We start from the raw sequence: 55,543 nt of genomic DNA on the forward strand, positions 1-55,543 counted from the left end.
TGGGCGGTGGAGGAGTGGACGGAGCGATTCATCGCGCCGCCGGACCTGCGCTGCTGGCAGCCTGTAAGGTGGTTCTTCAGCATCAGGGCGAATGTGCCCCCGGCCATGCGGTTATCACCGAGGCGGGAAACATTCCGGTAAAAGCGGTTATTCACGCCGTGGGGCCAGTCTGGCACGGCGGCGAGCAAAACGAAGCTGAGGTGCTGGAACTCGCCTACCGCAATTGCCTGGATTTAGCCGCCGCAAACGGCTACCGCACCATTGCTTTCCCGGCCATCAGTACCGGCGTGTACGGTTTTCCTAAGCAGCAGGCGGCGCGTATCGCCTGGGACACGGTCTACAAGTATATTGGTATTCGTCCGCTGCCGGAACAGGTTGTTTTTGTCTGCTTCGATGACGAAAATACCGCCATCTATCAGCAAATTGCCGCCGACTGTAATAAATAAATCATTTAGCCTTCACAAAAAATCAATCTGTGAAGGCTATTCTCGTCGAAATCAGAGTGATAAGCCGGGGCGAAGCCCGGCATGCGCCGTGTATTAACCGGCGAAAGAAGGCGGCGTGACCGTTTTGTTTTTTGGTTTACCGGAGAACAGGAAGCGCAATAGCGGAATGCGTAAATGCAGCTCATAGAGCAGCAGCGCAATGCCGACAACGAATACTAACCCGCTGAAAAATCCAAGGATATTGGACGTAATATGCGGCGTAATAAATGCGCCGAAGAATAGCGTCAGCGGGTGGTGAACCAGATAGATAAACAGCGACGCATTGACGAAATAGGTCACCCGGGCCGATTTGAAATTCAGCATCCGGTAGCCCAGAGAAAACACCACGTTGACCATCCACAGGCCCATCAGCATGGTTATCACGCTTTCCGTTTCGTACATCCACGCATCACCGCTGCCGTAGCGCTGGTTTAGCAGATAGGCGGCAAAGGCGAATGCGGCGGCCACCGCGCTCCACGGCGAAGGCGTTGTGAACAGTATTTTTAGCGATTCGCGTTTAAACGTCAGCGCCCCCAGCATAAAGAAGGGCAGGTAAAACAGCGTCTGCATCACCACGAAATTAAACAGACCATCGCTTAATAACGGCGGGTGAATAATAAAAATGGTTCTGCGAATAGCGGCATATAAAATACCGCAGGCCAAAAACAGAACTGAGAGTTTTCCCATCGTAACCGGTGATTTATTATTCTGTTCGTTTCTAATTATAAAGTTATTAATTTTTTGAAACAAAACCATTCCCAGCGTGGTTAATATCACCAGCACCAGTAAGAACCACAGATGTGAGACCAGTTCCCACACCAGGGTGTTGTATTTTTGGTAACCGGTAAGCGTATGCCAGGTGCCGGTCTTGTTATTGATGTATTGCAGCATCAGGAACTGAGGCAGCGTCAGCAGCGGGATGGCGGTCAGCATCGGGATGCCGACGCGCTCCACGCGCACCGTCCACCAGCGCTTGAGCGGGTAGCGCAGGAATAACATGTAGGAAAAATAACCAGAAATAACGAAGAATACCTGCATGCGAAACGCGTGAATAAAATCATTAAATAGCGTCAGGCTCGCAGAGGGCACCGCGCTATTGACGTGCCAGTGGTGGCTCGAATAGATAAGCGAGATATGAAACGGGATGCCCAATAGCATCAACCATGCCCGGATGGAATCCAGGAAAAACTCACGTTGTTGCGGTGCGTTACTCATAATACTCCAGACATTTTCAGACTATTCGTCTTATCCTTAAGACCCTATCCCATCAGGCTAAAAGTCCAGTTCAGTCTACATATTCGTGGCAACCCTACACTAAGCATGTCATCCTGTCGCCAGGGTGAACTCTTAAAGCGTAAGCAGTTGTCTTTATTTTGCTTAAACCCTGAGCCAGTACGCTGAACAAAGCGGTGAATTGGTTGTCGGAAAGCAAAAGTTTCCATTAAAATGGATAGATTGATTTAAGCACACAAAGGGGGATGTGCTGGTTAATATGAAACATAAAGCAAATATGATGAAAGTGCGCTGGTTAGGCGCGGCCGTAATGTTGTCCCTTTATACCACCTCGGTTTGGGCCTTCACTATCGACGACGTCGCAAAACAGGCGAAAACCTTAGCGGGCAAGAGCTACGAAGCACCGAAAAGCAACCTGCCTTCGCAACTCCGCGACATGAAATACGCGGATTACCAGCAGATCCAGTTCAATCATGACAAAGCTTACTGGAACAACATTAAGACCCCATTCAAGCTCGAATTCTATCACCAGGGTATGTACTTCGACACCCCGGTTGCCATCAATGAAGTGACCGCCACCGCGGTACATAAGATTAAATACAACCCGGATTATTTTAACTTCGGGGATGTAAAACACGATAAAGACACCGTAAAAGATCTCGGTTTTGCCGGTTTCAAAGTGCTCTATCCGATCAACAGCAAAGATAAGAACGACGAAATAGTCAGCATGCTCGGAGCGAGTTATTTCCGCGTAATCGGTTCTGGCCAGGTATATGGCCTGTCTGCCCGCGGCCTGGCTATTGATACCGCGCTGCCGTCCGGCGAAGAGTTCCCGCGCTTCCGCGAATACTGGATTGAGCGTCCGAAACCAACGGACAAGACGCTGACCCTGTATGCGCTGCTCGATTCCCCGCGCGCCACCGGCGCATACCGCTTCGTTATCACCCCGGGGCGCGATACCGTGGTCAACGTGCAGTCTAAAGTTTATCTGCGCGACAAAGTCGGCAAGCTGGGCATTGCCCCGCTGACCAGCATGTTCCTGTTTGGGCCAAACCAGCCGTCCCCTACCACTAACTTCCGCCCGGAACTGCATGACTCTAACGGTCTTTCAATTCACGCCGGTAACGGCGAGTGGATTTGGCGTCCGCTGAACAACCCGAAACACCTGGCGGTAAGCTCTTACGCTACGGAAAATCCGGTTGGCTTTGGCCTGCTGCAACGCGGCCGTCAGTTCTCGCGTTTTGAAGATTTAGACGATCGTTACGATCAACGTCCAAGTGCCTGGGTTGCGCCGGTTGGCGACTGGGGTAAAGGCCGCGTCGAACTGGTTGAGATCCCGACTAACGACGAAACCAACGATAACATCGTTGCCTACTGGACGCCGGACCAACTGCCGGATCCGGGCAAAGAGATGAACTTTAAGTACACCATCACCTTTAGCCGCGATGAAGACAAAATGCATGCGCCGGACAGCGCGTATGTGCTGCAAACCCGCCGTTCGACCGGCGACGTTAAGCAGTCCAATCTGATTCGTCAGCCGGATGGCACCATCGCGTTTGTGGTGGACTTCACCGGCGCTGAGATGAAAAAACTGCCTGCGGATACTCCGGTCACCGCGCAGACCAGCATTGGCGATAACGGTGAAATAGTGGACAGCCAGGTGCGCTACAACCCGGTCAATAAAGGCTGGCGTTTAACCCTGCGCGTGAAGCTGAAGGACGAGAAGAAGACGACCGACATGCGTGCTGCGCTGGTTAACGGCGAGCAGACATTGAGTGAAACCTGGAGCTACCAGCTGCCTGCCAATGAATAAGTCTACTGAACTCGCGCCCGATTATATTGAGGCACTGCCGCTTTCTGCCGAGCAGAAGGCGGCTCTTCCGACATCCGATCTTCAGGCGGTGCATGAGGCGCTTGATGCGCAGCATCACCACTATGAGCGAGCGGATGACTCTCCCCTTGCATCGGTAGAAGCTCGCCTTGAGGCTAGCTGGCCGGGTTCTCTTGGTGGCGATCAGCTGATCAGAGACGAAGAGGGTCGCACCCAGCTGCAGGCGATGCCGAAGGCTACGCGCTCTTCCATGTTCCCGGATCCGTGGCGCACTAACCCGATTGGCCGCTTCTGGGACCGCCTGCGCGGCCGCGAAACGCACTCGAAGTTCTCCTCCAAAGAGGAAGAGGCCTCCGAGCAGAAATGGCGTACCGTGGGCACCATCCGCCGCTACATTTTGCTGATCCTGACGCTGGCACAAACCGTGGTGGCAACCTGGTATATGAAGACCATTCTTCCGTACCAGGGCTGGGCGCTAATTAACCCGACGGATATGGGGGGCCAGGATTTGTGGGTCTCCTTTATGCAACTGCTGCCGTATATCCTGCAAAGCGGCATTCTGATCCTGTTCGCCATTCTGTTCTGCTGGGTCTCTGCCGGTTTCTGGACCGCGTTGATGGGCTTCCTGCAACTGCTGATGGGCAAAGATAAATACAGCATCTCGGCCTCGACGGTGGGCGATGAACCTATCAATCCAGAGCACCGTACCGCGCTTATCATGCCTATCTGTAACGAAGACGTGGATCGCGTGTTTGCCGGCCTGCGTGCAACCTGGGAGTCGGTAAAAGCGACCGGGCAGCAGAAGCATTTTGACGTTTATATCCTGAGTGACAGCTACAACCCGGATATCTGCGTAGCCGAGCAGAAAGCGTGGATGGAGCTGATAGCCGAAGTGCAGGGCGAAGGGCAAATCTTCTACCGTCGCCGTCGCCGTCGCGTGAAACGCAAAAGCGGCAACATCGATGACTTCTGCCGTCGCTGGGGCAACCAGTACAGCTACATGGTGGTGCTGGATGCGGACTCCGTGATGAGCGGGGACTGCCTGACCAACCTGGTGCGCCTGATGGAAGCTAACCCGAAGGCCGGTATCATCCAGTCTTCGCCGAGAGCGTCCGGTATGGATACGCTGTATGCGCGCTGTCAGCAGTTCGCGACTCGCGTTTACGGGCCTTTGTTTACCGCGGGCCTGCACTTCTGGCAGTTGGGTGAATCGCACTACTGGGGCCACAACGCGATTATCCGCGTGAAGCCGTTCATCGAGCACTGCGCGCTGGCTCCTCTGCCGGGCGAGGGTAACTTTGCCGGTTCTATCCTGTCCCACGACTTTGTGGAAGCCGCGCTGATGCGCCGTGCAGGGTGGGGCGTGTGGATTGCCTATGATCTGCCGGGTTCTTATGAAGAGCTGCCGCCGAACCTGCTGGACGAGCTGAAACGCGACCGCCGCTGGTGCCAGGGCAACCTGATGAACTTCCGTCTGTTCCTGGTTAAGGGCATGCACCCGGTACACCGTGCGGTATTCCTGACGGGCGTAATGTCCTATCTGTCGGCTCCGCTGTGGTTTATGTTCCTTGCGCTGTCTACCGCCCTACAGGTGGTTCACGCTCTGACCGAGCCGCAGTACTTCCTGCAGCCGCGCCAGCTGTTCCCGGTATGGCCGCAGTGGCGTCCTGAGCTGGCGATAGCGCTCTTTGCTTCGACGATGGTACTGCTGTTCCTGCCGAAGCTGCTGAGCATCATTCTTATCTGGTGCAAAGGCTCGAAAGAGTACGGCGGGTTCCTGCGGGTAACCTGTTCTCTGCTGCTTGAGGTGCTGTTCTCGGTACTGCTGGCACCGGTGCGCATGCTGTTCCACACCGTGTTTGTGGTAAGTGCGTTCCTCGGCTGGGAAGTGGTATGGAACTCTCCGCAGCGTGACGATGACTCCACTCCATGGGGTGAGGCGTTTATGCGCCACGGCTCTCAGCTGCTTCTGGGGCTGGTGTGGGCGGTCGGCATGGCGTGGCTGGATCTGCGCTTCCTGTTCTGGCTGGCGCCGATTGTCTTCTCGCTGATCCTGTCGCCGTTTGTGTCGGTTATTTCAAGCCGCGCAACCGTCGGGCTTCGCACCAAGCGCTGGAAGCTGTTCCTGATCCCGGAAGAGTATTCTCCGCCTCAGGTTCTGGTCGATACGGACAACTACCTGCAGCTGAACCGCAGCCGCACGCTGGACGATGGCTTTATGCACGCGGTATTTAACCCGTCATTTAATGCCCTGACTACCGCGATGGCTACCGCGCGTCACCGTAAAAGCCTGGTGCTGGAGATCGCACGCGATCGTCACGTTGAGCAGGCGCTTAACGAAACGCCGGACAAGCTTAACCGTGACCGTCGCCTGGTGCTGCTGAGCGACCCGATGACCATGTCCCGCCTGCATTACCGGGTGTGGGCAAATCCTGAGCGCTACACCTCGTGGGTGGACAGCTATAAAAAGCTGGAGCTGAACCCGCTGGCGTTATCGTCAAAATAATGGCGTAAAACGTCAAAATGCCGGCCCTTTGAGGTCGGCATTTTTTTGTCTTTTATCTGGCGGAAGTTATACTCAGCGCTTCCTGAACCGGAGGGTAGTTGTGGGTAAAATCATTATTGTACTGGCGATGACCTGCTTGCTGAGCGGCTGCGGCAGCATTATCAGCAGAACTGTACCGGGGCAGGGGCACGGTAACCAATACTACCCCGGCGTTCGCTGGGACGTCCGTGATGGCGCATGGCGCTATATCACCGTGCTTGACCTGCCGTTTTCGCTGATCTTCGACACGCTGTTATTGCCGATCGACGCCAGCCACGGCCCGTACGAATAATCTTTACCGCTCATCCCATTCATCTGCTGCCGTGCGGCCCTCTTCGGTGTCCAGCGGCGGCTCAAGCTGAAATTCACCTTCATCCCACTCGTGCAGCGTATTCTCTTCCAGCCACTCCTGACGCAATTCAATTTCGTCAAAATCACCGTCGAACACGCTTTGCGCTGCCTCACCGCTTAACATCGGCAGGCATTCGCCGTCTTCACCATCGTCGGCAAAGAACTCGGCCTGCCACATAATATCGCCATCCTGCAGCACGTATTTTTGAAAATTAAACTGTTCGACGTTGGCGCTTTCTTCATCCACGTTCGGGTTCTCGGCAAGAAACTGCTCCCGCGCGGCATCAATGGCTTCTTCCAGGGTTGCATACAGGCTCATCGGCATCTCCTTTAATCGCTTCAGAATGGGCGTAAAAGAATGTATAGATGGCGATAAGAAAGCTGTCAAAGCCGCTTTTCATCAGCCTTAAAGCGGCGGGTATATTAGATGAAGGGAAAAGTGTTGTTGGATGATTATATTTATTGAATCGTCTGGGTATCAGCAATATTTCTCCTCTCAAAGAAGGTTGATTTTTGCATGTTTTTTGAGCTACTCAGAATGGAACTAAAAAATTTCAAAGCGTATGGTTTGGGCTTTGCAATGAAAAAGGGATTTCAAAAATGGCAATACCCGCTTATTTATGGATGAAGGATGATGGTGGGGCTGATATACGAGGCTCTGTTGATGTTATCGATCGTGAAGGCAGCATTGAAGTATCAGGATTTGGTCACGGCTTACATCTGCCAACGGATAACAGTACAGGAAAGATCACCGGTACACGCGTTCATGCCCCGTTAACCTTCGAAAAAGAGTTTGATTCATCCAGTCCATATATCTACAAGGCAGTAGCTAAAGGCCAAACGCTGAAAAGTGTAGAAATTAAATGGTATAAAATTAACTACGCAGGGCAGGAAGAAGAGTATTTCAATATGCTGCTTGAGGGCGTGAAAGTCATTTCTATCTGTCCAATGATGCATGACTGTAAAAATCCGGCGACGGAGAAACATACCCATCTGGAAGCTGTTTCCTTGCGTTATGAGAAAATTACGTGGAAATACTGTGATGGAAACGTCGTCTTCTCCGACAGCTGGAATGAAAGATGATCAAATGCACCTTCTATCTCAACGGCGGATCCTTGAGTAACCTCAGCTGCCCTGGAATAGGTTTCTTTCCGGCTTATTCTGGCGAGTCTGGCAGTACTCGTAACAACCCTGATGCAATGGCCGTGAAGGATTTCGGGCCGCTTCCACCAGGAAAGTACTACATCGTTTCTCGCCCAACTGGCGGTAGGCTCAGTGGTATAAGAGATTATGTTGGCTCGGTGCTTAGTGGATCAGACCGCGATTTATGGTTTGGCCTATTCAGAGAGGACAGTAACATTGATGACTATACATTCATTGGCGAGGTAGAACGTGGTAATTTCAGATTGCATCCGGCAGGGTACAAGGGAATTAGTCACGGGTGTATCACGTTACCTTCTATTTCAAATTATATGATTATCAGAAATGCATTAATGAATACTACGAAATTTAATGTAACACCTTTTTTATTAGCATATGGCACAGTACATGTTTATTGAACTGCGATACTTAAAACCCGTATTGATATGGATGGTATATACTCTTTTTGCCATTGGTATATTCTGCGTTCTATGGTCAGTATTGCCCGAAAGAAAATTATATGATTGGTATTCTAGTGACAATAATTTTGTAGATGAATTTGAATGGGATAATATATATATGACAATTATACTTCTACTGAGTGCCATTTTGAATTGTCTGGTGATACTACTGACTACGTTCGTCAGACGCATATGTACAAAGTGATACTAAATATATTTGGCATCAAAGAGATTCGTTACTCTTCGATTTATCATCAGAACTTCAAATTGCAGCTGGCCTGTCTTCAATTCAGGTCGCAGCCTGTGTATATGCCCGCAATTTTTTACTCTCCCGGAATACGCACCCGCTCGGCGGGCTGGCGCAGGGTTATCCATGAATAGACGGCGTTAAACATCACCACGCTTGCGGTGACGAGAAAGACGGTGCGGAAGCCGTAGCTGGCGGAAACGGCGGCGCCCAGCAGCGGGCCGGTGACGTTGCCGATATCGCGGAAGGATTGGTTGTAGCTAAATATTCGGCCAGCAATTTGATTAGAAGAGTTGTAGACCAGCAGGGTCTGTACCGCGGGCAATAGCGCTCCGTCGGCGGCGCCAAGCAGGAAGCGCAGGATACCAAGTTGCCAGACGTTTTGGACCAGCGACATCGGGATCAGAAGAAGCACCGAAATGGCTAATGCGCCGATAAGTATTTTCTCCGGGCCAATGCGATCGCCGAGCTTGCCCAACCTCGGGGCACCAATCAGCGCCGCCACGCCGGGGACGGAAGCAATCATCCCGCTGATAAACGCCAGATTGCTGACGTTCCCCGCAAGGTCGCGGACATAGAGCGTGAGGATGGGCGCAATGGAGCCGGTAGCGACCTGAATTATCATGGTGGTGACAAACAGGCTCAACACCAGGCGCGGATTTTTCAGCGAGGTCAGCACCTGACGAGCGTGCAGCATGTCCTTTTTAGACACCGGCGTGAACGACTCGCGGATGAAAAACAGCGTCATCACAAAGCAGATAAACAGCACCAGAGAGGTAATAAAGAAAACCGAACGCAGGCCGTAGGTGTCTGCCATCAGGCCGCCCATCAGCGGGCCAAGCAGCGCGCCGCTAACCGCACCCGTCGACAGCGTGCCAAGTGCCCATCCGCTTTTATGGCGGGGAATTTGAGTGGCTATCAGCGCATTGGCATTGGGAACAAAACCCCCCAGCAGGCCCAATAGCGCGCGCAGCGCCAGAAACTGCCAGATATTCTGCGCCAGCCCCATCAGCAGCATCACAATCGACATACCCAATGCGGAGCGCAGCAGCATAAGCTTGCGGCCTTTCCGGTCGGCAAGACCGCCCCAGAATGGCGAAGCAACCGCGGAGAATAAAAAGGTAATGCTGAACACCAACCCGGACCACATATTCAGCTGGCTATGTCCGGTTACGCCGAGCAGTTCGACGTAGAGCGGCAGAAAGGGCATAACAAGGCTGAAGGCCGCGCCGGTGAGAAAACAGCCCAGCCAGGCGACGGCGAGATTGCGCTTCCAGTTGATGGTGGTGTCAGGGGGAGTCATACCGCTCCGAAATTGCAAAGTAAAGCCGAATGGCAAGATAGTAGAACTATTACTCTGCTAATTATGCGCCCGATGATATCGGGCTGGCAAATCGAAGGGCTTTTTTGAGCAAACGGAGACAGGCAGAAAAAGAAAGGGTGGCCGTAGCCACCCTGCGGTCATTGATATCTGTCCGGCATGCCTTCGGGGCGGGTTTTAAAGCGGCGATGCAACCACATATACTGCTCCGGTGCCATCAGAATGCATTTCTCGACGATCTTATTCATCCAGCGGGCGGTTTCTGCCGGGCTTTCCAGCGGCGGATTAAGCTCCGGCTGAATGATCGTTAACTCATAACCTTTACCTTTCGGCAGGCGGCGCGGAACAAAAGGAACAGCGCAGGCGCCTGAAAGCTTAGCCAGCGTATAAGTTCCGGTGGTGGTTGCCGCCTGTTCAACCGCGAAGAATGGCACAAACTCGCTGCCGCGCGGGCCGTAGTCGTGATCCGGCGCGTACCAGATGATATCGCCGTTTTTCAGGGCGCGGATCATGCCCTTCAGATCTTTACGATCGATCATGCTCTTATTGGAGCGCATGCGGCCCCAGGTTTGCAGCCAGTCCAGCAGCGGGTTGTCGTTAGGCCGGTAGACGCCAATACCCGGAGTTTTAATACCGAAAATGCGTGCGCCAAGCTCCAGCGTCAGAAAGTGGATGCCGATCAGCAAAATGCCCTGGCCGGTCTTTTCAATCTCTTTAACTATCTCTACGCCTTCGTAGTGGCACCATTTATTGATGCGCTTAGTCGGCCAGAACCAGGCCATCCCGGTTTCAATCAGCCCCATACCCACGGACTCGAAATTTTCCACCACCATCTTTTCACGCTCGTCGGCGCTCATTTGGGGGAAGCAAAGCTCGAGGTTACGGTAGGCTATGCGCGCGCGGCGCTTCATCAGGCGTTTAGCCAGCCGGCCCAGGCCGCAGCCAATGCGGTAAAGAACCGGGTAAGGGAGCTGTACCAGCAGGTATAAAAAACCGATGCCAAGCCAGGTAAGCCAGTAGCGCGGATGCAGTAACGCGCGCGAGAATTGCGGTAAGTTCGTCATTTAAAACCTTTGTGACGGCAATTGCCGGATCTTCTAATCATTCCATTGTGGCATTTTTTGGCGCAGAGCCAAAATTAGCGGTGGCAGAGTGCCTGATATTTCATCGATTGTTGCTGTTTTTGACGATGGGTGAGCAAAATGTAGCGTAAATCGTGGGGATGTAAATTATCGTTATTTGCTTTATGATGCAGCCCACTTTTTTTCCGACGATTGCGAGCGAACACCATGCCAGTGTTACACAACCGCGTCTCGAATGAGGAGCTGCGCGAGCGCATGCTTGCCGAAACCGAGCCGCGTACTACTATCTCATTCTACAAATATTTCACTATTGAAGAGCCTCAGGCGACACGCGATGCGCTTTACCAGCTGTTTCTGAGCCTCAACGTATTTGGTCGTGTCTATCTCGCCCGCGAGGGGATTAACGCCCAAATTAGCGTGCCTGAGAGCCGGGTAGACGCTTTCCGTGAGGCGCTTTATGCCTTCCACCCGGCGCTGAGTAACCTGCGCCTTAATATCGCCCTTGAAGACGACGGTAAATCGTTCTGGGTGCTGCGTATGAAGGTGCGCGAGCGCATTGTTGCCGACGGTATCGACGATCCAACCTTTGATGCCAGCGACGTGGGCGAATACCTGAAGGCTGCGGACGTCAACGCGATGCTGGACGACCCGAGCGCGGTGTTTGTCGATATGCGCAACCACTATGAATATGAAGTGGGCCATTTCGAAGATGCGGTTGAGATACCGGCCGACACCTTCCGCGAACAGCTGCCGAAGGCTGTAGATATGATGCAGGACGATAAAGACAAAAAAATCGTCATGTATTGCACCGGCGGCATTCGCTGTGAAAAAGCCAGCGCGTGGATGCGTCACAACGGTTTTAAAAACGTGTATCACATTGAAGGCGGGATTATCGAGTATGCACGCCGCGCCCGTGAGCAGGGGTTACCCGTACGTTTTGTCGGTAAGAACTTTGTGTTTGATGAACGTATGGGCGAACGCATTTCCGATGACGTGATTGCCCACTGCCATCAGTGCGGGGCACCGTGCGATAGTCACACCAACTGTAAAAATGACGGCTGCCATCTGCTGTTTATCCAGTGTCCTGCCTGCGCCGAGAAATTTTCAGGCTGTTGCAGCGAAGTGTGCCGTGATGAACTGGCCCTGACGCCGGAAGAGCAGCGTCGCCGCCGCGCCGGTCGTGAAAACGGTAATAAGGTGTTCAATAAATCTCGCGGTGCGCTAAACACCACGCTGGGTATTCCTGACCCCGAGTAAGATTGAAAGCCTCCCCGAAAAGGGAGGCCTTTCGACTACTGGCGAACGCCCTCGACAGAAATAATCAAGTCCACATCCTGCGAAGCCGGCCCCAGATCCTGGGTAATATTGAAGTCTTTCAGCTTGATCTTGCCCTGTGCTTCAAAACCCGCGCGTACGCCGCCCCACGGATCGTCGCCCTGGCCAATCAGTTTGGCCGCCAGCGTCACTGGCTTAGTAACGCCGTTTAGCGTCAGGTTGCCGGTAATATCCAGCTTCTCGCCGTCTTTTTTCACTTCGGTCGAAGCAAAGGTCGCCTGAGGGAATTTTGCCGCATTGAGGAATTCCGCGCTGCGCAGGTGCTTATCGCGTTCGGCGTGGTTGGTATCAACGCTGGTGGTGTTGATGGTAACGTTTACCTTATCGGCGGCTGGATCCTTTTCATCGAAGGTAAAAGTACCGTCAAAATCGCGGAAAGTACCGTACAGCCAGCTATAGCCGAGGTGCTGAATACGGAAATTCACAAAGGCGTGTTGGCCCTGTTTATCAATTTTGTAGTCCGCAGCGACGGCGGAGCCAGTAGTGAATAACAGAGCGCTTAATGTGGCTCCCAGCAGGATTTTTTTCATCGTCTAACTCTCCATGGTTAACGGGATACTTTGCCCAGCATGCGCTTGAGGGTGGCATCCTTATCTATAAAATGGTGCTTCAGGGCGGCGATCGCGTGGAGCAGGGAAATAATTACCACCGTCCAGGCCAGCCAAAGATGAACCGTGCCCGCGAGGTCGGCCTGGCTGGCGAAGTCGGTAAGCGTTGCCGGAACATCAAACCAGCCAAACACGCTGACAGGTTTCCCGTCCGCGGTGGATATCAGGTAACCGCTCAGTAAAATAGCGAACAACAATGCGTACAGCAGAATATGGGCGATTGACGCGCTAATTCGGGTCAGGCGTGAATAACTTTTCAGCGCCGGGGGAGGAGGCGAAATAAAACGCCAGATAACACGAATGACCAGCCCCAGCATCAGTAAAATACCCATACTTTTGTGGATCTCTGGCGCTTTGTGATACCAGACGTCGTAATAACCGAGGGTGACCATCCAGAGGCCAAGGGCAAACATCCCGTAAACCGTGGCGGCGGTCAGCCAGTGAAGCAGTACCGAAAGATGTCCGTAGCGATCGGGTGAATTTCGCCATTGCATAATTATGCGTCCATGTATTTTTCTGAAGAAATTAAAAATAGGCTTTCTGTTAACCTCAGATCAACATAAATATGCTTTTTTATAAATATATCTTACCTGTTTCTATTTTTTTGAATGACTCATGCCGATTGTTATCAGTTGAGTCGAATGAATAGTGGTTTTTTCAGGTGGGAAGCCGAGTTGAAATAATAATTGTGAATTTAATTGTTTGCATTAAAACTATATTTATTTAAATTCATCGTCAATTATTGTCAATATAACCGGCGACGAGTTATTTAATAAAAATAGATATAAGCAAGATCGATTATCGCCACGATGGCCCAGAGAATAAGATAAAGGATAAAGTGCTCGCGGATATTATTGGTTAAAAAATGAATAAATTTGCTCATGGCGACTCCGGTTAAAAAGTGGCGGAAGGTTCCGCCACCGGGAGATTTTACGCCGTTTTAAAGCGAGAAAGTGCGAACGGGGACAAATCAAATGCAGGTTTTTGCCCCAGAGCAAACTGACAGGCAATCTCGCCCAGTACGGAGGCGAATTTAAAGCCGTGCCCGCTCAGGCCGGTAATCACCAGCGTATTGTCATGGCCGGGCAGGGTATCAATGATGAAGTCTTCATCCGGCGAATTGTCATAGGTGCAGGCTTTTCCGTGCAGGCAGCAGCCAATACCCGGCAGGAACTCGCGCAGGAAGGGAAACACTTCGGAGCCGTCGCTGGCGAGGGCGCCAAATGGCTTACGCTGCTCGTGGGAGTCGATGTTCTGGCCGCCGTTGTGTTTGCCGAGCTTGAGCTCGTTGTCCTCAGCCGGGAAGCCGTAATACTGGTCGCCGTTGGGCGTTTCGGCGGTAAAGGCCGGGAATTTGTTGTTCTCGCTGTAGCGCCCATCGGCCTGGTGCCAGGCAAAGATTTTGCGTACTGGCGTAACCGGCAGTTCCGGCAGCAGTTTGCTGACCCAGGTTCCGGCGCTGAGCAGTAGCTTGCTGCCGTGATATTCGCCTTCTTCGGTGACTACGGTCACGCCTTCTTCCCCGTGGTGAATATCGGTGACGCGGCAGTTGAACAGCTGCGCGCAGCCGCCCTGTTTTGCGAGGCTGATATACGTCTCAACGGCGATTTCGCTTTTAAGCACCCCTGAGTTCGGCTCAAACAGGCCTACATAATTTTCAGGCACCACGATTTCCGGCCAGCGGGCAGTTACCGCCGCTGAGTCTAATGTTTCCAGCGGCAGAGAGAATTTTTCGGCGCTGGCCGCTACATTGCGAATAAACGCCGAATCAGCGGGGCCGAGGTTGATAACGCCGGTGCGGTGAAACAGCTTTTCGCCGCTGGTTTCCGCCAGCGCATCCCACAGTTTCTGGGCGCGCAGCACCATAGACACGTATTTTTCCCCTTCACCGTAGGCGTGGCGGATAAGACGAGTACCGCCGTGGTGGCTACCCTGGTCGTGCGGCGGGTGGCCGCTATCAATCATCAGCACCTTGAGGCCTGAGTGGGTTGCATAGCAGCCTGCTGCTGCGCCGACGGAGCCGCTGCCGACGATAATGAGGTCGTAGTTCATAAGCTTTTCTCTGTGGAAAATTATCTGTAGCAGGGTAATTAATTCGCCGTGGGGATGCAATTAACGGTACGGATAAAATAAAAAAGGCACCCATTGGGTGCCTGTGGCTTTTGTCAGCATTGCTCGTCAATGCTTGCGATAATCGTTTTGCTGATAATCACTGGATTCAATCTTTGCAATCCCGGCTTCGAGAATTGATATAAATTGCCGGGCGACATCGGTGGTCAGCCAGAGCGTCTGGCCTACCTCGGTTTCATCTTGCTTCTGATTATTGGATGTCAGGTAGTGCAGGCGCAGCATCATGGCATCGTAGCTATCGACGGTGCTGATGTCCCATCCGACGAGGGGATGAGTCTGAATAACATCACTATTTTTTTCCATCATAACCCCTTTTATACGTGTTTAAAGACAACGGCTAGCGAGGTTCATGCGTGATTTATCGTGAAGCGACTTAAGTATATCAATACTCTGTATGTATGGGGGTTAAATAAATACTCCGCAACACTTTTTTTGCATTATTGACGTTGGATGAGCAATAAATCGACAGGCTATTCCGATTTGTCTGAGATAAAGTGGAAATTAATCAGCGGGTAGTTTAAAAAATGAGCAAAATAAAGCGTAGAAATAAAAAAACCGGATGGCGACACCCGGCAAAAAAGTACCAACATAATTGAGGGTATTAGTCGGCGGAAAACCAATCGTCAGCGCTTTCCCAGGTTTCCTGGAGGATCTCGCTGATTCGCGTTTTATCTTCTTTTGCTCCGCCCAGCACCGAAAGGTTGTTGCCGGACGCGTAGCGCACCTGGACTTCGCTGCTGGTGTCGGGGAAATGCTGATTAATACGGCGGGAAAGCTCGCTGGCAAGGGCGTCAATCGCCCCCGGCGGTAGCGGTGTAGTTTTAGCTATAGTGACTTCAATACGCATAACGACCCCCTGTACAATATACTGGATATTTATACAGCTTAATTGTCCACTTCGCAACAGGGGGCGCTGAAAAATTTAGCGTTTTACCGACCAGACAACCTCTTCCCCGGCGAGGAACGGCACGATGCTGTCATCTTCGGTTTCAATCAGCTCCGGCATTTTCTCCGCCACGCGCACCAGCTCGATGCTCTCTTCATTCACCGGCAGGCCGTAGAAACGCGGGCCGTTCAGCGAAGTAAAGGCTTCGAAGTGCTGCAAGGCATTCATCTCTTCAAATACCGTGGCATAGGCGCCAAGGGCAGAAGGCGCGTTAAAGCAGCCCGCACAGCCGCAGCTGGCTTCTTTACGGTGACGAGTGTGCGGAGCCGAGTCGGTGCCGAGGAACACGCGTTCGCAGCCGCTGGCGACCAGCGCACGCAGCGCTTCCTGATGAACGCTACGTTTCAGGATAGGCAGACAGTAAAGGTGAGGGCGAATACCGCCAACCAGCATATGGTTGCGGTTAAACATCAGATGCTGAGGCGTGATAGTGGCCGCAATTAGCGAATCACCTTCCTGCACATACTGAGCGGCGTCTTTGGTGGTGATATGTTCGAACACCACTTTCAGGCCCGGCAGCTGGCGGCGCAGCGGCTCCATTACGGTTTCAATAAAGCGGGCTTCGCGGTCGAAAATATCGATATCGGCGTGGGTGACTTCGCCATGCACTAGCAAAGGCATGCCGATTTTTTGCATGCGCTCCAGCACCGGCATAATTGCGGCCGTACTGGTTACGCCGTGGGCGGAGTTGGTTGTCGCGTTTGCCGGGTACATCTTGGCCGCTGTAAACACGCCTTGGTTAAAGCCGCGCTCCAGCTCGTTCGGGTCGAGCGTGTCGGTCAGGTAGCAGGTCATCAGAGGTTCAAACTTCTGCCCGGCAGGCACGGCATCCAGAATACGCTGGCGATAGGCAACGGCAGCTTCAACGCTGGTAATCGGCGGCACAAGGTTAGGCATCACAATCGCGCGGCCAAAATCCTGGCTGGTATAAGGCACCACGGTTTTCAGCATCTCGCCGTCGCGAAGGTGGATATGCCAGTCGTCTGGGCGGCGGATTTTTAATACCTGAGGTAATGCGGTCATGAATGTGCTCCGGCGTGTGAGGGAAAATCAGTCATCTGGGGCTGGTTTTATGCCGGGCACTAAGGATAAGGGGAAACGTTATCGTTTGCACCACTTATGTTGCACAAACTCATCGGGACAGTTAGCTGCCCCGATGGTTAAGCGATTAGTCGGTGAAAGGAATAACGATCTCGCCGGGTTTGACTTCAATCCCTTTGGCATATTTCTTCGCCAGCGACTCGCCTTTGCTGCGATCTTCACTCAGAACGTAGGCCGGCTGCTGGTTAAAGTAATTGCGCAGCGACTGGTTCAGATAAGGGACGATGGTTTGCAGCACGCTCTGCATTTTTTGCGGCTCAACCTGGGCATCCACCACTTCCATTTCCTGCAGGAAGATAGCGCCTTTCTCTTTGTTGAACACCGGCAGCGCCTTGAGCTTCAGCTTCAGGGTGGCTTTCTGGTTGCCGAACAGAGAAGACATATCCAGGTTAGCATCGCCGGTTAGCGTAACTTTGTTTGGCTCTTCCCGGCCAATCTGGCTGGTGAGATTAGTCAGCACAACGTGCGCGTCTGCAATACCGGGCAGGCCGATATCTTTTGAGAAGTTATTGTGTTTCTCCAGCGCCTGGTTAATCTCCTGTTCATTGACGCTGTACTGCGTTAATTGGTTACATCCTGCCAGCAGGCCGCTGAGCATCAATGCTGCGGCAAAAACAATCTTCTTCATAGGCTTCCTCAAATAGCGGCTCCAATGCCGTGCCTTGCGTTAATCAGCATAATCCGACACGGCAGGCGCTGCTACCGGAAAAGTATGAAAGCGGGATGCTTACCTCTGGCCGCCCGGCTCCAGCATCGTCGGCTCTACCCGCTTAAGGCTAAACTGCCACCACAGCGCGGCAAGCGTAATGCAGCCGATTATGCCGAGCATTGCCCACGGCAGTTCCGGCTGCCCGAGGGTTTTACCGACGTCAAATAACCAGCCGCCGCCCGTATAGCCGAGCGCTCCACCCAGCGATAAGCCTAAGCGGCTGAACCCCATATAGCTGCCGCGTGCGCGGGCGTCGGCAAGCGAGGCGCTCAGGGTTTCACGCGCCGGTTCGGCAATAATTGAGCCGATATAGAACGTGCAGATCAGGGCAAAGAGCTGTTGCAGGCTTGAGGCGAGGGCGATGGGCATCAGGCTGAGGGTCATCAGCACCAGGCCCGCCATTAAACGCTGCTCAAGGCGGAAGCGTTTTTCGCTCCAGCGGGCAATAGGATAGAGCAGCGTCAGGGAGAGTGCGGCTTCGATGGCATACATCCACTTCACCGCCGATGGCGTACCGGCGATGTCGTTAACCATCAGCGGCAGCATCAGCATCACCTGTACGGCCAGCATGTAATAGCCGGTCAGCGTTAGCACATAAGTAACGAATCGCTTATCCCGGAACACGCGGCTCATCCCTTCGCGCATTGGCGTGCGGATGGTTGAAAGCTTATAGGCCGGAAGCAGCCAGGCGTTCAGCGCGGCGCAGAGCACAAACATTACCGCTCCTGCGGTGCAAACCAGGCGGAAGTCGTATTGCAGGAGCCAACTGCCGAGCAGGGCGCCAATAACCGCCCCGGCGCTGTCCTGCATCATCAACAGAGAGAAGAAGCGCCCGCGGTGCTGAGGACGAACCAGTTTGACGACAAGCGCAGAGCGCGGCGGATCAAACAGCGTACCGCCGATGGCGGAAAGCAGGCAGGAAAGCCACAGCATCCAGGGTTCAGTGGCGATGCCCATGGTGGCAAACCCGGCGGCTCGCAGCAGCATTCCGGTGACAATCATCGGCTTGGCGCCCAGACGGTCGGCGATAGCTCCGCCAAACACGCCCAGCCCCTGCTGAATAAACTGACGCAGGCCGAGGGCAATACCCACCATCAACGCGGCCCAGCCGAGCTGATCAACGAAGCGAATGGAAATTAAAGGGAAGACGACGAAAAAGCCTAATACCACCAACATGTTATCAAGCAGCAGGAAATATTTACCCAGGCTCCTTGCCTGCGCCACCCGCGACATCTCCCCTCCAGGGAACTTAATTAAACAACACAGTAACTTATTCTCGCCCGTCGCCCTGGCTTTTGACACCCGGCGCAGGACAATATTTTTTTATCGTTCAGTGAGTTTGATTCAACTCTTTAATCGAAAAAAGTGATGTTGCTTCATGTTGTTGTTTTCACACGGCGGGCAGCCGCAGGTATAGTAACGGGAATAGCCCCGTTAACTGGGATGAAGGAGTGGGATGAACATGTTTGGCTACCGCAGTAACGTGCCGAAAGTCCGTCTGACCACGGACCGATTAGTGGTACGTCTGGTTTATGAGCGTGACGCCTGGCGTCTGGCGGATTATTACACCGAGAACCGTCAGTTTTTAAAACCCTGGGAACCCATTCGCGATGAAAGCCACTGTTACCCTTCCGGGTGGCAGGCAAGGCTCGGCATGATTAATGAAATGCATAAGCAGGGCAGCGCTTACTACTTTGCCTTGCTCGACCCGGAAGAGAAAGAAGTCATGGGTGTGGCAAATTTTTCCAACGTGGTTCGCGGCTCTTTTCACGCCTGCTATCTCGGTTATTCCATCGGCGAGAAGTGGCAGGGGCAGGGGCTAATGTATGAGGCGCTGACCAGCGCGATTCGCTATATACAGCGCAGCCAGAATATCCACCGCATTATGGCAAACTATATGCCGCATAATCAGCGCAGCGGCGACCTGCTGGCGCGGCTGGGTTTTGAGAAAGAAGGCTACGCAAAGGATTATTTGCTGATTGATGGCGCATGGCGGGACCACGTCCTGACCGCGCTGACCGCTAAAGACTGGACCCCAGGGCGTGGAGCGTAAAAATGAAATATCAGTTAACTGCGGTAGAAGCCCGCGTGATTGGCAGCCTGCTGGAAAAGCAGATAACGACGCCTGAGCAATACCCGATGTCGGTCAACGGCGTGCTTACCGCAAGCAACCAAAAGACCAACCGCGAGCCGGTAATGGAGCTGAAAGAGCATGAAGTCCAGGACACGCTGGACGCGCTGGTGAAAAGCCACTATCTGCGCACCGTCAGCGGTTTTGGCAACCGCGTGACGAAATATGAGCAGCGCTTCTGTAACTCCGAGTTTGGCAATTTAAAACTGACGCCAGCGGAAGTTGCGGTCATCACCACTTTGCTGCTGCGTGGAGCACAGACTCCGGGTGAACTGCGCAGCCGTGCCGCACGAATGTTTGAGTTCAGCGATATGGCGCAGGTCGAAGCCACGCTGGAAGGGCTGGCAAACCGCGAGGACGGGCCGTTTGTGGTACGCCTGGCCCGTGAGCCCGGCAAACGCGAAAGTCGCTATATGCACCTGTTCAGCGGCGAGGTAGACGTTTCAGCGCAGGTGGAACAGGGCAGCAGCCCGGCTTCTGAAGATCTCACCGCCAGAGTTGAGGCGCTGGAAAATGAAGTCGCCGACCTGAAGCAACGTCTGGACTCGCTGCTCGCTCACCTGGGAGATTAATCATGACTAAGCTGCGAATTGGCGTAGTGGGGCTGGGCGGCATCGCGCAGAAAGCCTGGCTGCCGGTGCTTGGGGCATCCAACGACTGGGCGCTGGTGGGCGCATTTTCACCCACCAGAGCGAAAGCGTTGCCGGTGTGCGAAACCTGGCGTATTCCCTACATCGGCTCTTTGAACGACCTGGCCGCGCAGTGCGACGCGGTGTTCGTCCACAGCGCCACCAGCTCGCATTATGCGGTAGTCAGCGAGCTGCTGAAGGCGGGCGTGAGCGTTTGTGTCGACAAGCCGCTGGCCGAAAATCTGGCGGATGCCGAGAGGCTGGTTGAGCTGGCCGAGCGCTCGAAGCGCACGCTGATGGTCGGGTTTAACCGCCGTTTTGCGCCTCGTTACCAGCAGCTAAAAGAGAAGCTGTCCGGCGGGGCTTCGTTGCGCATGGATAAGCACCGCACCGACAGCGTCGGTCCTCATGACCTGCGCTTTACGCTGCTCGATGATTATCTGCACGTTGTTGATACCGCGTTGTGGCTGGGCGGCGGTGCGGGGCAGTTACAAAGCGGCACCCTGCAAACCAACGAGCAGGGGCAAATGCTTTATGCTGAGCACCACTTCAGCCAGGGTAATCTGGCGATAACCACCAGTATGCATCGCCGCGCCGGAAGCCAGCGTGAATGGGTTCAGGCGGTTACCGACGGCGGATTGTTTGAGGTGACCGATATGCGTCAGTGGCGCGAAGAATGCGGCTCAGGCTTGGTAGAGCAGCCGATCCCGGGCTGGCAAACTACGCTTGAACAGCGCGGTTTTGCGGGCTGTGCACGCCACTTTATTGACTGCGTGGCAAATCAGACGGTTCCGGAAACCTCCGGCGAACAGGCGCTACTCGCGCAGCGCGTGGTGGAGAAGCTGTGGCGCGAGGCCATTAGCGAATAGTCTGTAACACATCGCGGTAGTATTTCGTCGCTGTATCGGTAGACTATGCCGACTTGTCATCATCCATCAACGCCTGCGCCGCAGGCGTTGATGTTTGTGGAATAACAAAATAAATGAACCTATTAAAATCGCTGGCGGCAGTCAGCTCGATGACCATGTTTTCCCGCGTGCTTGGCTTTGCGCGCGACGCCATTGTGGCGAGGGTATTTGGGGCAGGGATGGCGACGGATGCCTTTTTCGTTGCTTTTAAATTGCCGAATCTGCTGCGGCGTATTTTCGCCGAGGGCGCGTTCTCCCAGGCGTTTGTGCCGATTCTGGCCGAATACAAAAGCAAGCAGGGCGAAGATGCCACCCGCGTCTTTGTTTCCTATGTTTCCGGGCTTCTGACGCTGGCGCTGGCGCTGGTTACCGTGCTCGGCATGCTGGCCGCGCCGTGGGTGATTCTGGTGACCGCGCCGGGCTTCGCGGATACCGCAGACAAGTTTGCGCTGACCTCAAGCCTGCTGCGTATTACTTTCCCTTATATTTTGCTTATCTCGCTGGCGTCGCTGGTGGGGGCCATCCTGAATACCTGGAACCGTTTCTCGGTACCGGCGTTTGCCCCGACCTTCCTTAACCTCAGCATGATAGGCTTTGCGCTGTTTGCCGCGCCGCATTTTAACCCGCCGATCCTGGCGCTCGCCTGGGCGGTGACCGTGGGCGGGGTATTACAGCTCGCCTACCAGCTTCCTCATCTCAAGAAAATCGGCATGCTGGTGCTGCCGCGTATCAGCTTTAAAGACGCGGGGGCGATGCGGGTCATCAAGCAGATGGGCCCGGCTATTCTTGGGGTTTCGGTCAGCCAGATCTCGCTTATCATTAACACCATTTTCGCCTCCTTCCTGGTTTCCGGCTCGGTCTCCTGGATGTATTACGCCGACCGCCTTATGGAGTTCCCTTCCGGGGTGCTGGGCGTGGCATTGGGCACTATTTTGCTGCCGTCGCTGGCGAAAAGTTTCGCCACCGGCAACCATGACGAATATTCGCGCCTGATGGACTGGGGGCTGCGCCTTTGCTTCCTGCTGGCGCTGCCGAGTGCGGTTGCGCTGGGTATCCTGGCAAAACCGCTTACCGTTTCGCTGTTCCAGTATGGTAAATTCACCGCCTTCGATGCGCTGATGACCCAGCGCGCGCTGGTGGCTTACTCCGTCGGCCTGATGGGGCTTATCGTGGTTAAAGTGTTAGCGCCGGGCTTTTACTCGCGCCAGGACATTAAAACCCCGGTCAAGATTGCCATCGTGACGCTGATCCTGACCCAGTTGATGAACCTGGTATTTATCGGGCCGCTGAAGCATGCGGGACTTTCGCTGTCCATTGGTCTGGGAGCCTGTATTAACGCCTCGCTGCTCTACTGGCAGCTGCGCAAGCAGGATATCTTCCAGCCGCAGCCTGGCTGGAGCGCGTTTCTGCTGCGCCTGGTGGCGGCGGTCATTGTGATGTCCGCGGTGCTGATTGGCCTGATGCACCTGATGCCGGCCTGGGACTTAGGCGCGATGCCGTATCGCCTGGTGCGGCTGATGGCGGTGGTGCTGGCCGGTATTGCTGCCTACTTTGCGACGCTGCTTTTGCTGGGCTTCAGGTTGAAAGATTTTGCCCGGCGCACGATATAACTTTTCCTGAGGTGGATGGCGCTTTGCGCGCTCCACCCTATTCTTTATATGTTGAATGTTTAATTAGGTGATAGAGCGATGAACGGAATAATCACAACCTGGTTCGAAGATAAAGGCTTCGGATTTATCAAAGATGAAAACGGCGATAACCGTTACTTCCATGTGATTAAAGTCGCCAACCCGGAGCTGATTAAGAAAGACGCCGCGGTGACCTTCGAGCCGGGGACTAACAATAAAGGGCTGTCCGCATTTGCCGTGAAGGTCGAGCCGGAGAGCAAGCATATCTTTATTGCCGGTGAGCGTTTCAAAATTACCGCGATTAAATCCTTCCTGGTCTACAGCGAAGAGAAGCCGGTAGAGGCGAAAATCGATAAAGAAAATGCGGTATTGTCCGTTGGCCTGCTGATGAACAGCATTCGCCCGAAGACAGAGAAGAAAGAAGGGGAGATGCGTAGCGTGAAGATGCTGGCGATTACTACCTTCCAGAACACCACGCATATCTTCTCGGAAGATGAGATTGATGTGGACGCTACCGCAAAAATTCTGAACGCCCTGTAATAGCAAAACTGCTGGCGCCTGAGTCAGGCTGCCAGCAGTTATCAAAATTATTTAAAAATCAGATACTGATTTTTTTGCCGCCGCGATTGTTTCCGGACGTAGCCTGCCCATCCGCACCGTAAAAGTCAGGAGCCTGATGCGGCTTCAGTACCGCCAGCGCCTGTTCGTTACGGGCCAGCTGGTCTTCCAGTAACCAGCCGTTATGCTGGTTGATATCCCTCAAATGCTGGGTTTTTTGCGTAATCGTCTGCCAGCGCTGGTTGATATCAATATTGATAACCGCTCCGGCATTTTGCTCAGCGCGGCGCTGCTGCTCCAGGTAGTCCAGCGTAGCCAGCAGCGAACTTTTATCTTCAGTTATACGTTGCAGCGCGTTGCCGTTTATCAGGCCTGCGGAAAGCTGCAGCTGTTCGGCGTCCATCACCTCTTTCAGTGAATTCAGCACCGCGGTCATTTGGTCCAGCACTTCTAACAGACGACTCACCGTTATTTACTCGATAAATAGCTTTGGGCTTCCTGGATAAGCGCATCGGCGATTTTGCCGGTATCCATCTTCAGGTCGCCGTTACGAATTGCCGTCTTCAGCGCTTCAACACGTTCCATGTTGATATCGCTGCTGCCTGGCTGCATCAATTTGGCCTGCGCATCGCTTAACTTCACGCTGGTGCTGTTAGCCGTGGCAGACTTTTCCAGACGGCCTTTCAGCGTCTGCGGCTCGCTGGTTTCACGAGGTTGTACGGTGCTTACCGGTTTCAATGGCGACGTGCGATCAATGCTCATTATTCTCTCCTCATCGAGGGGCTCGCGGCGTAAGAGCCAGTCAGTATCATTAGTTGATATTACTATCGGCAGTCGCCGCGGAATCTTTAAAAAGATTATAGATTAATCAGAATATTCCCATCAGAGTCTACCGTCCCGCTTACCACCTGTCCTGAAGACATTCTGACGCGGGCATTTTGCGCCACCGCCGCGTTGTTTAATGCCTTGCCTTCACCGTTGACGCTAAAGCCGTCTCCGGAGGCAATAACCTGCACCTGCTGCCCGGCTTTTACGCGCCATGCCTGGCGAACCATCGACTGAATAACGGGCTGGCCGGGGGCGATATCCCGCAGTGAAACCGCGTCAGTTGCCTGGCTGAGATTCATCATCGTTCTCGGCGGCAACTGGTCAAGACGGCCCTTTTTTAGTTCAACGCTGCTCTCGTCGAGCCTTGAGCCACGGCTAATAGCCCGCGCCGCTGCCACATAATTTCCGGTCGCAATAACCTGAACCTGAATAAACCGTTTGTCGCTCCCGCAGCGCGCCATCACGCTGACGTTGCCCCAAAGCTTAGCGTTGCCCGGGGTTGAAAACTCCGGATACGGGCAGGCGGGAAGCTGCGCATCTGCGGTTCTCACGTTGACGCTGACGTCGTCGCTAATCCCCGCCAGACGCTGCTGGAAATACTGGGTCAGCGGCTGGTCCAGCGTACCCGCCAGGGCCAGCTGGCTTACCAGCATGGTTGCCACGCCACTCCAGATTTTCAGGCTTCTCATCGCGCTTCTCCGTTTTCAGGTTGCGGTGATTTTAACCGCGAGCCGATTTGATCAAGGCGATAAATAGCGACGTATTTTGTGCTTATTCCACCCATCACGTACGCGTAAGGGGCTTTAAGCTTTCGGACGATTCCTAATTCTATGGACCATGGAGGAAGCATGCTCGATAAACTGGACGCCGCACTGCGATTTCAGCAAGAAGCGCTTAATTTGCGTGCTCAGCGTCAAGAGATCCTGGCCGCGAATATCGCCAATGCCGACACGCCGGGCTTTCAGGCGCGCGATATCGACTTTGCCAGTGAAATGAAAAAAGTGATGGAGCGCGGACGCGTTGAAGGCGGCGGGATGTCCCTTGCGCTGACTTCTTCACGCCATATCCCGGCACAAACCCACTCCACTCCGTCGCTCAATCTCCTCTACCGCGTACCTGACCAGCCAGCAATGGACGGCAACACCGTCGATATGGACCGCGAGCGTACGCAGTTTGCTGATAACAGCCTGAACTACCAGACCAACCTTACGGTTCTTGGTGGGCAAATCAAAAGCATGATGTCTGTGCTTCAGGGGTAATTGATGGCTTTACTCAATATTTTTGATATCTCGGGTTCGGCAATGGCCGCCCAGTCCCAGCGCATGAACGTGGCGGCGAGTAACCTCGCCAACGCCGACAGCGTAACCGGGCCGGACGGACAGCCTTACCGCGCAAAACAGGTCGTTTTCCAGCTCGATGCCGCGCCAGGCGCTGCCACCGGCGGCGTAAAAGTGACCAAAGTGATAGAGAGCGACGCGCCGGACAAAATGGTGTTCCAGCCTGGAAACCCGCTTGCCGACGCGCGTGGCTACGTGCGCATGCCTAACGTGGACGTGGTGGGGGAAATGGTTAACAGCATGTCCGCCTCCCGCAGCTACCAGGCCAACGTCGAAGTGCTCAATACCGTGAAGGGCATGATGATGAAAACGCTCACCCTCGGTCAGTAACAGGAGCCTATATGTCCATTGCAGTCAAAATGAACAACCCGGCTGATAATGTTGACCCTACGGCAGGGGCATCAAAAAACAGCCTGACGGGCAACAGCGCCTCCGACCTGCAGGGCAGTTTTCTGACCCTGCTGGTGGCACAGCTCAAAAACCAGGACCCAACCAACCCGATGCAGAACAACGAACTGACCACGCAGCTTGCGCAGATCAGTACCGTTAGCGGCATCGAAAAGCTGAACACCACCCTTGGCTCGGTTTCCGGCCAGCTTAATCAGAACCAGTCGCTGCAGGCCAGCGCCCTGATTGGCCACGGCGTGATGATCCCGGGTAACAAGATTCTGGCGGGTACCGACGCGACCACCAAGACCATCAGCACCACGCCGTTTGGCGTTGAGCTCCAGCAGGCTGCGGATAAAGTCACCGCCACGGTTACCGACAAAGACGGCAAAGTGGTGCGCACTATCGAAATTGGCGGGCTTAGCGCAGGTGTGCATACCTTCACCTGGGACGGCACGGCAAGCGACGGCACCGCGGTGGCGGATGGTTCATACAACGTAAGTATCAGCGCAACTAACGGCGGGACTCAGCTGGTGGCTCAACCGCTGAACTTCGCCATGGTGAACGGCGTCATCAATAACAAAGATGGCCTCAAGCTGGATCTCGGAACCTACGGTTCCACGACCCTCGATGCAATCAGGCAGATTATCTAAGCCTACAACCTTAGCAGGAGTAAGACATGGCGTTTTCTCAAGCGGTCAGCGGCCTGAATGCTGCGGCCACCAACCTGGATGTGATTGGTAACAACATTGCCAACTCCGCCACCTACGGTTTTAAATCCGGCACCGCTTCATTTGCCGATATGTTTGCAGGTTCCAAAGTGGGGCTGGGCGTTAAAGTTGTGGGTGTGACTCAGAACTTTAACAGCGGCACGCCAACCAACACCGGCCGCGGCCTGGACGTTGCTATCAACCAGAACGGCTTCTTCCGCATGGTCGATAGCGCAGGCTCCGTGCTGTACAGCCGTAACGGTCAGTTCACGCTCGACCCAAGCCGTAACCTGGTAAACATGCAGGGCCTGAGCCTGACCGGCTACCCGGCAGTAGGCAGCCCGCCGACTATTCAGCAGGGTGCGAGCCCGGTTGCTTTGTCCGTTCCTAATACCCTGATGCCGGCCAAAATCACCACCACGGCCACCATGCAGGTTAACCTGAACTCTACCGACAAAGCGCCAACCGTAGCATTTAACCCGGCTAACCAGGACAGCTTTAACAAAAGCGGCCCGCTGACAGTGTATGACAGCCAGGGTAACGCTCACAACATGAACGTTTACTTTGTCAAAGATGCTACCACGGCGAATACCTGGCATGTTTATGCTCAGGACAGCAGCATGCCAGCGACTACGCCGCCAACTTTCCAGACGCTGCCTAATATCACCTTTGATAGCAACGGCAATATGACGTCAGCCTCGGTAGTAAACAATGTTCAATCGGGAGCAACCAATGGTGCTACGCAGGCAAACTTCAGCATCGACTTCAAAAACTCGATGCAGCAGAACACCGGCGCGACCACTATCGTTGGCACTACCCAGAACGGTTATAAACCTGGCGAGCTTATCTCTTACAGCATCAACAACGATGGCACCATCGTGGGTAACTACTCTAACGAGCAGAACCAGCTGTTAGGGCAAATCGCGCTGGCAAACTTCGCTAACCCGGAAGGCCTGACGCCGCAGGGCGATAACGTCTGGGCGGCAACTAACTCTTCCGGCGTGGCGCTGCTGGGCACCGCGGGCACCGGTAACTTCGGCACCCTGACCAGCGGTGCGCTGGAGTCTTCAAACGTCGATCTGAGTAAAGAACTGGTGAACATGATCGTCGCGCAGCGTAACTATCAGTCGAATGCGCAGACTATCAAAACCCAGGATCAGATCCTCAACACCCTGGTTAACCTGCGCTAAGCGCCTGACGGGACGGTTTAATGGATCACGCAATCTACACCGCCATGGGCGCGGCCAGTCAAACCCTGAACCAACAGGCCGTGACGGCAAGCAACCTGGCGAACGCTTCTACTCCCGGCTTCCGGGCGCAGCTTAATGCCCTGCGTGCGGTGCCGGTTGAAGGGCTTTCTCTGCCAACCCGTACCCTCGTCATCGCCTCTACGCCTGGGGCGGATATGACGCCGGGTCAAATGGATTACACCTCGCGCCCTACGGACGTTGCTTTACAGCAGGATGGCTGGCTGGCGGTGCAGACTCAGGATGGCACAGAAGCTTATACCCGCAACGGTAATATCCAGGTCAGCCCCGCCGGTCAGTTGACCATCGGTGGCCGTCCGGTTATTGGCGACGGCGGCCCGATTGCCGTGCCGGAAGGTGCTCAGGTGACTATCGCCGCGGACGGCACCATCTCCGCGCTGAACCCGGGCGACGCGCCAAATACTATTGCGCCGATTGGCCAGCTTAAGCTGGTGAAAGCGACGCAGCGGGAAGTGGTGCGCGGCGATGACGGTTTGTTCCGCCTTAACCCAGCCGCGCAGGCCACTCGCGGCGCGGTATTACAGGCTGACCCAACCATCAAGGTGATGTCCGGCGTGCTCGAAGGCAGTAACGTTAAACCGGCGGAAGCGATGGCGGATATGATTGCCAACGCCCGCCGCTTTGAAATGCAGATGAAAGTGATTGCCGGCGTTGACGAAAACGAACAGCGCGCCAACACGCTGCTGCAAATGTCCTGACGGCCGCTTACTAACAACAGGATTCAAACATGATCAGTTCTTTATGGATCGCCAAAACGGGTCTTGATGCACAGCAAACCAATATGGATGTGATTGCCAACAACCTGGCAAACGTCTCCACTAACGGTTTCAAGCGTCAACGCGCCGTGTTTGAAGATTTGCTTTATCAAACCATCCGCCAGCCTGGCGCGCAGTCTTCTGAACAGACTACGCTGCCGTCGGGCCTGCAGATTGGTACCGGCGTTCGCCCGGTCGCGACTGAACGTCTGCACAGCCAGGGCAACCTGTCCAAGACCGACAACAGCAAAGACGTGGCAATTAAAGGCGAAGGTTTCTTCCAGGTGCTGCTGCCGGACGGTACGTCGGCCTACACCCGCGACGGCTCCTTCCAGACTGACCAGAACGGCCAGCTGGTGACGGCGGGCGGTTTCCAGGTTCAGCCTGCGATAACCGTTCCGGCCAACGCCCTTAGCATTACCATCGGGCGCGACGGCGTGGTGAGCGCAACCCTGCAGGGGCAAACTGCCCCGGTACAGGTTGGCCAGCTGAACTTGACCACCTTTATGAACGATACCGGTCTGGAAAGTATTGGTGAAAACCTCTACACCGAAACCCAGGCATCCGGCGCGCCAAACGACACCACTCCGGGGTTGAACGGTGCCGGCCTGCTGTATCAGGGCTACGTTGAGACCTCAAACGTGAACGTTGCTGAAGAACTGGTGAATATGATCCAGGTTCAGCGCGCTTACGAAATTAACAGCAAGGCGGTCTCCACGACCGACCAGATGCTGCAAAAACTGACGCAAATGTAAGGCGTTTGCCGGCGCGCATACGCGCGTCGGCTGCCGTGACCTGAAGATGAAAGCAATGCAAAACCCAATGGTGCTCCGTCCTGTTGTTCTGAGTCTGGTGCTTGCCGTAAGCGGCTGCGCCCTTGTACCAAGTAAGCCGCTGGTTGAAGGTGCTACCACCGCCCAGCCGGTGCCCGGTCCTGCTCCTGCGATCAATGGGTCCATTTTCCAGACAGCACAGCCGATGAACTACGGTTATCAGCCGCTGTTTGAAGACCGCCGCCCGCGTAATATCGGCGACACCCTGACCATCCAGCTTCAGGAAAACGTTAGCGCCAGTAAAAGTTCCTCTGCGAATGCCAGCCGCGACGGTAAATCGGCGCTTGGCTTTGATACCGTGCCGACCTTCGCCGCCGGGCTGTTGGGCAATGGAAAAGCCGATCTGAATGCCTCCGGCAGCAACGGCTTTAACGGTAAAGGCGGCGCCAACGCCAGCAACACCTTTAGCGGCACCCTGACGGTAACCGTCGACCAGGTGCTGACCAACGGCAACCTGCATGTGGTGGGCGAGAAACAAATAGCCATCAATCAGGGAACAGAATTTATACGCTTCTCAGGCGTAGTGAACCCGCGCACCATCAGCGGCAGCAACACGGTTGCCTCCACCCAGGTGGCGGATGCCCGAATTGAGTATGTCGGTAACGGCTATATTAATGAAGCGCAGAATATGGGCTGGCTGCAGCGCTTCTTCCTTAACGTATCGCCGATGTAAGCGAGGGGTAGCATGATTAAATATTTACTCGGAATGGTCGTCCTGCTGGCGGCAACATACGCCTCGGCAGACCGCATCCGCGACCTGACTACCGTTCAGGGCGTACGTGAAAACTCCCTGATTGGCTACGGCCTGGTGGTGGGACTTGACGGCACGGGCGACCAGACAACGCAGACGCCGTTTACCACCCAGAGCCTTAACAACATGCTCTCTCAACTGGGCATTACCGTGCCAACCGGCACCAACATGCAGCTGAAGAACGTAGCGGCGGTAATGGTTACCGCTAAATACCCGGCATTTGCGCGCGCGGGGCAAAATATTGATGTTGTCGTTTCCTCTATGGGTAACGCCAAAAGCCTGCGCGGCGGTACGCTGCTGATGACCCCGCTTAAAGGGGTGGATAACCAGGTTTATGCCCTGGCACAGGGCAACGTGCTGGTGGGCGGGGCAGGCGCGGCCGCGGGCGGCAGCAGCGTGCAGGTCAACCAGCTTAACGGCGGACGTATTACCGGTGGGGCGGTTGTTGAGCGCGAGCTGGCCGGAACCTTCGGTAACGGCAATACCCTGAACCTGCAGCTCAATGACGATGACTTCAGCCTGGCTCAGCAAATTACCGACACCATTAACCGTTCCCGCGGCTTCGGCAGCGCAACCGCGCTGGACGGACGCACCATTCAGATCCGCGTGCCAAGCGGCGGCAGCTCGCAGGTGCGCCTCCTGGCGGATATCCAGAATCTGGAAGTGAATATGCCGGTTCAGGATGCTCGCGTGGTGATTAACTCCCGTACCGGGTCGGTGGTGATGAACCGCGAAGTGACGCTGGACAACTGCGCCGTGGCTCAGGGCAACCTGTCGGTAACGGTTAATCGCCAGAACCAGGTCAGCCAGCCGAATACGCCGTTTGGCGGCGGCCAGACCGTGGTGACGCCGCAAACGCAAATCGATCTGCGCCAGAGCGGCGGGGCGGTACAGCGCGTGAATTCCAGCGCAAATCTGAACAACGTAGTGCGAGCGCTGAACGCGCTGGGCGCAACGCCAATCGATCTGATGTCGATTCTGCAATCCATGCAAAGCGCGGGCTGCCTGCGTGCGAAACTGGAAATCATCTGATGCTTAACGATACCCGTTCACTTGCTAATGCGGCTTTTGACGCCAACTCGCTTAACGATTTAAAAGCGAAGGCCGGGAAAGATCCGAGCGGCAACCTGAAAGAAGTTGCCCACCAGGTGGAGGGGATGTTTGTTCAGATGATGTTGAAAAGCATGCGCGAGGCGCTGCCGAAAGACGGTATTTTCAGCAGCGAGTCCACGCGCATGTATACCAGCATGTACGACCAGCAAATAGCCCAGCAGCTCAGCGCTAAAGGGCTGGGGCTGGCCGATGCAATGGTTAAGCAGATGGCCGGTGAGCAGGCGGAACCTTCGGAAATGGCCGGACAGGTGCCGTTAAAGCTCGACCCGCAGACGATAACCAGCTATCAAAATCAGACCCTGACGCAGCTTGTTCGTCAGGCGGTGCCGCGTGCGCCGTCTAATGAAGAGCCGATGAGCGGCGACAGCAAAGACTTCCTCGCCCAGCTCTCGCTTCCGGCGCGCCTGGCAAGTGAGGCGAGCGGCATTCCGCATCACCTGATTCTGGCGCAGGCCGCGCTGGAGTCCGGCTGGGGCCAGCGCCAGATCCGCACCGAAAAAGGCGAGCCGAGCTTTAACCTGTTTGGGGTTAAAGCAACATCGGGCTGGAAAGGGCCGACCACCGAAATTACCACGACCGAGTTTGAAAACGGCGAGGCGAAAAAGGTGAAAGCCAAATTCCGCGTTTACAGCTCTTACCTTGAAGCACTTTCGGACTATGTTGGCCTGCTGAGTAAGAACCCACGCTATGCCGCAGTTGCGAATGCGGTATCGGCAGAGCAGGGCGCACAGGCGCTGCAAAACGCCGGTTATGCCACAGACCCGAACTATGCACGCAAGCTGACCGGAATGATCCAGCAGCTGAAATCCATGAGCGACAAAGTTTCAAAAGCCTACAACACTGATTTGTCAAATTTGTTCTGATTAGACTCAAGTCTGGCCGCCTGCTGCCGATAATCATCAGCAGAACCTTTGACCACACGCTATTAAGGAACCTTCATGTCCAGTAGCCTGATTAACAGCGCCATGAGTGGCCTGAATGCTGCCCAGGCGGCGTTAAGCACCGTGAGTAACAACATTTCTAACTATAATGTTAACGGCTATACCCGTCAGACCACCATCCTCGGGCAAAGCAGCAGCACCCTGGTTAACAATAATACCTATGTAGGTAATGGCGTGTATGTCAGCGGCGTGCAGCGCGAATATGATTCGTTCATCACCAACCAGCTGCGCGCGGCGCAAACGCAGAATAGCGGTCTGGCAACCCAGTACCAGCAGATGTCTAAAATTGACAATATTCTGTCCGGCACCACCAACTCACTGTCTAAAACCATGCAGGACTTCTTCTCCAGCCTGCAAACGCTGACCAGTAACGCCCAGGATCCTGCGGCTCGTCAGGCGGTTTTGGGCAAAGCAGATGGCCTGGTAAACCAGTTCAAAGTTACCGACCAGTACCTGCGCGATCAGGACAAACAGGTTAACCTCGCCATCAGCAGCAGCGTAGACCAGATAAACACCTACGCTAAACAGATTGCTAACCTTAACGACCAGATCTCTCGTCTTAAAGGCGTTGGCGGCGGTACGGCACCAAACGACCTGCTGGATCAGCGCGATCAACTGGTGAGCCAGCTCAACCAGGTTGTTGGCGTGGAAGTCAGCGTCCAGGACAGCGGCACCTACAATATTACTATCGCCAACGGCCTGAGCATTGTTCAGGGGACTACGGCGAATCAGCTTGCAGCGGTAAATTCCAGCGCCGATCCTTCCCGCACCACGGTTGCTTTTGTTGACCCGGTTGCAGGCAATATGGAAATTCCGGAAGCACGGATCACGTCCGGCTCTCTGGGCGGAGTTATCGCCTTCCGTAGCCAGGACCTGGACAGTGCACGTAACCGTCTCGGACAGATGGCTCAGGCTTTTGCCAGCGCGTTCAACGCTCAGCACACTCAGGGCTATGATGCCAACGGCGACAAAGGCACCGACCTGTTCACCATCGGCGGACCTGCCGTACTGAGCAACAGCAAGAATACCGGTTCCGCCCAGCTGACCCCAACGTTTGCCGACAGCACCAAAGTGCAGGCCAGCGATTACAAAATTGAGTTCGTGAATAACGCGTGGCAGGTTACCCGCCTGTCCGATAACGCAACGATTAACCCGGGTTCAGCTACCGCACCAGACGGCAGCGTTAGCCTGAACTTTGATGGCCTGAAAGTGGGCGTTTCCGGCACGCCTGCCGCCAACGATAGCTTTATCGTGAAGCCCGTAGCTAATGTGGTCGGCGGCATGACGCTGGCGATTAAAGACGAAGCGAAACTGGCGCTGGCAAGCGACCCGACTTCCGGTAAGAGCGACAACCGCAATGCGCAGGCGATGCTCGATCTGCAAAACAAGAAGCAGATAGATGGCAATAAAACCTTTAACGATGCTTACGCTACTCTGGTGAGCGACGTGGGTAACAAAACCGCCAGCCTGAAGGTGACCAGCACCACCCAGAATAACGTGGTTACGCAGCTGACCAAGCAGCAGCAGTCTATCTCCGGGGTTAACCTCGACGAAGAGTACGGCAACCTGCAGCGTTATCAGCAATATTACCTGGCTAATGCTCAGGTTTTACAGACTGCGTCATCGCTGTTCGATGCGCTGCTTAATATTCGCTAACGGGGGCTAAAGCAATGCGTATCAGTACCCAAATGATGTATGACCAGAACATGCGCGGCGTCAGCGACGCGCAGAGTTTATGGTTAGGTTACGGCGAACAGATGAGCAGCGGGCTACGCGTCAACAAGCCGTCTGACGACCCGATTGCCGCCTCTCAGGCGGTAGTGCTCTCCCAGGCTCAGGCGCAGAACGATCAGTTCAAGCTGGCGCGGACTTTCGCCAACCAGAAAGTGTCTCTTGAAGAGAGCGTGCTGCAACAGGCGACGACTTCAATTGTGAGCGCCCAGGAAAGGATCGTTAATGCCGGTAACAGCGGCACGTTAAGCGATGACGACCGTGCGTCTCTGGCGACCGACCTTGAAGGTATTCGTAATCAGCTGATGAACCTTGCCAACAGTACCGACGGCAACGGTCGCTTTATTTTCGCCGGTTATAAAACCGAAGCGGAGCCTTTCACCGGAGCCGCCGGAAGCGTGACCTATAAAGGCGGAACGACCCCGATTACTCAGCAGGTTGATAGCGCACGTAATATGACTATTGGGCATACCGGTGATGAAGTCTTTAACCGTATTTCCAGCAACGCCACTCCTGAGCCGGACGGGTCACCGAGTGAAACCAACCTGTTTAATATGCTGGACTCCGCTATTAAGGCATTGAAAACGCCTGCGGCAGGGCTGGATGCAGCAGGGAAAAAAGCGCTTGATGATGTGGTAGCCAAAACCAACCGTGGCCTGGGTAACGCACTAAGCAACGTCTCTACCGTGCGTGCGGAGCTGGGTACTCAGCTTAACGAGTTAAGCAAGCTTGACGATTTAGGCAATGAACGTGCGCTGGGGCAGACTGACCAGATGAGCCAGCTGGTAGGGGCGGACTGGACTTCCACCGTTTCTAACTATGTTCAGCAGCAGGCCGCCTTACAGGCAGCTTATAAAACCTTTAGCGATATGCAGGGCATGTCTCTGTTCCAGCTAAATAGCCGATAAGTTTTACGATTTGGGCGCGCCATGAAACTGGGTGCGCCTTCTCTGCCCGCTTCCGCACCCCGGAGCGGGCTTTTTTTATCTTGAAGGCCGGTTACCAGCCGCAGACGTCGTGCTCATTTTCCGTATCGTAGGCGCGTACGGTATTCACCAGATCCTTTACGACCTCGGCGGCAACGTCCGGTATCAGCAGCGTCATCGGCGCTTCTGTCTCGTAATCTACGGAAACGCCGTTGCTGTTGTTGGTCACGGTGACGGTATAAGTTGCCTTGCCCATGATTAGCCCTTATGAGTATTGACGACTTTACCCAGGCCTGCGCCTTCCAGGGCCGCATCCGGCGCGGCGAAAAAGTCGATATTGAAATAAGTGTCTTCGGTTAACAGTTCAATGCGATGCCATTTCTGCGGCGGGGAAATGCCGAAGGTTCCTGCCTCAATGACGATTTCCATATCCGGCTGCGTAGCTTCTGCGTCCGGGAAACCGAAATATTTCACCGCGCCTTTCATCACCGAGAGCCTGCCATAGACGCCAGCTTTTGTGTTGTGGTGGGTGAACAGCGCCTGAGGGGCAGTATCTTTAGTCCAGAACGGCGTGGAGCGGGTGTGAAGATAGCTTTGCGGGATAATGTTCATATTCATTCCTCTGACTACATAGACCGGAGTACATCCGGGGACACGAAGAAATCGATGTTAAACAACGCATCGTCGGTCATCAGCTCGATGTGATGCCACTTTTCCGGTGGAAACACGCCGAAATGCCCGGCGTTAATAATCAGTTCCGTTTCCGGCTCGGGAGCGTGTTCATCGGCGAAGCCCAGGTAGCGAACTTGCCCGCGCATCACGCTGAGGCGAGGGTAGACGCCCTGGCGGGTGCCTTTATCGAGATGGCGCTGAAACAGTCCGGCGGGCGCGGTGTCTTTGTCCCAGAAGGGGGAGGAGCGGGTATGGATGCAGTTTGGTGGAATTCGCAGCATGAGATTTTCTCCTCATCTTGTGCTGCAGGTATTAAATCACGCGGGTGGAAAGCGGGTTTGACATAAAGTGCATTTTAAATGCATCTTTAATGGGTAGAAGATTACTCCCTTTTAATTAGCCCACTGCAGGCAATAAAAAAGCCGGTCATTTGACCGGCTTTTGGCATTACGCTTGAGGGTTACTCGGCGCTTTGCGGGCGAGTAGCCGGGGCGGTTGCCTGGTGGCTGGCGCTGTGGCCGCCGGCAGAACCTTTACCGCTGAACTCGAAGTCAGGGCGAACCCAGTCGCTCTGGCGTGGCGCTTCAGGCGTATAATCCGGAGCCGGCGCGCGGGTCATCGGAGAAGACGCCACGACAGCGGCAACAGCAGGTTCAGCCTTCACGACTGGCTTAGCCGGTGCAGCTTCTACAGTCGGTTTGGCTTCTTCAACTACCGCGGCCGGAGCTTCAACAACGGGCTCAACTACGGCTTCCTGAACGGCCGCCGGGGCTGGTTCAGCAACTTCCGCCGCCTGAGAGACTACAGGCTCAGCTTCTTCCTGTACGGGTTCAGCTTGCTCAGCAATCTCTTCGGCTACGGTTTCGTCTTCGGCAGCAATCAGCTGTGGCTGTTCGCTAACCGGGGCTTCAATCACTTCCGGGTGAGAGGTTTCAACCGGCGCGCTTTCAACCACGACTTCTTCAGCTTTAACAGGTTCTACAACCTGAACTTCAGCCACCGGAGCTGCCGCTTCGGCTACCGGAGTGTACGGAGCGTCTTCATGAGCCTGGAAGACTTCATCCTGAGCGACCTGGTCCTGCGGGCGGGCAATCGGATAAGTGATAAACACTTTGCCGGAAGCCAGCTCAGGAGAGGCACAGGCGCTTGCCAGCGGCATTGGAGACACTGCCGGGTAGCGCTCGTCTCGGTAGCGGCGACGGCGCTGGCCGCTCACGCGCAGGTGGCGAGGGGAACGGCGTGAACGGCGCGGCATGCCGGCAGTTTCACGGTTATCCGCGCCGTCATCCTGCTGTTCGGCAGAAACCGGAGCGTCAACCACGGCCGGAAGCGGGATAGTTGCCAGTTCGGTGCTCGCCTCTTGAACCTTAGCTTCTTCCGCTGCCGGAGCGACTTCGGATTCAAAGCGTACTTTCTGGGTCAGCTGGCGCGGTTTGCGACGCTGCATCACCTGGGTACGTTCTTCCTGCTCGGCTTCAGGCTCGACGGCAACGTCGCGCTGCAACTCTTTCACTTCCTGCTGCGCCTGACGTTTATCGTCAGAACGGCGGCGGTTGCGTTCGCGGCGTGGCTGCTGTTCGTCACGGGACTTCGGCTGCTTCTCGGTTTCTTCAACCGCGCTTACGTTCTGGCGAACTTCACGGGTTTCCGCATTCTGCTGCTGTCCGTTACGGCGGTTACGGCGGTTATCATCACGGCCTTCACGCGGCTCGCGAGCTTCACGCCCTTCGCTGTTGCGGTTATCACGGCCTTCACGGTTATCGCGATCGCGGTTGTTACGGTCGCCACGCTCATTACGCTCGCCGCGGTCACGGCGGTTGTTGTTCTGGCGACGGTTGTTGCGGCGATCCTGACGCTGGGCATCGGTCGCTGCGGTTTTCTCTTCTTCTTTAACTTCTTTTACCGGGGCTGCGGTTTCATCACCGGCAAACAGTTTTTTCAGCGCGGAGAAGAAGCGGCTAACCAGGCCTGGCTGAGCTTCAGCATTGGCTTTCGGCTGAGCGGCTGGTGCGGCCTTCACGGCAGCGGCTGGTTTAGCCGCAGCGGATTCTTCCGGCACCGGCGGAACTTCTGGCATCACGAAGGTTGCCAGAGCAGGCTGTTCAGGGCGTTTACGCTCGGCGAACTCTTCTTCGGACGGCATCGCCATCTCTTCTTCATGCAGCTTAGGCAGCATGTAGCTGAGGGTATGAGTCTCTTCGCCTTTGCGCACGCGCAGTACGGAATAGTGCGGGGTTTCCATCTGGTCGTTTGGCACGATGATGGCTTTCACGCCGCCCTGGCGTTTTTCAATCGCGCTTACCGCATCACGTTTTTCGTTCAGCAAGTAAGAGGCAATCGGCACGGGCACGATGGCGTGAACTTCTTTGGTGTTCTCCTTCAGCGCTTCTTCTTCAATCAGACGCAGGATGGAGAGCGACAGAGATTCGTTATCGCGAACGGTGCCGGTACCGCTACAGCGCGGGCAGACGTGGTGGCTGGACTCGCCCAGCGACGGGCTAAGGCGCTGACGCGACATTTCCAGCAGGCCAAAACGAGAGATATGGCTTATCTGGATACGCGCTCTGTCCTGGCGAACGGCTTCGCGCAGACGGTTTTCAACCGCACGCTGGTGGCGAACCGGCGTCATGTCGATGAAGTCGATAACGATCAGGCCACCGAGGTCGCGCAGGCGCAGCTGGCGAGCAATTTCATCGGCTGCTTCAAGGTTGGTATTGAACGCAGTTTCTTCGATATCGCCGCCGCGGGTTGCTCGCGCGGAGTTGATGTCGATGGCGGTCAGCGCTTCGGTAGAGTCGATAACAATCGACCCGCCGGACGGCAGACGGACTTCACGCTGGAAGGCGGACTCAATCTGCGACTCAATCTGATAGTGGCTGAACAGCGGGATTTCACCGGTGTAGAGCTTAATTTTGCTGCTGAAATCCGGACGACCCAGCGCGGCGATGTGCTGGCGAGCCAGTTCGAGGACTTTCGGGTTATCGATCAGGATTTCGCCGATGTCCTGGCGCAGATAGTCGCGGAAGGCACGAACAATAACGTTGCTTTCCTGGTGGATCAGGAACGGAGCAGGGCGGTTTTCTGCCGCTTTCTGGATAGCTTCCCAGTGCTTCAGGCGGAAGCTCAGGTCCCACTGCAGCGCCTCGGCGGATTTACCCACGCCGGCGGTACGCACGATAAGACCCATGCCGTCCGGCAGCTCCAGCGAGGAGAGGGCTTCTTTTAATTCGGTACGGTCGTCACCTTCGATACGCCGTGAAATACCGCCGGCGCGAGGGTTGTTTGGCATCAGAACCAGGTAGCTACCCGCGAGGCTGATAAAGGTGGTTAATGCCGCGCCTTTATTGCCGCGCTCTTCTTTATCAATCTGAACAATAACTTCCTGGCCTTCACGCAGCACGTCTTTAATATTCGGACGGCCATGAGAGGAATAGTTGGACGGGAAGTATTCGCGAGCGATTTCTTTCAGAGGAAGGAAACCGTGTCTTTCTGCGCCGTAATCAACAAACGCCGCTTCCAGACTTGGTTCAATACGGGTGATTTTGCCTTTATAGATGTTCGCTTTTTTCTGTTCGTGTCCAGGGCTTTCGATATCCAGATCGTACAGGCGCTGCCCATCTACAAGGGCGACACGCAACTCTTCTTGCTGAGTTGCGTTGATTAGCATTCTTTTCATCGTAACTTACTCATTATTCTTACATTGGCGACAGAGCTGCGGACATGGTAACGCTAACCGGGAGTGAACCGATGGCCTCGTGACTAAACGCGTAGTCGCCAACCTCACGGTTGTCGCTGGCTGAGAGGCGCAAAGTGTCGGTTGCCTGTATTTCATACGGGAATACAGCGCAATTATCGTGGGAATAACCTCAGAATATTTCTTAAAAGTTGATTCCATTTTACCGGTCAGGCTGCAACCCGCAGCCCGCTAACTGCCTGAAAGTACAATACGTCTTACGCCATTGCTGCGTGGATGAACGTTCAGGCAAAATTGGTCTTTCCGCAAATTTTCTTGTTCTAACAAGTTTCAACACGGAAAACGGCAACATTATTCCACTGCTACGCTTGTTATAGCAAGATGACTTTTGCTATTAGTGCCCTGTTTCTTACAGTTTTTTAACCCACGTTTTGACTCTGGTACGGCTAACGAGGCAAACGCTGGCGCAAACGGTTTAAAACAGGACAGATTGTCAGTTAAGCACATAAAAATGAGTGGCGCTACGCGCGTGGGCTATTTAGAATCGCCGACCATGAAAACAGAGACTCCTTCAGTAAAAATCGTTGCTATTTCCGCCGATGAGGCCGGGCAACGTATCGATAACTTTTTGCTCGCCCGCCTGAAAGGCGTGCCAAAAAGTATGATTTATCGCATCGTGCGTAAAGGTGAGGTGCGGGTAAACAAAAAACGCATCAAGCCCGAGTACAAACTTGAAGCCGGTGACGAAGTGCGTATCCCGCCGGTGCGCGTGGCCGAGCGTGAAGAAGAGGCCGTTTCCCCGCATCTGCAAAAAGTGGCGGCGCTGACCGATGCCATCCTTTATGAAGATGACCATATTCTGGTGCTCAACAAACCGTCCGGCACCGCAGTACACGGCGGCAGCGGCCTGAGCTTTGGCGTTATTGAAGGGCTGCGCGCCCTGCGCCCGGAAGCCCGCTTCCTCGAGCTGGTGCACCGCCTTGACCGCGATACATCCGGCGTTCTGCTGGTCGCCAAAAAACGCTCTGCGCTGCGTTCTTTGCATGAGCAATTGCGTGAGAAGGGGATGCAGAAAGACTATCTGGCGCTGGTTCGCGGGCAGTGGCAGTCCCACGTTAAAGCCGTGCAGGCTCCGCTGCTGAAAAATATTCTGCAAAGCGGGGAGCGCATTGTGCGGGTGAACAGCGAGGGGAAACCTTCAGAAACGCGCTTTAAAGTAGAAGAGCGCTATGAGTTCGCGACCCTGATGCGCTGTAGCCCGATTACCGGCCGTACCCACCAGATCCGCGTCCACACGCTGCACGCCGGGCATCCTATTGCCTTTGACGATCGCTACGGCGACCGTGAGTTTGATAAACAGCTGGCGGGAACCGGCCTTAACCGTCTGTTCCTGCACGCCGCCGCGCTGAAGTTTACCCATCCGAATACCGGCGAGGTGATTCGTATTGAGGCGCCGCTGGACGACCAGCTTAAGCGCTGCCTCACGGTATTACGCAACGCTAAGTAAAGTTTAACGCTCCGCCCCGGCGGAGCGTTTTTGTTTAAGCCAGCAGAGGGTTACAGCCTTCGTTGCGCAGCATTTCGCACAGGCTAATCAGCGGCAGGCCAATTAAAGTATTCGGATCTTTTCCCTCAAGCCGGTTAAACAGCGTAATACCCAGCCCTTCGCTCTTAAAGCTCCCGGCGCACTGCAGCGGCTGCTCTTTTTGCACGTAGCGGTGAATTTCTTCTTCGCTCAGATGGCGAAAATGGACGTCGAAGGGTTCGCACAGAGTTTGCAACTGACCGTTCTGCGAATTATAAAGCGCCAGCCCGGTATAAAAGGTCACAATAGTGCCGCGCGCCTGCAATAATTGCTGAACGGCATTCTCTTCGGTGTGCGGTTTTCCGGCAATTTGATTATTCAGTACACAAACCTGATCGGAGCCGATAATAAGATGCTCAGGATAATGTTCTTTTAATGCCTGGGCTTTGGCCTGAGCCAGGCGTGTGACCAACTGCCGTGCATCTTCGCCCGGGCGTGGCGTTTCATCGACCTGCGGAGCGGCGGCAATAAAAGGCAGGCCCAGTTTCTCCAGCAGGCTGCGGCGGAACGGGGAAGTGGATGCGAGAACAATCGGTTTCATATTTTTATCATTAAAGATAGCGAATTGGATAAAGGCATTTTAAACTGTGTCGCCGCAATGTGTGCGAATAAATGGCAAAAGGCGCTGTTCCCAGGCCTTTTTCTTTGACTCTATGACGTTACAAAGTTAATATGCGCGCCCTATGCAAAAGGTAAAATTACCCCTGACTCTTGATCCGGTTCGTACGGCTCAAAAACGCCTTGATTATGAGGGAGTGTATGCTTCCGATCAGGTTGAGCGTATTGCCGCATCTGTAGTCAGTGTGGACAGTGATGTAGAATGCTCCATGAGATTCGCTATCGATAACCAGCGCCTCGCGGTAATAACCGGTGATGCAAAGGTGACGGTAACGCTCGAATGCCAGCGTTGCGGGAAACCGTTTGTGCGTCATGTTCACACAACATATTGTTTCAGTCCGGTTCGCTCCGACGAACAGGCTGAGGCACTCCCGGAAGCGTATGAGCCGATTGAGGTTAACGAATTCGGTGAAATCGATCTGCGGGCGCTGGTAGAAGATGAAGTTATCCTCTCCTTGCCTGTAGTTCCGGTGCATGATTCTGAACACTGTGAAGTGTCCGAGGCGGACATGGTCTTTGGCAAACTGCCTGAAGAGGCGGAGAAACCAAACCCATTTGCCGTATTAGCCAGTTTAAAGCGTAAGTAATTGAGGAGTAAGGTCCATGGCCGTACAACAGAATAAACCAACCCGTTCCAAACGTGGCATGCGTCGTTCCCATGACGCGCTGACCACCACCACCCTGTCCGTGGACAAAGTTTCTGGCGAAACTCATCTGCGTCACCACATCACTGCCGACGGTTTCTACCGCGGCCGTAAGGTTATCGCTAAGTAATCTGGCGCAACCTTGAGACGTCTAACCCTAGCGTTAGATGCCATGGGTGGGGACTTCGGTCCTTCCGTGACAGTGCCTGCAGCTTTGCAGGCACTGGACTCTGACTCTTCGCTAAACCTTCTTTTAGTCGGCAATCCCGACGCAATCACGCCATTACTTGCCAAAGCTGATTTCGAGCAACGCTCACGTCTGCAGATTATCCCTGCGGAATCGGTTATTGCCAGTGATGCCAGACCGTCTCAGGCGATCCGCGCCAGCCGTGGGTCGTCAATGCGTATTGCGCTTGAGCTGGTAAAAGAGGGGCGTGCAGAGGCCTGCGTCAGCGCCGGAAACACCGGGGCGTTGATGGGGCTGGCTAAATTATTGCTCAAGCCGATTGAAGGCATTGAGCGCCCGGCGCTGGTGACGGTATTGCCGCATCAGCAGAAGGGCAAAACGGTGGTGCTCGATCTCGGCGCCAACGTAGACTGCGACAGCACGATGCTGGTCCAGTTTGCCATTATGGGTTCCGTAATGGCCGAAGAAGTGCTCGGCGTAAGTCGGCCGCGCGTGGCGCTGCTGAATATCGGCGAGGAAGAGACCAAGGGGCTGGACAGTATCCGCGATGCCTCAGCATTACTAAAAACAATGCCTTCGATGAACTATATTGGATACCTTGAGGCCAACGAACTGTTGACCGGTAAAACCGATGTTCTGGTTTGTGACGGCTTTGTCGGCAATGTCACACTCAAGACGATGGAAGGTGTTGTCAGGATGTTCCTTTCGCTGCTGAAATCGCAGGGTGAAGGAAAAAAAAGGTCGTGGTGGCTGATAATATTGAAGAAATGGCTACAAAAACGCCTGATAAGGCGATTCAGTCACCTCAACCCCGACCAGTACAATGGCGCCTGTCTGTTAGGATTGCGCGGCACGGTGATTAAGAGCCACGGTGCGGCCAATCAGCGAGCGTTTGCTGTCGCGATTGAACAGGCAGTGCAGGCGGTGCGGCGGCAAGTTCCCACCAGAATTGCTGCCCGCCTGGAATCTGTATTACCCAAGAGTGATTGAGCGTAAATGCATACGAAGATTATTGGTACCGGCAGCTACCTGCCTGAACAAGTGCGTACTAACGCTGACCTGGAAAAAATGGTTGATACCTCTGACGAGTGGATCGTCACCCGTACCGGTATCCGTGAGCGCCATATCGCCGGGCCTGATGAAACCGTGTCAACCATGGGTTACGCAGCCGCTACCCGTGCGCTGGAGATGGCCGGCATTGATAAAAATGACATCGGCTTAATCGTCGTTGCCACGACTTCGTCAACGCATGCTTTCCCGAGCGCGGCCTGCCAGATTCAGGCGATGCTGGGCATTAAAGGCTGCCCGGCATTTGACGTAGCCGCTGCCTGCGCGGGCTTTACCTACGCGCTGAGCGTTGCCGATCAGTATGTTAAATCTGGCGCGGTAAAAAATGCGCTGGTGATCGGCGCTGACGTGCTGGCGCGCACCTGCGATCCGACCGATCGCGGCACAATTATTATTTTTGGTGACGGGGCCGGTGCTGTGGTACTGGGCGCGTCCGAAGAGCAGGGCATCATCTCTACCCATCTGCATGCGGACGGGAGTTATGGTGAGCTGCTGACTCTGCCGAATGCCGATCGCGTGAATCCTGAGAATTCAATTCACCTGACGATGGCCGGTAATGAAGTCTTTAAAGTCGCGGTGACCGAACTGGCTCACATTGTTGACGAAACCCTGGAAGCGAACAATCTCGATCGCTCAGCCCTCGACTGGCTGGTGCCGCACCAGGCTAACCTGCGTATCATCAGCGCAACCGCGAAAAAGCTCGGTATGCCGATGGATAACGTGGTGGTTACCCTGGACAGACACGGGAACACCTCTGCCGCGTCGGTTCCGGCCGCGCTGGATGAAGCAGTGCGTGACGGTCGTATCAAGCGTGGCCAACTGGTACTGCTTGAGGCGTTCGGCGGCGGCTTTACCTGGGGTTCAGCTCTGGTTCGTTTTTGATTAAAGGAATTTTCAACATGACGCAATTCGCTTTTGTTTTCCCGGGACAAGGCTCCCAGTCTGTTGGCATGCTGGCTGAACTTGCCGCCGCTAATCCGGTGATTGAAGCTACTTTCCGCGAAGCTTCCGACGCGCTGGGCTATGACCTGTGGGCGTTGGCTCAGCAGGGCCCGGCCGAAGAGCTGAACAAAACCTGGCAGACTCAGCCTGCGCTGCTGACCGCTTCAGTTGCCTTATGGCGTCTGTGGCAGCAGAAGGGTGGTAAAAGCCCTGTTCTGCTGGCGGGCCATAGCCTGGGGGAATACTCCGCGCTGGTGTGTGCCGGTGTGATTAATTTCGCCGATGCCGTTCGCCTGGTCGAACTGCGCGGTAAACTGATGCAGGATGCCGTGCCTGAAGGCACCGGCGCTATGTCCGCCATTATCGGTCTTGACGACGCCTCCATCGCGAAAGCGTGTGAAGAAGCGGCGCAGGGGCAGGTTGTTTCTCCGGTGAACTTTAACTCGCCTGGTCAGGTTGTGATTGCCGGTAACAAAGAAGCCGTAGAACGTGCGGGTGCCGCATGTAAAGCTGCGGGCGCGAAACGTGCTCTGCCGCTGCCGGTTAGCGTGCCGTCTCACTGCGCGCTGATGAAACCTGCTGCCGACAAACTGGCGGTTGCGCTCGAAGAGATTACGTTTAATGCACCGACAGTTCCGGTAGTAAACAACGTCGATGTAAAATGTGAAACTTCGCCGGAAGCTATCCGTAGCGCGCTGGTTCGCCAGCTCTACAGCCCGGTGCAGTGGACGAAGTCAGTAGAATTTATGGCGGCGCAGGGCGTATCTCAGCTGCTGGAAGTCGGTCCGGGTAAAGTGCTGACCGGCCTGACTAAGCGCATTGTTGACACCATGACGGCGACGGCGATTAACGAGCCGGCTACGCTGTCAGCGGCGCTTGAACAATAAAACGAGGAAGACCATGAGTTTTGAAGGAAAAATTGCGCTGGTAACCGGCGCAAGCCGCGGTATCGGCCGCGCTATCGCTGAGACCTTAGTGGCTCGCGGCGCAAAAGTTATCGGTACTGCGACCAGCGAAAGCGGCGCGCAGGCTATCAGTGACTATCTGGGCGCGAACGGTAAAGGTTTCATGCTCAACGTGACCGACTCGGCTTCTATCGACTCGGTGCTCGGCAGCATTCGTGCAGAGTTTGGCGAAGTGGACATTCTGGTCAACAATGCCGGGATCACTCGTGATAACTTGCTGATGCGCATGAAAGATGACGAGTGGAACGATATTATCGAAACCAACCTGTCATCTGTTTTCCGTCTGTCAAAAGCGGTAATGCGAGCTATGATGAAAAAGCGTCATGGGCGTATTATCACTATCGGTTCTGTGGTTGGTACCATGGGAAATGCTGGTCAGGCTAACTACGCTGCGGCGAAGGCTGGTTTGATTGGCTTCAGTAAATCACTGGCGCGCGAAGTTGCGTCGCGTGGTATTACTGTAAACGTTGTTGCTCCGGGCTTTATTGAAACGGACATGACGCGTGCGCTCTCTGATGAACAGCGTGCGGGTATTCTGGCACAGGTTCCTGCGGGTCGCTTAGGCGACGCAAAAGAAATTGCCAGTGCTGTAGCATTCTTAGCCTCTGACGAAGCCGGGTACATCTCTGGTGAGACCCTGCACGTCAACGGCGGAATGTACATGGTTTAATCACGGTGAAAAATATTTGCGTTATTTGGGCGAATGCCCGCAAAATAGCGTAAAATCGTGGTAAGACCTGCCGGGATTTGGTTGCATCTTTTTCAACATTTTATACACTACGAAAACCATCGCGAAAGCGAGTTTTGATAGGAAATTTAAGAGTATGAGCACTATCGAAGAACGCGTTAAGAAAATCATTGGCGAACAACTGGGCGTTAAGCAGGAAGAAGTTACCAACTCCGCTTCCTTCGTTGAGGACCTGGGCGCTGATTCTCTTGACACCGTTGAGCTGGTAATGGCTCTGGAAGAAGAGTTTGATACTGAGATTCCGGACGAAGAAGCTGAGAAAATTACTACCGTTCAGGCTGCCATTGATTACATCAACGGTCACCAGGCGTAAGTGAACATCTCCAGGCGGTCATTCGACCGCCTGAGTTTTATCTGAATTGTCCCACTAGTATATTTTCCCTCCCTGGAGGACAAACGTGTCTAAGCGTCGTGTAGTTGTGACCGGACTGGGCATGTTGTCTCCTGTCGGCAATACCGTAGAGTCTACCTGGAAAGCTCTCCTTGCCGGTCAGAGTGGCATCAGCCTGATCGACCATTTCGATACTAGCGCCTATGCAACGAAATTTGCTGGCTTAGTAAAGGATTTTAACTGTGAAGACATTATCTCGCGCAAAGATCAGCGCAAGATGGATGAATTCATTCAATATGGAATTGTTGCTGGCGTTCAGGCCATGCAGGATTCTGGTCTGGAAGTAACGGAAGAAAATGCGACTCGTATCGGCGCTGCTATCGGCTCTGGTATTGGTGGCCTGACTCTTATTGAAGAAAACCACGCGTCGTTAGTTAACGGTGGCCCTCGTAAGATCAGCCCGTTCTTCGTACCCTCAACCATCGTCAACATGGTGGCAGGTCACCTGACCATTATGCTGGGGCTGCGTGGTCCGAGTATTTCCATTGCCACCGCTTGTACCTCCGGTGTGCATAACATTGGTCATGCTGCTCGCATTATCGCCTACGGTGATGCTGATGCGATGCTGGCCGGTGGCGCTGAAAAAGCCAGTAGCCCGCTGGGCGTTGGTGGCTTCGGTGCAGCTCGCGCACTGTCTACCCGTAACGATAACCCGCAAGCGGCAAGCCGCCCGTGGGATAAAGATCGTGACGGTTTCGTACTCGGCGACGGCGCAGGCGTTATCGTGCTGGAAGAGTATGAGCACGCGAAGAAACGCGGCGCGAAAATTTATGCGGAAGTGGTCGGTTTTGGTATGAGCAGCGATGCCTACCATATGACTTCTCCGCCGGAAAACGGTGCAGGTGCCGCGCTGGCGATGGAAAACGCGCTGCGTGATGCCGGGATCTCCGCAGGGCAGGTTGGCTACGTCAACGCCCACGGAACCTCAACACCTGCTGGCGACAAAGCCGAAACTCAGGCGGTTAAGTCTATCTTTGGTGCAGATGCCGGCCGCGTGCTGGTCAGCTCCACCAAATCGATGACCGGCCACCTGTTGGGCGCGGCGGGCGCGGTAGAGTCAATTTACTCTATTCTTGCTTTGCGCGATCAGGCCGTACCGCCAACCATCAACCTCGATAACCCGGATGAAGGCTGCGACCTGGACTTTGTTCCACACGAAGCTCGCCAGGTTAGCGGTATGGAATACACGCTGTGTAACTCCTTCGGTTTTGGTGGCACCAACGGTTCTCTGATCTTCAAAAAGGTCTGACCGTCGCTTAAAAATGGCCCGCTTGCGGGCCATTTTGTTGTTCAGAATTCCCCTCTTGTCGCACGCCCATCCCTCTGGCAACCTTAATCATCCGCATCCCGAGGAATCCCTATGTACCTTATCAATGGTCAATGGCAGGACACGCTGCCGGTAAACGACCGGGCGGTTCAGTTTGGCGACGGCTGCTTTACCACGGCCTGCATTACCGACGGCGGCGTTCGTTTTCTGGAAGATCATCTGCGTAGACTGCGGCAGGGCTGCGAGACGTTGATGATTGGTCCGCTGGACTGGCAGCTGCTTGCGGATGAGATGAAACAGCTGGCCGCGGCCGAGAAGAAAGCGGTTCTTAAAGTCATTATCTCTCGCGGTGCGGGTGGGCGCGGCTACAGTGCGGCAAATTGTACCCAGCCAACGCGTATACTTTCCGTTTCGCCTTATCCTGATTTTTACCTTGCCTGGCGCGAGCAGGGCGTCACCCTTGCGCTTAGCCCCGTGCGGCTGGGGCTGAACCCGACGCTTGCCGGTATTAAGCACCTTAATCGCCTTGAGCAGGTATTAATCCGCACGCATCTTGAACAGACGGACGCCCAGGAAGCCCTGGTTCTTGACAGCGAAGGGAGCCTGGTGGAATGCTGTGCGGCTAATTTATTCTGGCGTAAAGGCAGCAATGTCTACACGCCGCGTATCGACAGGGCGGGCGTCAACGGCACGATGCGGCAGCGCATTATTTCGCTGCTCGAGGGTTCACCCTGGCAACTTCAGCAAGTTATTGAAGCGCCGGAAACCCTGGCCGATGCGGATGAAATTATTATTTGTAATGCGTTGATGCCGGTTATTCCGGTGAACCAGGCCGAAGCCTGGCACTATACATCACGCGAGCTTTATCATTTTTTAGCCCCACTTTGTGAGTAGCCGATTACCGATGAAAAAGATGTTTCGTTTCTTTCTTGTTTTGCTGATTATTCTGGGCGTTGCGGCCGGGGCAGGCGTGTGGAAGGTCAGCCAGCTGGCGAAAACACCGCTGCCGATTAAACAGGAAACTATATTCACCCTGAAACAGGGCACCGGGCGCCTGGCGCTGGGAACCCAGCTTTACGACGAGAAGCTCATCACCCGCCCGCGAGTCTTCCAGTGGCTGCTGCGCGTGAAGCCCGAGCTGGCGAAATTTAAGGCCGGGACTTACCGCTTTACGCCGGGGATGACGGTCAGCGATATGCTGGAGCTGCTTGCCAGCGGAAAAGAAGCGCAATTCCCGCTGCGTCTCGTTGAGGGGATGCGCCTGAGCGACCTGCTGGAACAGCTGCGCGAGGCACCATTCGTCCAGCACACTCTGAAAGACGACAGCTATGCCACGGTGGCTGAAACGCTGAAGTTTGAGCACCCCGAGTGGGTGGAAGGCTGGTTCTACCCTGATACATGGATGTACACCGCCAACACGACCGATGTGGCGCTGCTCAAACGCGTACATCAAAAAATGGTAAAAGCGGTGGCGCAGGCCTGGGAGAGTAAGATCGACGGCCTGCCGTATAAAACCGAAAACGATCTGGTCACCATGGCTTCGATCATTGAAAAAGAGACCGCGGTGGCCAGCGAGCGCGACCAGGTTGCTTCGGTATTTATCAACCGCCTGCGGATCGGCATGCGCCTGCAAACCGACCCAACCGTTATCTACGGGATGGGAGAAAGTTATAATGGTAAGCTGACGCGCAAAGATCTGGAAACGCCGACGCCATACAATACTTATGTGATTAGCGGCATGCCGCCGGGGCCTATTGCTATCCCGAGCGAGGCTTCGCTTCAGGCCGCCGCGCACCCGGCTAAAACGCCGTACCTTTATTTTGTTGCCGACGGTAAAGGCGGGCACACTTTTAGCACCAATCTCGCCAGCCATAACAAGGCGGTGCAGGTTTATATCAAAGCACTCAAGGATAAGAATGGACAGTAAATTTATCGTCATCGAAGGGCTTGAAGGAGCGGGTAAAACCAACGCCCATAACGTTGTGGTGGCGACCTTAAAAGAGCTTGGTATCAGCGACCTTACCTTCACCCGCGAGCCGGGCGGCACGCCGCTGGCCGAACGCCTGCGCGAGCTGACGCTCAATAACGCCGGTATCGGTGATGAAAAGGTTACCGACAAGGCCGAGGTGCTGATGTTTTACGCCGCCCGCATCCAGCTGGTGGAGACGGTTATCATGCCCGCCCTGGCTCGTGGAAGCTGGGTGATTGGCGACAGGCATGACCTGTCTACCCAGGCTTATCAGGGCGGCGGCCGTCAAATCGACCAAAGTCTGCTGATGGCGCTGCGCAACACGGTGCTGGGCGACTTTTACCCCGACCTGACTATTTATCTCGATGTGACCCCGGAAGTCGGGCTGACCCGCGCCCGCGCCCGCGGCGAGCTGGATCGCATCGAACAGGAGTCTATCGACTTCTTCAACCGCACCCGCGCCCGCTATCTTGAGCTGGCGGGCAGCGATTCTCGGATTAAAACCATCGACGCCACTCGCCCGCTGGATGATGTCTCCCTTGCGGTGCGTGAAGCGGTACTGAGCTGGTATCGGGAGCAGGCAGAGTGAAATGGTATCCGTGGCTACGCGGCGCTTTTGAGCAGCTAATCGGCCAGTATCAGGCAGGCCGCGGACATCATGCCCTCATGGTTCACGCTTTGCCAGGCCTTGGCGATGACGCCCTGGTTTACGCAATCTGCCGCTGGCTGATGTGCCAGACCCCGGAAGGCAGCAAAAGCTGCGGACGCTGCCACAGTTGCCAGCTGATGCAGGCCGGAACGCACCCGGACAGCTACACCCTGCAGGTAGAAAAAGGGAAATCAAGCCTGGGTGTCGATGCGGTTCGTGAGATAACCGAAAAGCTTTATACCCATGCGCAGCAGGGCGGGGCGAAGGTTGTCTGGCTAAAAGATGCTGACATGCTGACCGAGGCCGCCGCCAACGCCCTGCTGAAAACCCTTGAAGAACCCCCGGCTAACACCTGGTTTTTCCTCAGCAGCCGCGAACCGGCCCATCTGCCTGCCACGCTGCGTAGCCGCTGTCTCTACTGGCACCTGGCGCCCCCGGACGAGAGCTTTGCTCTGGCCTGGCTGGCGCGGGAAACGAGCCAGGGCCAGGCTGAACTTCAGGCGGCCCTGCGGCTTAGTTCCGGGGCGCCCGCCGCGGCTCTCGAGCTGTTACAGCCCGAGCAATGGAAACTTCGCCAACAGCTGTGCGATAAGCTGGGCCAGGCCGGTGCCGCCGGTAATCTGCTTGCGCTGCTGCCCGCGCTCAACCATGAGGATGCCTCCCGCCGCGTTCACTGGCTTTGCGCCCTGCTAGTTGATGCCCTGAAATGGCAGCAGGGAGCCGGAGACTGGCTCACCAATGTCGATATGCAGCCGCTGGTGGCGGCTCTGGCATCGCGGCATTCGCCTGCGGTTTTACAAAGCGTGCTGCACCACTGGTTTACCTGCCGCGAAGCGTTGCTTAACGTGGTAGGCGTTAACCGCGAGCTGCTGCTCACCGAAAGTCTTCTTACTTGGGAGCGCCTGTCTCGTCCCGGCGCGATGCTCCCCTCACATCATCTCTAAGAGTATTGCTATGTTCCTGGTTGACTCACACTGCCATCTCGATGGCCTCGACTATCAAACCCTGCACAAAAACGTTGATGACGTTCTGGAAAAGGCCGCCGCGCGGGATGTTAAATTTTTCCTCGCCGTAGCGACCACGCTTGACGGCTATCGCGGCATGCGCGAACTGGTTGGGGAGCGCGACAACGTGGCTTTCTCCTGCGGCGTGCATCCGCTTAACCAGGATGAAGAATATAACGTAGAGGAGCTGCGCCGCCTGGCCGCAGAACCCGGCGTTGTGGCGATGGGTGAAACCGGGCTGGACTATTTTTACACGCCGGAAACTAAAGAGCGCCAGCAGGAGTCTTTCCGCAACCACATCCGCATTGGCCGCGAGCTGAACAAGCCGGTTATCGTCCATACCCGCGATGCGCGCGCCGACACGCTCGCCATCCTGCAGGAAGAAAAAGTGACAGAGTGCGGTGGGGTACTACACTGTTTCACGGAAGACAGAGAAACTGCGGGCAAACTGCTGGATATGGGGTTTTATATTTCGTTCTCCGGCATCGTGACCTTTCGTAATGCTGAGCAACTGCGCGATGCGGCTCGTTACGTGCCGCTGGACAGAATGCTGGTGGAAACCGACTCGCCGTATCTCGCGCCGGTTCCGCATCGCGGCAAGGAAAACCAGCCTGGAATGACGCGCGACGTTGCCGAGTACATGGCCGTTTTAAAAGGCGTTTCGCTGGAAGAGCTGGCGGCAACGACCACGCAAAACTTTGCTGATTTGTTCCATATTCCCTTGTCCCGCCTGCAATCTCTCTGAAATCCATAGTTATTTTAAAGCTCGTAATTAATACACGAAGCGAGTAAAGTGCACCGCCACAAAAGGGGCGGTGTACGCCCTTTTTGAACTGTTTGTGTACGCTTTATGTAAATTACTGAAAGTTTTTCGCTCGGCTGGCTGAGAAACGTGATAGCCGTCAAACAAAGTTTTAGTTATTTATTTTACTCTTCGTAATAATTAAAAGGGCACTTAGATGTCCTGTTGATGAGCCGGTTCTCCCCCCGGTTCGATGCGTAAATGCGTACAAAAAAAGCACAAATACTCAGGAGCACTCTCAATTATGTTTAAGAATGCATTTGCTAACCTGCAAAAGGTGGGTAAATCGCTGATGCTGCCAGTATCCGTACTGCCTATCGCAGGTATCCTGCTGGGCGTCGGGTCTGCAAACTTCAGCTGGCTGCCGGTCGTCGTATCCCACGTTATGGCGGAGGCGGGCGGTTCGGTCTTCGCCAACATGCCGCTGATCTTTGCTATCGGTGTTGCGCTGGGCTTCACTAACAACGACGGCGTTTCCGCACTGGCTTCGGTCGTTGCCTATGGCATCATGGTGAAAACCATGGCCGTGGTTGCGCCTCTCGTACTGCACCTGCCTGCGGAAGAAATTGCCGCTAAACACCTGGCGGATACCGGCGTTCTCGGCGGTATTATCTCCGGTGCTATCGCAGCGTACATGTTTAACCGCTTCTACCGCATCAAGCTGCCTGAGTATCTGGGCTTCTTCGCCGGTAAGCGCTTTGTGCCTATCATTTCTGGTCTGGCCGCTATCTTCACCGGTATCGTGCTGTCCTTCATCTGGCCACCAATCGGGACGGCTATCCAGACCTTCTCCCAGTGGGCTGCTTACCAGAACCCGGTTGTAGCATTCGGTATCTATGGCTTCATCGAGCGTTGCCTGGTACCGTTTGGTCTGCACCACATCTGGAACGTTCCATTCCAGATGCAGATTGGTGAATTCACCAACTCTGCGGGCCAGGTATTCCACGGTGATATCCCTCGCTACATGGCAGGCGACCCAACCGCAGGTAAACTGTCCGGTGGCTTCCTGTTCAAAATGTACGGCCTGCCGGCTGCTGCGATTGCAATCTGGCACTCTGCTAAACCAGAGAACCGTGCAAAAGTGGGCGGTATCATGATCTCCGCCGCGCTGACTTCGTTCCTGACCGGTATCACCGAGCCAATCGAATTCTCCTTCATGTTCGTGGCGCCGATCCTGTACGTTATCCACGCTATTCTGGCTGGCCTGGCATTCCCAATCTGTATTCTGCTGGGTATGCGTGACGGGACTTCCTTCTCACACGGCTTGATTGACTTCATCGTGCTGAGCGGTAACAGCAGCAAGCTGTGGCTGTTCCCAATCGTCGGTATCTGCTACGCGATTGTGTACTACACCATTTTCCGCGTACTGATTAAGGCGCTGGATCTGAAAACCCCGGGCCGTGAAGACGCCACCGCAGAAAGCACCGCTGGCGTGACCAGCGAAATGGCTCCTGCTCTGGTTAACGCTTTCGGCGGTAAAGAAAACATCACTAACCTCGACGCCTGTATTACCCGTCTGCGTGTTAGCGTGGCCGACGTTGCCAAAGTCGACCAGGCTGGCCTGAAGAAATTGGGTGCAGCAGGTGTGGTTGTCGCAGGTTCCGGCGTTCAGGCTATTTTCGGCACCAAGTCCGATAACCTGAAAACCGAAATGGATGAGTGGATCCGTAACAACTAAGTTTGTTCGGGGAGCGATAAGGGAGGCGAAAGCCTCCCTTTTTTGTTGCATACAAAGCGGGAAAAAACGTGGTTTTTCCCGCTTTGTGATTATTTGGTGAAAATCAATAAATTGATTTTCCTTGTCTGTTTATCGAGATCTCTGGTGGGTCATCTCTCATCTCAACTTTGCCAGCGGTCCTCGGGGAGGCGAAAGCCTCCCTTTTTTGTTTTAAAGGCCAGCACTTAACTAAAGAAAAGCACGCTGAAGGTTGAGTCAATTGAGCGCCTCGCTCATACTCCCATCACCGTTTTCTCCTTCAAGGAACAGGTCATGGCCGAAGAAACTATTTTCAGCAAAATTATTCGTCGTGAAATTCCGGCGGATGTGGTTTATCAGGACGAGCTGGTTACCGCGTTTCGCGATATCTCCCCTCAGGCTCCAACCCATATTCTTATTATCCCGAACGTGCTTATTCCTACCGCTAACGACGTCAAAGCCGAACACGAGCTGGCGCTGGGGCGCATGATGACCGTAGCGGCCAAAATTGCGCAGCAGGAAGGGATTGCCGAGGACGGCTACCGCCTGATAATGAACTGCAACCGCCACGGCGGGCAGGAAGTCTATCATATCCATATGCACCTGCTGGGCGGCCGTCCGCTTGGGCCGATGCTGGCGCAGAAGGGCTAATCCGATGCAGCGCTTTTTCCTTTGCCTGTTAGCCACGTTGCTGATGGCGGGCTGTAGCTCGCGCCCGGCGATCCCGGTGAATAACGATCAAACGCTGGTAATGGAAGCCGCAGTTCTGGCCGCAGGGATTAGCGCCGAAAAACCGGATATTTCACGTCAGGATGGCGCAACCGTTGCCGAGGCCTCGCTGTATAATGAACAGCACAAGCCGGTTACGCTGTACTATCGTTTCTACTGGTATGACGCAAAAGGGCTGGAAATCCATCCGCTCGAAAAAGTGCAAACCGTTACCCTCCCGGCGCAGTCAGCATTAGTCGTTCACTCGACGGCTGCGTATCCGGGGGCTAAAAAAGTGCGTCTTTCTCTCTCTCTGTAAGGAGTGAATTTTGATTAGGGGACTTCATCGTTATCTGGCCGCCACCGTCGTGGCGCTGGTGCTTACCGGGTGTATTAACCGCGGCGAACAGCCCGCGCCGGTAGAAGAAGCTAAGCCAGGCGTTGAGCAGCCAGCTCAGCCGGAACCTACTGTACCAACCGTGCCGACGGTGCCAACGCAGCCAGGGCCTGTTGAGCAGCCGCAGCCGACGATCCCGGCGCAGCCTAAGGTTCGCACCTACGACTGGGGCAGCTCCATCCAGCCGATGGTGGGCAAAATGCTGCAGGCAGACGGCGTAACGCCGGGCAGCGTATTGCTGGTGGACAGCGTCAATAACCGCACCAACGGCAGCCTGCAAACCAGCAGCGCGACCGAAGCGCTACGCGGGGCGCTTGCCAACAATAACAAGTTTACTCTGGTGTCCGCCCAGCAGCTCTCCATGGCGAAACAGCAGCTTGGCCTTTCACCGCAGGACAGCCTCGGCAGCCGCAGCAAAGCTATCGGCATTGCGCGCAACACCGGCGCTCAGTACGTGCTGTACACCAACGCCAGCGGCAATGTGAACACGCCAACACTGAAAATGCAGCTGATGCTGGTGCAAACCGGGGAAATTATCTGGTCGGGTAGCGGTGCTGTTCAGCAAACCAACTAAGGCG

The 55,543-nt window shown here is 54.8% G+C and carries 63 protein-coding genes (2 of these 63 only partly in view); 42 read left to right on the forward strand and 21 right to left on the reverse strand.

The genetic code is table 11. The annotated features are described in order from the left end of the window. Positions 1–446 carry the 3' portion of an O-acetyl-ADP-ribose deacetylase gene (gene ymdB, locus HMPREF0201_RS06890; RefSeq protein WP_016535806.1) on the forward strand. The gene continues 85 nt to the left of window position 1, outside the view, so 446 of the gene's 531 nt are visible here — the last part of the coding sequence; its start codon lies beyond the left edge, outside the window; its stop codon occupies positions 444–446. Between the two features lie 93 nt (positions 447–539). Here ymdB and mdoC read toward each other — a convergent pair whose 3' ends face one another. Then, complete coding sequence (mdoC, locus tag HMPREF0201_RS06895; protein WP_016535807.1) at positions 540–1,700, reverse strand: glucans biosynthesis protein MdoC; 1,161 nt, start codon at positions 1,698–1,700, stop codon at positions 540–542. Between the two features lie 295 nt (positions 1,701–1,995). On the opposite strand from mdoC, the gene mdoG reads away from it, so the two are divergent. From mdoG to HMPREF0201_RS06910, 3 genes are all read left to right on the forward strand, one after another. Continuing rightward, a complete protein-coding gene (gene mdoG / locus HMPREF0201_RS06900) occupies positions 1,996–3,531 on the forward strand; it encodes a glucans biosynthesis protein MdoG (RefSeq protein ID WP_115586291.1) in 1,536 nt (511 codons plus the stop codon). After that, positions 3,524–6,055, forward strand: coding sequence for a glucans biosynthesis glucosyltransferase MdoH (gene mdoH / locus HMPREF0201_RS06905; protein ID WP_016535810.1), 2,532 nt, complete (start codon positions 3,524–3,526; stop codon positions 6,053–6,055). Before mdoG ends, mdoH begins: the two co-directional genes overlap by 8 nt. Before the next feature lie 109 nt (positions 6,056–6,164). Then, a complete protein-coding gene (locus HMPREF0201_RS06910; RefSeq protein ID WP_392397296.1) occupies positions 6,165–6,386 on the forward strand; it encodes a YceK/YidQ family lipoprotein in 222 nt (73 codons plus the stop codon). Between the two features lie 3 nt (positions 6,387–6,389). On the opposite strand, the gene HMPREF0201_RS06915 is transcribed toward HMPREF0201_RS06910, so the two are convergent. Continuing rightward, on the reverse strand, positions 6,390–6,764 hold the full coding sequence (locus HMPREF0201_RS06915) for a MysB family protein (protein WP_039898076.1): 375 nt from the start codon (positions 6,762–6,764) through the stop codon (positions 6,390–6,392). Positions 6,765–7,045: 281 nt separating this feature from the next. Here HMPREF0201_RS06915 and HMPREF0201_RS06920 point away from each other — a divergent pair, with 281 nt between their 5' ends. Next, on the forward strand, positions 7,046–7,528 hold the full coding sequence (locus HMPREF0201_RS06920; protein ID WP_039898077.1) for an Hcp family type VI secretion system effector: 483 nt from the start codon (positions 7,046–7,048) through the stop codon (positions 7,526–7,528). Next, complete coding sequence (locus tag HMPREF0201_RS22450) at positions 7,525–8,004, forward strand: DUF2778 domain-containing protein (RefSeq protein ID WP_071704084.1); 480 nt, start codon at positions 7,525–7,527, stop codon at positions 8,002–8,004. Before HMPREF0201_RS06920 ends, HMPREF0201_RS22450 begins: the two co-directional genes overlap by 4 nt. Positions 8,005–8,369: 365 nt before the next feature. On the opposite strand, the gene mdtG is transcribed toward HMPREF0201_RS22450, so the two are convergent. Together mdtG and HMPREF0201_RS06930 are read right to left on the reverse strand one after the other, a co-directional pair. Beyond that, positions 8,370–9,596, reverse strand: coding sequence for a multidrug efflux MFS transporter MdtG (gene mdtG / locus HMPREF0201_RS06925; protein ID WP_039898078.1), 1,227 nt, complete (start codon positions 9,594–9,596; stop codon positions 8,370–8,372). Between the two features lie 158 nt (positions 9,597–9,754). Further along, entirely contained in the window at positions 9,755–10,678 is a 924-nt protein-coding gene (locus HMPREF0201_RS06930; RefSeq protein ID WP_016535817.1) for a Kdo(2)-lipid IV(A) acyltransferase, read from the reverse strand. Between the two features lie 225 nt (positions 10,679–10,903). On the opposite strand from HMPREF0201_RS06930, the gene trhO reads away from it, so the two are divergent. Continuing rightward, the gene (trhO, locus tag HMPREF0201_RS06935) at positions 10,904–11,953 is read left to right on the forward strand and encodes an oxygen-dependent tRNA uridine(34) hydroxylase TrhO (protein ID WP_016535819.1); all 1,050 of its coding nucleotides are present in this window, start codon (positions 10,904–10,906) and stop codon (positions 11,951–11,953) included. Positions 11,954–11,988: 35 nt separating this feature from the next. Here trhO and HMPREF0201_RS06940 read toward each other — a convergent pair whose 3' ends face one another. The 9 genes from HMPREF0201_RS06940 to mdtH all read right to left on the reverse strand — a co-directional run bounded on the left by HMPREF0201_RS06940 (position 11,989) and on the right by mdtH (position 18,758). Then, positions 11,989–12,561 (reverse strand): YceI family protein, encoded by a 573-nt coding sequence (locus HMPREF0201_RS06940; RefSeq protein WP_016535820.1) that lies wholly within the window; start codon positions 12,559–12,561, stop codon positions 11,989–11,991. Positions 12,562–12,578: 17 nt separating this feature from the next. After that, entirely contained in the window at positions 12,579–13,133 is a 555-nt protein-coding gene (locus tag HMPREF0201_RS06945) for a cytochrome b (RefSeq protein WP_039898079.1), read from the reverse strand. Positions 13,134–13,408: 275 nt separating this feature from the next. After that, the gene (locus HMPREF0201_RS22455; protein WP_071704085.1) at positions 13,409–13,522 is read right to left on the reverse strand and encodes a DUF2770 family protein; all 114 of its coding nucleotides are present in this window, start codon (positions 13,520–13,522) and stop codon (positions 13,409–13,411) included. 47 nt (positions 13,523–13,569) lie between these two features. Beyond that, the gene (gene solA, locus HMPREF0201_RS06950; protein WP_039898080.1) at positions 13,570–14,691 is read right to left on the reverse strand and encodes an N-methyl-L-tryptophan oxidase; all 1,122 of its coding nucleotides are present in this window, start codon (positions 14,689–14,691) and stop codon (positions 13,570–13,572) included. Positions 14,692–14,817: 126 nt separating this feature from the next. Then, positions 14,818–15,072, reverse strand: a complete 255-nt coding sequence (bssS, locus tag HMPREF0201_RS06955; protein ID WP_039898081.1) for a biofilm formation regulator BssS — start codon at positions 15,070–15,072, stop codon at positions 14,818–14,820. 298 nt (positions 15,073–15,370) lie between these two features. Next, on the reverse strand, positions 15,371–15,616 hold the full coding sequence (dinI, locus tag HMPREF0201_RS23180; protein WP_016535825.1) for a DNA damage-inducible protein I: 246 nt from the start codon (positions 15,614–15,616) through the stop codon (positions 15,371–15,373). 75 nt (positions 15,617–15,691) lie between these two features. Next, entirely contained in the window at positions 15,692–16,738 is a 1,047-nt protein-coding gene (pyrC, locus tag HMPREF0201_RS06965; protein ID WP_016535826.1) for a dihydroorotase, read from the reverse strand. A gap of 145 nt (positions 16,739–16,883) precedes the next feature. Next, a complete protein-coding gene (locus HMPREF0201_RS06970; protein WP_016535827.1) occupies positions 16,884–17,444 on the reverse strand; it encodes a lipoprotein in 561 nt (186 codons plus the stop codon). A gap of 99 nt (positions 17,445–17,543) precedes the next feature. After that, positions 17,544–18,758: a multidrug efflux MFS transporter MdtH gene (gene mdtH / locus HMPREF0201_RS06975; RefSeq protein WP_016535828.1), complete on the reverse strand. Its 1,215-nt coding sequence runs from the start codon at positions 18,756–18,758 to the stop codon at positions 17,544–17,546. A 229-nt stretch (positions 18,759–18,987) separates the two neighbouring features. On the opposite strand from mdtH, the gene rimJ reads away from it, so the two are divergent. The 5 genes from rimJ (at position 18,988) to HMPREF0201_RS07000 (ending at position 23,361) form a co-directional block, all read left to right on the forward strand. Next, the gene (gene rimJ / locus HMPREF0201_RS06980) at positions 18,988–19,578 is read left to right on the forward strand and encodes a ribosomal protein S5-alanine N-acetyltransferase (protein ID WP_039899225.1); all 591 of its coding nucleotides are present in this window, start codon (positions 18,988–18,990) and stop codon (positions 19,576–19,578) included. 2 nt (positions 19,579–19,580) lie between these two features. After that, positions 19,581–20,228: a YceH family protein gene (locus tag HMPREF0201_RS06985; RefSeq protein ID WP_016535830.1), complete on the forward strand. Its 648-nt coding sequence runs from the start codon at positions 19,581–19,583 to the stop codon at positions 20,226–20,228. Between the two features lie 2 nt (positions 20,229–20,230). Next, the gene (locus tag HMPREF0201_RS06990) at positions 20,231–21,154 is read left to right on the forward strand and encodes a Gfo/Idh/MocA family protein (RefSeq protein WP_016535831.1); all 924 of its coding nucleotides are present in this window, start codon (positions 20,231–20,233) and stop codon (positions 21,152–21,154) included. Positions 21,155–21,267: 113 nt separating this feature from the next. Then, complete coding sequence (gene murJ, locus HMPREF0201_RS06995) at positions 21,268–22,803, forward strand: murein biosynthesis integral membrane protein MurJ (RefSeq protein WP_039898082.1); 1,536 nt, start codon at positions 21,268–21,270, stop codon at positions 22,801–22,803. A 78-nt stretch (positions 22,804–22,881) separates the two neighbouring features. After that, on the forward strand, positions 22,882–23,361 hold the full coding sequence (locus tag HMPREF0201_RS07000) for a cold-shock protein (protein ID WP_016535833.1): 480 nt from the start codon (positions 22,882–22,884) through the stop codon (positions 23,359–23,361). Between the two features lie 58 nt (positions 23,362–23,419). On the opposite strand, the gene flgN is transcribed toward HMPREF0201_RS07000, so the two are convergent. The 3 genes from flgN to flgA form a co-directional block, all read right to left on the reverse strand. Further along, positions 23,420–23,845: a flagella biosynthesis chaperone FlgN gene (flgN, locus tag HMPREF0201_RS07005; protein ID WP_039898083.1), complete on the reverse strand. Its 426-nt coding sequence runs from the start codon at positions 23,843–23,845 to the stop codon at positions 23,420–23,422. Between the two features lie 2 nt (positions 23,846–23,847). After that, complete coding sequence (flgM, locus tag HMPREF0201_RS07010) at positions 23,848–24,141, reverse strand: flagellar biosynthesis anti-sigma factor FlgM (RefSeq protein WP_016535835.1); 294 nt, start codon at positions 24,139–24,141, stop codon at positions 23,848–23,850. 95 nt (positions 24,142–24,236) lie between these two features. Further along, positions 24,237–24,896, reverse strand: coding sequence for a flagellar basal body P-ring formation chaperone FlgA (gene flgA / locus HMPREF0201_RS07015; RefSeq protein ID WP_016535836.1), 660 nt, complete (start codon positions 24,894–24,896; stop codon positions 24,237–24,239). A 159-nt stretch (positions 24,897–25,055) separates the two neighbouring features. Here flgA and flgB point away from each other — a divergent pair, with 159 nt between their 5' ends. The 11 genes from flgB (at position 25,056) to flgL (ending at position 34,941) form a co-directional block, all read left to right on the forward strand. Continuing rightward, positions 25,056–25,466 (forward strand): flagellar basal body rod protein FlgB, encoded by a 411-nt coding sequence (gene flgB / locus HMPREF0201_RS07020; RefSeq protein ID WP_039898084.1) that lies wholly within the window; start codon positions 25,056–25,058, stop codon positions 25,464–25,466. 3 nt (positions 25,467–25,469) lie between these two features. Continuing rightward, entirely contained in the window at positions 25,470–25,874 is a 405-nt protein-coding gene (gene flgC, locus HMPREF0201_RS07025; RefSeq protein ID WP_016535838.1) for a flagellar basal body rod protein FlgC, read from the forward strand. Positions 25,875–25,885: 11 nt separating this feature from the next. Beyond that, positions 25,886–26,584, forward strand: a complete 699-nt coding sequence (flgD, locus tag HMPREF0201_RS07030) for a flagellar hook assembly protein FlgD (RefSeq protein ID WP_016535839.1) — start codon at positions 25,886–25,888, stop codon at positions 26,582–26,584. A gap of 26 nt (positions 26,585–26,610) precedes the next feature. Next, positions 26,611–27,831, forward strand: a complete 1,221-nt coding sequence (flgE, locus tag HMPREF0201_RS07035; RefSeq protein WP_016535840.1) for a flagellar hook protein FlgE — start codon at positions 26,611–26,613, stop codon at positions 27,829–27,831. A gap of 20 nt (positions 27,832–27,851) precedes the next feature. Then, on the forward strand, positions 27,852–28,607 hold the full coding sequence (locus HMPREF0201_RS07040; protein ID WP_016535841.1) for a flagellar basal body rod protein FlgF: 756 nt from the start codon (positions 27,852–27,854) through the stop codon (positions 28,605–28,607). Between the two features lie 29 nt (positions 28,608–28,636). Further along, positions 28,637–29,419 carry a flagellar basal-body rod protein FlgG gene (gene flgG, locus HMPREF0201_RS07045; protein WP_016535842.1) on the forward strand — a complete coding sequence of 261 codons (783 nt, stop codon included), beginning with the start codon at positions 28,637–28,639 and terminating at the stop codon, positions 29,417–29,419. 55 nt (positions 29,420–29,474) lie between these two features. Beyond that, positions 29,475–30,170: a flagellar basal body L-ring protein FlgH gene (locus HMPREF0201_RS07050; RefSeq protein WP_115586290.1), complete on the forward strand. Its 696-nt coding sequence runs from the start codon at positions 29,475–29,477 to the stop codon at positions 30,168–30,170. Between the two features lie 12 nt (positions 30,171–30,182). Continuing rightward, positions 30,183–31,280, forward strand: a complete 1,098-nt coding sequence (locus HMPREF0201_RS07055) for a flagellar basal body P-ring protein FlgI (protein WP_016535844.1) — start codon at positions 30,183–30,185, stop codon at positions 31,278–31,280. Then, positions 31,280–32,224: a flagellar assembly peptidoglycan hydrolase FlgJ gene (gene flgJ, locus HMPREF0201_RS07060; RefSeq protein ID WP_016535845.1), complete on the forward strand. Its 945-nt coding sequence runs from the start codon at positions 31,280–31,282 to the stop codon at positions 32,222–32,224. Before HMPREF0201_RS07055 ends, flgJ begins: the two co-directional genes overlap by 1 nt. Before the next feature lie 75 nt (positions 32,225–32,299). Further along, positions 32,300–33,958 (forward strand): flagellar hook-associated protein FlgK, encoded by a 1,659-nt coding sequence (flgK, locus tag HMPREF0201_RS07065; protein ID WP_016535846.1) that lies wholly within the window; start codon positions 32,300–32,302, stop codon positions 33,956–33,958. A gap of 14 nt (positions 33,959–33,972) precedes the next feature. Continuing rightward, positions 33,973–34,941 carry a flagellar hook-associated protein FlgL gene (gene flgL, locus HMPREF0201_RS07070; protein WP_016535847.1) on the forward strand — a complete coding sequence of 323 codons (969 nt, stop codon included), beginning with the start codon at positions 33,973–33,975 and terminating at the stop codon, positions 34,939–34,941. 91 nt (positions 34,942–35,032) lie between these two features. On the opposite strand, the gene HMPREF0201_RS07075 is transcribed toward flgL, so the two are convergent. The 4 genes from HMPREF0201_RS07075 to rne form a co-directional block, all read right to left on the reverse strand. Continuing rightward, positions 35,033–35,215: a DUF1869 domain-containing protein gene (locus HMPREF0201_RS07075; protein WP_016535848.1), complete on the reverse strand. Its 183-nt coding sequence runs from the start codon at positions 35,213–35,215 to the stop codon at positions 35,033–35,035. 2 nt (positions 35,216–35,217) lie between these two features. Then, complete coding sequence (locus HMPREF0201_RS07080; protein ID WP_039898085.1) at positions 35,218–35,571, reverse strand: TehB family protein; 354 nt, start codon at positions 35,569–35,571, stop codon at positions 35,218–35,220. A 14-nt stretch (positions 35,572–35,585) separates the two neighbouring features. After that, positions 35,586–35,912 (reverse strand): TehB family protein, encoded by a 327-nt coding sequence (locus tag HMPREF0201_RS07085; RefSeq protein WP_016535850.1) that lies wholly within the window; start codon positions 35,910–35,912, stop codon positions 35,586–35,588. 179 nt (positions 35,913–36,091) lie between these two features. Beyond that, positions 36,092–39,307, reverse strand: coding sequence for a ribonuclease E (gene rne / locus HMPREF0201_RS07090; protein ID WP_016535851.1), 3,216 nt, complete (start codon positions 39,305–39,307; stop codon positions 36,092–36,094). A gap of 571 nt (positions 39,308–39,878) precedes the next feature. Between rne and rluC the strand changes: the two genes are divergently transcribed. Next, positions 39,879–40,832, forward strand: coding sequence for a 23S rRNA pseudouridine(955/2504/2580) synthase RluC (rluC, locus tag HMPREF0201_RS07095; RefSeq protein WP_167344794.1), 954 nt, complete (start codon positions 39,879–39,881; stop codon positions 40,830–40,832). Positions 40,833–40,866: 34 nt separating this feature from the next. On the opposite strand, the gene HMPREF0201_RS07100 is transcribed toward rluC, so the two are convergent. Continuing rightward, positions 40,867–41,451 (reverse strand): Maf family protein, encoded by a 585-nt coding sequence (locus tag HMPREF0201_RS07100; protein ID WP_016535854.1) that lies wholly within the window; start codon positions 41,449–41,451, stop codon positions 40,867–40,869. Positions 41,452–41,593: 142 nt separating this feature from the next. Here HMPREF0201_RS07100 and yceD point away from each other — a divergent pair, with 142 nt between their 5' ends. The 18 genes from yceD to thiK all read left to right on the forward strand — a co-directional run. Further along, positions 41,594–42,115, forward strand: coding sequence for a 23S rRNA accumulation protein YceD (gene yceD / locus HMPREF0201_RS07105; protein WP_016535855.1), 522 nt, complete (start codon positions 41,594–41,596; stop codon positions 42,113–42,115). Between the two features lie 16 nt (positions 42,116–42,131). Beyond that, on the forward strand, positions 42,132–42,302 hold the full coding sequence (gene rpmF / locus HMPREF0201_RS07110) for a 50S ribosomal protein L32 (RefSeq protein WP_016535856.1): 171 nt from the start codon (positions 42,132–42,134) through the stop codon (positions 42,300–42,302). 12 nt (positions 42,303–42,314) lie between these two features. Beyond that, positions 42,315–43,349 (forward strand): phosphate acyltransferase PlsX, encoded by a 1,035-nt coding sequence (gene plsX / locus HMPREF0201_RS07115; protein WP_071704086.1) that lies wholly within the window; start codon positions 42,315–42,317, stop codon positions 43,347–43,349. Between the two features lie 6 nt (positions 43,350–43,355). Next, positions 43,356–44,309, forward strand: coding sequence for a beta-ketoacyl-ACP synthase III (locus HMPREF0201_RS07120; protein ID WP_016535858.1), 954 nt, complete (start codon positions 43,356–43,358; stop codon positions 44,307–44,309). A 17-nt stretch (positions 44,310–44,326) separates the two neighbouring features. Beyond that, a complete protein-coding gene (fabD, locus tag HMPREF0201_RS07125) occupies positions 44,327–45,256 on the forward strand; it encodes an ACP S-malonyltransferase (protein ID WP_039898087.1) in 930 nt (309 codons plus the stop codon). A 13-nt stretch (positions 45,257–45,269) separates the two neighbouring features. Continuing rightward, positions 45,270–46,004, forward strand: coding sequence for a 3-oxoacyl-ACP reductase FabG (fabG, locus tag HMPREF0201_RS07130; RefSeq protein WP_016535860.1), 735 nt, complete (start codon positions 45,270–45,272; stop codon positions 46,002–46,004). 154 nt (positions 46,005–46,158) lie between these two features. Further along, on the forward strand, positions 46,159–46,395 hold the full coding sequence (gene acpP / locus HMPREF0201_RS07135; RefSeq protein ID WP_016535861.1) for an acyl carrier protein: 237 nt from the start codon (positions 46,159–46,161) through the stop codon (positions 46,393–46,395). A gap of 85 nt (positions 46,396–46,480) precedes the next feature. Further along, on the forward strand, positions 46,481–47,722 hold the full coding sequence (gene fabF, locus HMPREF0201_RS07140) for a beta-ketoacyl-ACP synthase II (RefSeq protein ID WP_039898088.1): 1,242 nt from the start codon (positions 46,481–46,483) through the stop codon (positions 47,720–47,722). 111 nt (positions 47,723–47,833) lie between these two features. Beyond that, the gene (pabC, locus tag HMPREF0201_RS07145) at positions 47,834–48,634 is read left to right on the forward strand and encodes an aminodeoxychorismate lyase (RefSeq protein ID WP_016535863.1); all 801 of its coding nucleotides are present in this window, start codon (positions 47,834–47,836) and stop codon (positions 48,632–48,634) included. Positions 48,635–48,644: 10 nt separating this feature from the next. Continuing rightward, on the forward strand, positions 48,645–49,667 hold the full coding sequence (gene yceG / locus HMPREF0201_RS07150) for a cell division protein YceG (protein ID WP_016535864.1): 1,023 nt from the start codon (positions 48,645–48,647) through the stop codon (positions 49,665–49,667). Then, entirely contained in the window at positions 49,657–50,298 is a 642-nt protein-coding gene (gene tmk, locus HMPREF0201_RS07155) for a dTMP kinase (protein WP_016535865.1), read from the forward strand. The genes yceG and tmk overlap by 11 nt, the downstream gene beginning before the upstream one ends. Beyond that, positions 50,295–51,302, forward strand: a complete 1,008-nt coding sequence (holB, locus tag HMPREF0201_RS07160; protein ID WP_016535866.1) for a DNA polymerase III subunit delta' — start codon at positions 50,295–50,297, stop codon at positions 51,300–51,302. Before tmk ends, holB begins: the two co-directional genes overlap by 4 nt. Before the next feature lie 10 nt (positions 51,303–51,312). Next, complete coding sequence (locus HMPREF0201_RS07165) at positions 51,313–52,107, forward strand: metal-dependent hydrolase (RefSeq protein WP_016535867.1); 795 nt, start codon at positions 51,313–51,315, stop codon at positions 52,105–52,107. Between the two features lie 301 nt (positions 52,108–52,408). Next, complete coding sequence (gene ptsG / locus HMPREF0201_RS07170; RefSeq protein WP_016535868.1) at positions 52,409–53,842, forward strand: PTS glucose transporter subunit IIBC; 1,434 nt, start codon at positions 52,409–52,411, stop codon at positions 53,840–53,842. Between the two features lie 312 nt (positions 53,843–54,154). After that, entirely contained in the window at positions 54,155–54,511 is a 357-nt protein-coding gene (gene hinT / locus HMPREF0201_RS07175; RefSeq protein WP_016535870.1) for a purine nucleoside phosphoramidase, read from the forward strand. Positions 54,512–54,515: 4 nt separating this feature from the next. Then, complete coding sequence (locus HMPREF0201_RS07180) at positions 54,516–54,887, forward strand: YcfL family putative periplasmic lipoprotein (RefSeq protein WP_016535871.1); 372 nt, start codon at positions 54,516–54,518, stop codon at positions 54,885–54,887. Positions 54,888–54,897: 10 nt separating this feature from the next. Continuing rightward, the gene (gene lpoB, locus HMPREF0201_RS07185) at positions 54,898–55,539 is read left to right on the forward strand and encodes a penicillin-binding protein activator LpoB (RefSeq protein ID WP_016535872.1); all 642 of its coding nucleotides are present in this window, start codon (positions 54,898–54,900) and stop codon (positions 55,537–55,539) included. Continuing rightward, positions 55,517–55,543: the start of a thiamine kinase gene (thiK, locus tag HMPREF0201_RS07190; protein WP_016535873.1), read on the forward strand. It continues 834 nt past the right edge of the window; only the first 27 of its 861 coding nucleotides appear in the window; its start codon is at positions 55,517–55,519; its stop codon lies beyond the right edge, outside the window. Before lpoB ends, thiK begins: the two co-directional genes overlap by 23 nt.

Source organism: Cedecea davisae DSM 4568 (genome assembly GCF_000412335.2).
Classification (GTDB): domain Bacteria; phylum Pseudomonadota; class Gammaproteobacteria; order Enterobacterales; family Enterobacteriaceae; genus Cedecea; species Cedecea davisae.

Bases quoted from the DNA above. Each gene is read 5' to 3' on its own strand.
- pyrC (WP_016535826.1), bottom strand. From the start codon at position 16,738: ATGACCGCATTACCTCAGGTATTAAAAATCCGCCGCCCAGACGACTGG.
- HMPREF0201_RS06940 (WP_016535820.1), bottom strand. From the start codon at position 12,561: ATGAAAAAAATCCTGCTGGGAGCCACATTAAGCGCTCTGTTATTCACT.
- HMPREF0201_RS06990 (WP_016535831.1), top strand. From the start codon at position 20,231: ATGACTAAGCTGCGAATTGGCGTAGTGGGGCTGGGCGGCATCGCGCAG.
- HMPREF0201_RS22455 (WP_071704085.1), bottom strand. From the start codon at position 13,522: ATGAGCAAATTTATTCATTTTTTAACCAATAATATCCGCGAGCACTTT.
- rpmF (WP_016535856.1), top strand. From the start codon at position 42,132: ATGGCCGTACAACAGAATAAACCAACCCGTTCCAAACGTGGCATGCGT.
- HMPREF0201_RS07120 (WP_016535858.1), top strand. From the start codon at position 43,356: ATGCATACGAAGATTATTGGTACCGGCAGCTACCTGCCTGAACAAGTG.
- fabD (WP_039898087.1), top strand. From the start codon at position 44,327: ATGACGCAATTCGCTTTTGTTTTCCCGGGACAAGGCTCCCAGTCTGTT.
- HMPREF0201_RS07165 (WP_016535867.1), top strand. From the start codon at position 51,313: ATGTTCCTGGTTGACTCACACTGCCATCTCGATGGCCTCGACTATCAA.
- HMPREF0201_RS06915 (WP_039898076.1), bottom strand. From the start codon at position 6,764: ATGAGCCTGTATGCAACCCTGGAAGAAGCCATTGATGCCGCGCGGGAG.
- mdtH (WP_016535828.1), bottom strand. From the start codon at position 18,758: ATGTCGCGGGTGGCGCAGGCAAGGAGCCTGGGTAAATATTTCCTGCTG.
- HMPREF0201_RS22450 (WP_071704084.1), top strand. From the start codon at position 7,525: ATGATCAAATGCACCTTCTATCTCAACGGCGGATCCTTGAGTAACCTC.
- HMPREF0201_RS06970 (WP_016535827.1), bottom strand. From the start codon at position 17,444: ATGAAGAAGATTGTTTTTGCCGCAGCATTGATGCTCAGCGGCCTGCTG.
- HMPREF0201_RS07085 (WP_016535850.1), bottom strand. From the start codon at position 35,912: ATGCTGCGAATTCCACCAAACTGCATCCATACCCGCTCCTCCCCCTTC.
- mdoG (WP_115586291.1), top strand. From the start codon at position 1,996: ATGATGAAAGTGCGCTGGTTAGGCGCGGCCGTAATGTTGTCCCTTTAT.
- flgB (WP_039898084.1), top strand. From the start codon at position 25,056: ATGCTCGATAAACTGGACGCCGCACTGCGATTTCAGCAAGAAGCGCTT.
- HMPREF0201_RS06930 (WP_016535817.1), bottom strand. From the start codon at position 10,678: ATGACGAACTTACCGCAATTCTCGCGCGCGTTACTGCATCCGCGCTAC.
- fabG (WP_016535860.1), top strand. From the start codon at position 45,270: ATGAGTTTTGAAGGAAAAATTGCGCTGGTAACCGGCGCAAGCCGCGGT.
- dinI (WP_016535825.1), bottom strand. From the start codon at position 15,616: ATGCGTATTGAAGTCACTATAGCTAAAACTACACCGCTACCGCCGGGG.
- solA (WP_039898080.1), bottom strand. From the start codon at position 14,691: ATGAACTACGACCTCATTATCGTCGGCAGCGGCTCCGTCGGCGCAGCA.
- flgK (WP_016535846.1), top strand. From the start codon at position 32,300: ATGTCCAGTAGCCTGATTAACAGCGCCATGAGTGGCCTGAATGCTGCC.
- HMPREF0201_RS07075 (WP_016535848.1), bottom strand. From the start codon at position 35,215: ATGGGCAAGGCAACTTATACCGTCACCGTGACCAACAACAGCAACGGC.
- mdoH (WP_016535810.1), top strand. From the start codon at position 3,524: ATGAATAAGTCTACTGAACTCGCGCCCGATTATATTGAGGCACTGCCG.
- HMPREF0201_RS07050 (WP_115586290.1), top strand. From the start codon at position 29,475: ATGCAAAACCCAATGGTGCTCCGTCCTGTTGTTCTGAGTCTGGTGCTT.
- HMPREF0201_RS07100 (WP_016535854.1), bottom strand. From the start codon at position 41,451: ATGAAACCGATTGTTCTCGCATCCACTTCCCCGTTCCGCCGCAGCCTG.
- flgD (WP_016535839.1), top strand. From the start codon at position 25,886: ATGTCCATTGCAGTCAAAATGAACAACCCGGCTGATAATGTTGACCCT.
- flgJ (WP_016535845.1), top strand. From the start codon at position 31,280: ATGCTTAACGATACCCGTTCACTTGCTAATGCGGCTTTTGACGCCAAC.
- HMPREF0201_RS06945 (WP_039898079.1), bottom strand. From the start codon at position 13,133: ATGCAATGGCGAAATTCACCCGATCGCTACGGACATCTTTCGGTACTG.
- rimJ (WP_039899225.1), top strand. From the start codon at position 18,988: ATGTTTGGCTACCGCAGTAACGTGCCGAAAGTCCGTCTGACCACGGAC.
- flgE (WP_016535840.1), top strand. From the start codon at position 26,611: ATGGCGTTTTCTCAAGCGGTCAGCGGCCTGAATGCTGCGGCCACCAAC.
- HMPREF0201_RS07040 (WP_016535841.1), top strand. From the start codon at position 27,852: ATGGATCACGCAATCTACACCGCCATGGGCGCGGCCAGTCAAACCCTG.
- yceG (WP_016535864.1), top strand. From the start codon at position 48,645: ATGAAAAAGATGTTTCGTTTCTTTCTTGTTTTGCTGATTATTCTGGGC.
- murJ (WP_039898082.1), top strand. From the start codon at position 21,268: ATGAACCTATTAAAATCGCTGGCGGCAGTCAGCTCGATGACCATGTTT.
- trhO (WP_016535819.1), top strand. From the start codon at position 10,904: ATGCCAGTGTTACACAACCGCGTCTCGAATGAGGAGCTGCGCGAGCGC.
- hinT (WP_016535870.1), top strand. From the start codon at position 54,155: ATGGCCGAAGAAACTATTTTCAGCAAAATTATTCGTCGTGAAATTCCG.
- tmk (WP_016535865.1), top strand. From the start codon at position 49,657: ATGGACAGTAAATTTATCGTCATCGAAGGGCTTGAAGGAGCGGGTAAA.
- HMPREF0201_RS07000 (WP_016535833.1), top strand. From the start codon at position 22,882: ATGAACGGAATAATCACAACCTGGTTCGAAGATAAAGGCTTCGGATTT.
- HMPREF0201_RS06920 (WP_039898077.1), top strand. From the start codon at position 7,046: ATGGCAATACCCGCTTATTTATGGATGAAGGATGATGGTGGGGCTGAT.
- HMPREF0201_RS07055 (WP_016535844.1), top strand. From the start codon at position 30,183: ATGATTAAATATTTACTCGGAATGGTCGTCCTGCTGGCGGCAACATAC.
- mdoC (WP_016535807.1), bottom strand. From the start codon at position 1,700: ATGAGTAACGCACCGCAACAACGTGAGTTTTTCCTGGATTCCATCCGG.
- bssS (WP_039898081.1), bottom strand. From the start codon at position 15,072: ATGGAAAAAAATAGTGATGTTATTCAGACTCATCCCCTCGTCGGATGG.
- flgA (WP_016535836.1), bottom strand. From the start codon at position 24,896: ATGAGAAGCCTGAAAATCTGGAGTGGCGTGGCAACCATGCTGGTAAGC.
- HMPREF0201_RS06985 (WP_016535830.1), top strand. From the start codon at position 19,581: ATGAAATATCAGTTAACTGCGGTAGAAGCCCGCGTGATTGGCAGCCTG.
- flgM (WP_016535835.1), bottom strand. From the start codon at position 24,141: ATGAGCATTGATCGCACGTCGCCATTGAAACCGGTAAGCACCGTACAA.
- ptsG (WP_016535868.1), top strand. From the start codon at position 52,409: ATGTTTAAGAATGCATTTGCTAACCTGCAAAAGGTGGGTAAATCGCTG.
- pabC (WP_016535863.1), top strand. From the start codon at position 47,834: ATGTACCTTATCAATGGTCAATGGCAGGACACGCTGCCGGTAAACGAC.
- rne (WP_016535851.1), bottom strand. From the start codon at position 39,307: ATGAAAAGAATGCTAATCAACGCAACTCAGCAAGAAGAGTTGCGTGTC.
- flgG (WP_016535842.1), top strand. From the start codon at position 28,637: ATGATCAGTTCTTTATGGATCGCCAAAACGGGTCTTGATGCACAGCAA.
- mdtG (WP_039898078.1), bottom strand. From the start codon at position 9,596: ATGACTCCCCCTGACACCACCATCAACTGGAAGCGCAATCTCGCCGTC.
- yceD (WP_016535855.1), top strand. From the start codon at position 41,594: ATGCAAAAGGTAAAATTACCCCTGACTCTTGATCCGGTTCGTACGGCT.
- HMPREF0201_RS07080 (WP_039898085.1), bottom strand. From the start codon at position 35,571: ATGAACATTATCCCGCAAAGCTATCTTCACACCCGCTCCACGCCGTTC.
- flgC (WP_016535838.1), top strand. From the start codon at position 25,470: ATGGCTTTACTCAATATTTTTGATATCTCGGGTTCGGCAATGGCCGCC.
- rluC (WP_167344794.1), top strand. From the start codon at position 39,879: ATGAAAACAGAGACTCCTTCAGTAAAAATCGTTGCTATTTCCGCCGAT.
- flgL (WP_016535847.1), top strand. From the start codon at position 33,973: ATGCGTATCAGTACCCAAATGATGTATGACCAGAACATGCGCGGCGTC.
- acpP (WP_016535861.1), top strand. From the start codon at position 46,159: ATGAGCACTATCGAAGAACGCGTTAAGAAAATCATTGGCGAACAACTG.
- HMPREF0201_RS07180 (WP_016535871.1), top strand. From the start codon at position 54,516: ATGCAGCGCTTTTTCCTTTGCCTGTTAGCCACGTTGCTGATGGCGGGC.